Origin of the sequence: Slackia piriformis YIT 12062 (assembly GCF_000296445.1) — a bacterium.
GTDB classification, from domain to species: Bacteria; Actinomycetota; Coriobacteriia; order Coriobacteriales; family Eggerthellaceae; genus Slackia; species Slackia piriformis.
This window is the reverse complement of record NZ_JH815198.1, coordinates 993,114-1,050,784: the sequence shown is the minus strand read 5'-3', so window position 1 is coordinate 1,050,784 and position 57,671 is coordinate 993,114. Positions and strand designations below refer to the sequence as shown.

Sequence of the window (57,671 nt, the reverse complement as noted above, 5' to 3'; positions counted from 1 at the left end):
CGCCTGCGTTGGATGCTTTGCCGGGGAAGAATGCGACGCCTGCTTGCTGGAGATACTCGGTGGCATCGAGCGTGGTGGGCATGTTCGCGCCCTCGGCTACGATCTTGCAGCCGTTGTTGACCAGGTTCTTCGCATCCTCAATGAAGAGCTCGTTTTGCGTCGCGCAGGGAAGCGCAATGTCGCAGGGGATGCTCCAGACGCCGCGGCCGTCGTTGTATACGGAACCGGGGACGCGCTTCGCGTATTCGGAGATGCGGGCGCGCTCCACCTCTTTGATTTGCTTGACGACATCGAGTTTGATGCCTTCGGGATCGTGAATCCAGCCGGTGGAGTCGCTCATCGTGACCACCTTTGCGCCGAGCTGCTGAGCCTTCTCGGTTGCGTAGATGGCAACGTTGCCGGCGCCGGAGACGCAGACGGTCTTGCCTTCGAAGGAATCGTTTTTCTGAGCGAGCAGCTCCTGAACCAGGTAGACGAGGCCGTAGCCGGTTGCTTCGGTGCGGGCGAGCGAGCCGCCGAAGGACAGGCCCTTGCCGGTGAGCACGCCGGTCCACTCGTTGCGCAGACGCTTGTACTGGCCGAACATGTAGCCTACCTCGCGGCCGCCGACGCCGATGTCACCCGCGGGAACGTCGGTATCAGCGCCAATGTGGCGGGAGAGCTCGGTCATAAAGCTCTGGCAGAAGCGCATGACCTCTGCGTCGGATTTGCCCTTCGGGTCGAAGTCGGCGCCGCCCTTGCCGCCGCCCATAGGCAGCGTGGTCAGGCTGTTCTTAAAGCACTGCTCGAAGCCGAGGAACTTGATGATGGACAGGTTGACGGAGGGGTGGAAGCGCACGCCGCCCTTATAGGGGCCCAGGGCGCTGTTGTACTGCACGCGGTAGCCGCGGTTGACCTGCACATGGCCTGCGTCGTCAACCCAGGGAACGCGGAACATCACGACGCGCTCGGGCTCCACCATGCGCTCGAGAAGCCCTGCTTCTTCGTATTCGGGATGAGCTGCCAAAGCGGGTTCGATAGAGGTCAAAACCTCGGTGACGGCCTGGATGAATTCCGGTTCATTGGGGTTTTTCGCCTTCACCTGTTCGATGACGCGTGCTGCGTAAGACATGCTGCCTCCTGCGATATTGAAGGTATTGAGGCGCTGTAGTGCGCCTCCTTGTACTGCCAAAGCAGATTAAAGCACGTTTGTTTCTACGATGTTACGACGGCGTGACGCAGGGGTAAAACGACGCAGCGAATGGTGTAGCGGGCGTCTTTATCCGTTTGCTGCGTCGTTTGACGGTCGATTCGGGCGGCGTCTTTTCGGTCGCATTCAGACTTTCGGCTTCCCAAGATTTCATTCGTGCAACGCTTCGCCTTCTCGAGGGGAATCTGCGTTACCATAATGCGCTAAGACCGCGCAGAGCGCAGCTTCGCAAAGGTGCGAAGGCTTTCGGCGCTTCGCGGACGGCATGAAGATAGGCGTTTCGGGCCGGGCCCCGCATGGGCGCGAAGGACGCATGGGTAGTGGCAAGGGCGGTAGCGTATGGAGAACAAGCATCGGGAAGAAAATCGCAATTTCGATATGCGCGCCATTCGAACGGTTGCCGTTGGTGTGGGGCTTTTCTTCGTCGCCGCGTTGGCGCTGCAGTATTCCGACCAGCTGTTCGCCGCTTTGGGACTCGCGTGGATCGCGGTCATGCCGCTTCTTCTGGGATGCGTGTTCGCGTTTCTTGTGAATCTTATTATGGCGCGCCTCGAGCGCGTCTACTTCCCCCGTTCGACGAAGAAAATAGTCGCCTCATCGCGGCGTATCGTGTGTCTCATCGGGTCGTTTCTCATTATCGGCGCCGTTATCGCCGTCATCGTCAACCTTGTGTTTCCGGAGCTGAAAGCGTCCACGGGCGTCATCAAGACGGGTGTCGCCAAGGTGGCGGGGGATTTCTACGGCTGGGCGTCGCAGAACCTCGATTCCATCATGGGTTCCATAGACTCCGCAAGCCTCGAAAGCCTGGAGCGGAGCTTCACCGATCTGATGGCGAGCCTTTCGAGCGGGGATTCCTCGAGCGTTGTATCCATGCTCGAATCGGTGTTCTCAACGGCGGGGTCAATTCTTCACAACGTTTTCGCGGTCGTGGTGGCTCTGGTGTTTTGCCTGTACATCCTTCTCGATAAAGAGCGCGTCGTCAAAGGAGCGAATTCGGCTCTTGACCTGTTCATGCCCGCCTCTGCCGCTGCTTCGGTGCGTCGTGCGGCGCATGTGGCCAATCAGGCGTTTTCCCGCTTCATCACGGGGCAGTGCATAGAAGCCGTTATCCTCGGAACGCTGTGCGCCATCGGCATGGGCGTTTTCGGAATGCCCTACGCGCTGGCCATCGGAGCATGCGTGGGCCTGACGGCGCTGGTTCCCGTATTCGGTGCATGGCTCGGCGGGGCGATCGGATTCCTCATGATTTTGACGGTCGACCCCATGCAGGCTGTCTGGTTCATCGTCTTCCTCGTTGTTTTGCAGCAGCTTGAGACGCATCTGATTTATCCCAACGTGGTGGGGGCTTCGGTCGGCCTTCCGGGCATCTGGGTGTTTTCCGCCGTGCTTGTGGGCGGCGCCTTGTTCGGCGTGCTGGGCATGTTCCTGGGTGTTCCCGCGGTCGCCACTATCCGTACGCTCGCAATCGAGCGCGCGACCATCGTGCGCAAGAGGCGCGCCGACGAAAAGGCGGAAGAGGCGTAAATCAGCAAAGGGCGCCGAATGGCGTCGGCGCCCTTGCACTGAATTCGCGTTTGCTCCATGCCGTTTCGGGAAAGCCGGCCGGGGCGGAGCTTTCTAGTACGTCGTGGGAGCGAGCAGGACCTTGCCCGTGCCTCGGTAAACGTTCACCAGGCCTTCGCCCGAAGCGGCCGACCCGATGAGCGACTTGCCTGATCGCTCCACGGTGAAGCTGAGCGATCCGCTCCAGGCCAGTGCCATGTTTCCGTCCACCTTGAGCTCGTCGTTGTCAAGCGTGACTTCGATGAGCTCTTCTTTCGGGCAGGGTGATTCCAGGCACAGTGCGCCATAACCTTGGATTCCCAGGTTGAAAAGCCCTTCGTTGCCAGCCACGGCGGAGGATATGTTGCTGCGCATGACCGCCTTGTGCTGCAGACTGGAATAGCACGCCAGGAACAAGCCGTCGTCGAGCACGATGGAATTGCCCCAGTCGGCCACGTCGAGCACGATGATGTAACGATACGTGGGCTCGAGCACCAAAAGACCGGTTCCTTCGTACTCGGGTTTGATGGCCGATTCGCCGGTCACGCTTCCGCGCAAGGCTTTCCCGAAGAAATCGCCCGCGCCTTTCACGCCGGTGTTGGTGTTGACGTTGCCGACCGACCACTGCATGGCTCCTGCCTGCACGGTGATGGGGGCTTGGCTCAGGTCGCAGATGACCTGGCGACGTCGTACGTTCATCTCGCTTGCGAAATACGCGGTGATGGCGGATGATTCGGTGACGCTCAAGTCGCGCTTCCATTCGATGACCTTGAAGGCGCCGAATTCGACGAGGACGTTGACGTCGTCGTTTTCAGTGAAATTGCTGATCTGATACATGGGTCCACCTTTGAGAGGAAATATGGCGAAGCGCGTCATTTTGCATGCGTGCTTCTCTGTCGCGTTAAGCATATCATGCCGTTTTGCTAAGATTTGCCGCATGGATCGCGAATCGGTCGATTGCCGTGCGATTGCGTTCGTCGTGCTGGGAGCTGCGGCGGTGTCATTCTAAAAACACGAAAAGGAATTGTCATATGGGCATACTGTTTATTCTTGTTGCCGTCATCGGCATCGTTTCCTGGGGCATCGTCAAAAGCGACGAGCTTTCGGGGTTGGGCAGGCAGGCGAAGGCGGGCTCGTTGCGCCATCCTCACGGGAGGCTTAAGCAGGTGTATTGCGAGCATCCTCCCGTGCTCAGGCCTTTCGCTGCGCGTCTGCGCAGCGTGCTGCCTGTCGTTACGGTCCCGCTGGTCGTCGTCATATCGCTGGGCGCTTTGGCTCTGGAGCACGCGGGTGTGCTTTTCGGCGTCGTGGCGGTCGATTTCTTGTCTTCGGGCGCGGGTGTCCTGCTTGTCGCGGGGGAATGCCTGCTGCACCTTGCGAAGCCCGCGCAAAGCTTTGCGAACTACATCGTGTTGCTCGTGGCCGGCATCGTGGCGGCTACCGTGCTTGGAGTGCCGGTTCTTGCTGTGGGCGGGCATGATTTCACCGTCGGTTTCGAGGCGGCCTATCTGCTCGCGAACGCTGCCGGCTTCGCCGTCGGGTGCTCTGCTGCCGCGGCGCTTATGGAGGAGCCGGTACGTTTCGAGCGACGCTTTGAAGACGGAGCCGAAAGCTCGGTCAAAATTTCTCCTCGCAGCGCGGCCTATCGCGCATACGAGGCTTTGATGGTCGATGAACGCGCCTGGAACGCAGGCAGGAAGGAATAGCCATGGGAATCTGGGATAACGTAAGCTCCATGCTCGGCAAGGGGGCCGATGCCGCGGGGCGTTTCGCGAACGCTACGAATCTGAAGTTCAAGCTGGGCGAGGAGCAGCGCAAGAGGCGCGATCTTGCGGCCGAATTGGGGGAGAGCCTGTATGAGACGGTGGCGGCGAATCCTTCGCTGGCGGTCGGTCGCGAGCGAATTCTCGCCGATATGGCGGCATGCGACGCCGAGATAGCCCGCATCAAAGAAGAGGTCGACCGCATCGCCCAAGAAAACGAAGCCCTCAAGGCCGAGGCCGTCTCCTATTCGTGTCCTGTGTGCGGGAGCACGCTTGCCCGCAATGCACGTTTCTGCTCCACGTGCGGAACTCCGCTTGCGCCCTTGTCTTCCGACGGCTGGGTTTCTCAGTCCGACGAAGCCGCAGAGAACAAGGCCCAGCAGCCCGGCTCCTGGCAAGAGCCTTCTTGTCAGGATGCGTCCCGACAGCCTGCGCCTTCGGTCCAGCAGCCCGGGCCGACGTATGTGTCCGTGGAGACTTCCCAGCCGCAACCTTCCCGGGATGAAGAGGGAGGCCGCTAGTCCATGCGCGTGACGATTTACACCGACGGTGCCGCACGCGGCAACCCCGGGCCTGGCGGCTACGGCGCCGTCATGCACTATGTGGACCCTGCGGGAAACCTTCACGTGAAGGAGTTGACGGAGGGATTTCGCCGCACCACCAATAACCGCATGGAGCTTTTGGGTGTCATCGTAGCGCTCGAGTGCCTTCGCCGCCCCTGCACGATCGATCTGTACTCCGATTCGAAGTACGTCGTGGACGCGTTCAACCAGCACTGGGTGGACGGATGGCTCAAGCGCGGGTGGAAGAACGCGAAGAAGGAACCGGTGAAAAACGCCGATCTGTGGAAGCGTCTTCTGGAGGCGAAGAAGAACCACCAGGTGACGTTTCATTGGGTCAAGGGGCACGCCGGCCACCCTGAGAACGAGCGCTGCGACGAGCTTGCCACCGGATCGGCGGATGGCGGCGGGCCTCTGCTTGTGGACGAAGGCTTCGAACGGTCTACCGACGCTCTTTTCGGGTAGGCAGCGTCGGACGCGCGTCTCTACAAGGCCGGGCGCGTCCGGTCTTGTGCACCTGTGCGGAATCGCTGCAGGGTCGTCTTTGCGCGATGACTTGCCCGAACATTGCAGGTGGCTGTATCCGTCGTTTTGCGTCTGACAAAGCAATCCCCGTTTCTCGCACGTCGAGAAGCGGGGATTTTTTTGCAGCGGGCCATCTTGCCAACTGTATATGGTGTGTATATACTGTACTTATAGGGTATATACACTTGGTCTGCGGACGACGCATCCATGGACCGCGCCCGGACGAGGGGCGCTTCGTCCGGGCGCAGCGCGATAAGGCGGTGCGCACCGCCTTGCGAGAGATGGGAGTTTCGTTGGACATCGTCATTTCCAATGCAAGCAGCAAGCCGATATATGAGCAGATCGTGTTGCAGATGAAAGACGCTATTCTTTCGGGCGAGCTTGAGGAGGGGGCCTTGCTTCCTTCCATCCGTTCGCTCGCGGGCGATCTTCGCATCAGCGTTATTACGACGAAGCGCGCCTATGCCGAACTCGAAGCGCAAGGCTTCATCGAGACCGTGCAAGGTAAGGGCAGCTTCGTCGCCGGCGGCAATACGGAGCTTCTGCGCGAAGAGCGTCTTCGTCATATAGAAGAGCTGCTTGGACGTGCGGTGCAGGAAGCGCAGGGCATCGGTCTTGGCCTCGACGAGGTAAAAGACATGCTTGATGCCGTCTCTCAGTCGGAATGAGCCGATTGGCCCTGCCGCTTCGCCCGTTTCTCAGGCGTGCGCTTTTCGACGAGGCTGCCTTTCTGCATGCAAGGATATTTCCTGGGCGATGGCCCAACTGTATACGAAGGAAGTACTGCCATGGGCGATTTGATTTGTATTTCCGGCGTCACGAAGCACTACGGCGACGATTTCGCGCTGCGCGATGTGAACCTGAGCGTTCCGCGCGGCTGCGTGACCGGGTTCGTCGGGGCGAACGGCGCGGGCAAGACCACCACGATCAAGGCGATTCTCGGGCTGGTGTCGATCGAGTCCGGTTCCATCGAGCTTTTCGGGGAGCCGTTCGGGATGAATGCGGACGGGGAAAGGAGCCGCCGCGCGAAAGAGAGAATCGGCGTCGTTTTCGACACCTGCCCGTACGTGGGCGAGCTGTCCGTCAAGATGGCGGGACGCATCATGGCCGCCAGTTATTCATCCTGGGATGCGGGGCGCTTTGCGGATTATCTGCGGAGGTTTTCCCTCGATCCCAAGAAGAAGGTCAAAGACCTTTCGCGCGGCATGGGCATGAAGCTGCAGCTTGCGTGCGCTCTGGCGCACGACCCCGAGCTTCTGATCCTTGACGAGGCCACGGCGGGACTTGACCCGCTGGCGCGCGATGAAATTCTCGATATGCTGCGCGATTACATGAAAGACGAGCGCCGCGGCATCCTCATGTCGAGCCATATCACTACCGACCTTGAGAAAATCGCCGACACCGTGGCGTGCATAGATAACGGGCGCATCGTGTTCGATATGGAGAAAGACCTGATAACGGACATGGCGGGCATCGGGCGCTGCCGCGCGGCGGATTACGAGCGCGTGCTGGCGAGCGGCCGATACGCTCCGGGAGAGCTGCGCGTCATGCGCAATGCCTACGGAGTGGACCTGCTGGTAGCCGACCGTTTCGCCTTCGCACAGCAGTTTCCCGAGATAGCCTGCGACAAGGCGAGTATCGAAGACTACATGCAGCTCGTTTTGAAAGGGGACATCCGATGAAGGCCGCGTTTCTCTCCGAATTCCTCACTGCCCGCAACGTCTTGTCTCAATCGGCGGTCATATACGTTGTCGTGGCGGCTGTCTTGGGAATCTCCATGCAGAGCGTGGTCGCGCTGGTGGCCGCCATCTCGGCTATGACTCCGTTTCTCATGCTGTTCACGTTCTGCGCGTACGACTCCATGAACGGGTGGGAGCGCTTCCGCGCGACTCTGCCCATCTCTCGCTGCGAGCTTGTCGTCAGCCGCTATGCAAACGTGCTGCTTTCTTCGGTCGTCATGTTCTTGCTGGGGTGGGCTTTGGCGTGTCTGATAAGCGGCATGGCGCCGCTGCTTCCCTTGGAGGAGGGAATGCGCGCGAGCCTGTCTTCCGAGTTCGATCCAGGACTGCTTGCCATCGCGGGGCTTATGGGGCTCTCCCTTATGACGGCGGTCGTTGCCCTTTTCCTTCCGTTTGCGCTGCGCTACGGGCTTACGAAGGCGATGCGCGTCGTTCCCGTGGTTATGGTGATGCTCATTCCCGTTTCCATAGCGCTTCTGAAGCAGTTTCCCAGCGGCGCCGACGTGCTGGTTCGCATCGGCGGCTGGCTCGATGCGAACCTCGTCGCGGGTGGCGTGGCCTTTGCGGCGGCGGCGCTTGTCGTCTATGCGGCAAGCTGCTGCGTGGCGGTGAGCGTCTATCGCAGAAAAGAGCTGTGATAAATGCAAGGGATTGCGTCTTGCGGGCATTACGGTCGAGCGCACGAAGCGCTACCATGGTCTATGACAAAGCGGCTTTCTTAAGTTGCACCATTGCGGAATCCGGGCGGTGCGCTCGGCGAATGAGAGGGGGAGCTATGAAGCTCGAAACCATCTTGGTTCCCTATGACGGATCGGAGCAGGCGAAGCGTGCGCTCGAGTACGCGAAAGACTTGGCGGCTATTGCCGGCGGCGCATGCTGCGTTCGCGCGGTGCATGTCATGCCTTCCGACCTGATCAACGAGAAGGATCTCGACGGAAGCTCGCTTGAGGGTGTGCCTTTGGGTCTGCTTGGCCGCGAAGAGTACCAGGGCCTGCTCAACAAGGTGGTCGATCGCGCGCGCGAACGCGTGAAGGAAGGCCTGCAGGATGTCATCGACGAAATGGGCGATTCCCTCGTCGTCGATGTGATCGCCGATCCTTCTGCCGTGGACGCTTTGGTCTATTACGCCAAGAAGCACGATGCCGATCTGATCGTCATGGGTCGCCGCGGCCTGGGCGGTTTGCGCGGTATGCTCGGCAGCGTGAGCTACGGCGTGCTGCACGGGGCAGACATTCCGGTGCTCACGGTGAAATAGCGCTTGTAGAAAAACGCATCTAGCAAGTTGGATTCAAATCGCTGATTGCCCAACCGCGGGATGCTACGCAATAAGGCGGCGTCGGTCTCATCGGTGCCGCCTTTGCATTTGCGCGCATGCCGGGATTCTGCCTTCCTTTCTCCTTTTCCGCCTCCATCCTCTGCTGAGGGGTTGAGAAGTGCCCGCCGTGTGAAGCGTTCGTTTTCTCGAAGCCGAGCGGTTATAATGAACGGGTTTGAATGAAGCGCGTATGGCGCGCGTGCCATCGTTACACGATTGGAGCGAATCATGTCCGATTCCCATTACGATTACCTTGTTGTCGGCGCAGGCCTGACGGGCGCCGTTTTCGCCCATGAAGCCCACAAGCTCGGCAAGACCTGCCTGGTCATCGATCGCCGCGACCATATTGCGGGCAACATCTACACGGAAGAGGTCGAGGGCATCAACGTGCACAAGTACGGCGCCCATATCTTCCACACCTCCCTGGTCAACGTGTGGGAATACGTGAATCAGTTCGCCGAGTTCAACAACTACGTCAACTCGCCCGTTGCCCTGTACAAGGGAACCACGTACAACATGCCGTTCAACATGAACACCTTCTCCAAGATGTGGGACGGCGTCGTAACCCCTGCGCAGGCCAAGGCGAAGATTGCAGAGCAGATTGCTGCCGAGGGCATCGGCGAGCCCTCCAACCTCGAAGAGCAGGCGCTTTCCCTGGTCGGTCGCGATATCTTCGAAGCGCTGGTGAAGGGCTATACGGAAAAGCAGTGGGGCCGCGACTGCAAAGACCTGCCCGCATCCATTATCAAGCGCCTTCCGTGCCGTTTCACCTATGACAACAACTACTTCAACGACCGCTTCCAGGGCATTCCCATGGGCGGCTACACTAAGATGGTCGAGCGCATGCTCGAAGGCGTGGAGGTTCGCTTGGGCGTCGAGTACAAAGACCTTATTGCCGAGCAGCCCAAGATTGCGGACCGCACCATTTACTGCGGCCCTGTTGATGCGTTCTACGACTTTAAACTGGGCACGCTGGAATACCGTTCGCTTCGCTTTGAGAGCGAAATCCTCGAAGAGGAAAACCACCAGGGCGTTGCCGTGGTGAACTACACCGAGCGCGAGGTGCCTTGGACCCGCATCATCGAGCATAAGCACTTCGAGTACGGCACCCAGCCGAAGACCGTCGTCACGCGCGAATATCCCGCCGACTGGGCGCCGGGCGACGAGCCGTACTATCCGCTCAACAACGAGAAGAACGAAGCGCTGTACGCGCAGTACAAAGAGCTTGCCGAGCAGGAAGGATCCGTGGTCTTCGCGGGACGCCTGGGTGGTTATAAGTATTACGACATGGATAAATGCATCGCCGCAGCGTTCGACCTGGTGAAAGCAGAGCTTGGCGTAGAGCTGTAGTTAGAATGTGGGGTCGGGCGGCTTCTGGGAGGCGCCCGACCTTTTTTGAGCCACGCGTGGCACGACCCCTTTCGGCCCACAGGTGGCGCGACCCTTTTTGGGTCGCAGATGGCAATTATTTTCGTTTTCCTGGCGTGCGGCTTCGCTATTCAAATCTAGTTTTTGCAAAATACCTGGTCATGGGCTTGTTGTTCTGGCTGTGCCGATCGTTCCTCCGATTCATGGGTGCGCATTGGCCGCGAAAGAGGCTTCTGGACCTTGGTTTTGCCAGGAAAACGAAAAAAAGTGGCAAAAAGGCCGCGGAATATGGTCGCCGGTTATCCCTCGATCGCTTCGGGACGTTTCGGACGCCCTGGCTTGGGGTTTTCGGCCAGGCGCGCTTCGATCGATTGGCGCAAGACCATTCTCCTGCTTCCTTCTTTCCAAGAGGTCAGCTTCCCCGATTCGCACATCTGGGCCACGCGAGCGGAGCTTACGCCGAGCATGCGCGCCGCATCTGCCGCCGTGACGGCATCGGTGCGGGAGAGGTCGCAATCGACCGAAACGACGACCACACGTCCTCCGTGCGATGGTGTGCCGTTGAGCCTTCCGCCTTGCATGAGCCTTCCGTGCGCCATGGAATCGAGTGCGGTTTCGCGCAGCCAGTTGCTAGCGGACTTTACGGCGTCTTCGAACGATTCTCCGAACGTGCCGCCTTCCATGTCGAGCGGTTCTGCGATAAAGAAACCGTCGTTTTCGTAAATCTCGAATTCTCGGATGTATATCATGGCGTTCTCCTAAACTGCTGATGTGCCCGATTATCTGAGGCCCGCCTGACGCAGAATCCTTTTTTGCAATCTCGTCGGGTATTTCGCGATGCCTTTTCACCATTACGGTAATCTTTCCGTTGGTGAAATGCTCATGGTTCGTTCCCCCATTCGACCAAAACCCGCTGTTTTCTAGTTATCGAACCAGACCTTTCGGTCATCTCTTTCCTTCTATCATAATTAATATTAATAAAAGCTAAGTAATAATTATGCAAAGTATTAGCTCTTGTTAATACTTTTGATGTTTTTAGGATTTGGGAGTCAAGAACGCATAGTACTTCTTGGCTCTTTCGGAGAATTTACCCAGACATATTTCGAATCTGACACAATTCAGACGCTTGGTCGGTATCCGAGGTGGATGGCGCGCTCGAGGCCGATCTGGCGTATATTGCGAACCATTTAGGTTTTTCTATTAGCATATTTCTCAAAATGCGTATTATTCTAATAGAGTTGTAAAAACGGTTACAGAAAGTTCCCGAATTAACGCTATTTGCATCGTATTTTAATCAAGAGGTGATATCCATGATCCGTATGGGCAGGGTGGTATTGAGGAATTTCAAAAACACCGAATACGGCTCCATCGCCTTTCCCACGTTTTCGAAGACGATTTCCGAAGGCTTGCAAGGCCCCGACATCGTAGGCATCTACGGCCAGAACGGATCGGGCAAAACATCGGTCATCGATGCCATGGGCGTTCTCAAATGCCTCATGGCGGGGGAGGCGTTGCCGTCCCGGGTGTTCGACTTCCTTCCGTGTGATGGGAAATCTTTCGGCATCGAGCTTGAGTTTCTTCTGGATCAAAGCAAGGGGCGGGTGCTTCCCGGCGGCGGCGTCGATTGCGGTGATAACGAAACGTCCGGGGGTCCTTGGTTGCTGTCGTATGAAGTCGAGGTTGCGAGAGACGAAGGCGTCGGGTTCTACGTTGCGGCCGAACGCCTGAAAGCAAAGGATTCATCCTCCTCTCGCGCGGCAACCGTCATCTTGGATGTGCGGGTGGAGAGGAGGGGCCGAGATTTTCTCCGTCTTGACTGCAGCCCTTCCGGAAACTGGGGGGCGCTGTTCTCGGGCAGAAAGCGCGATCAGTCGGAATTCGATCTGGCTCTTCATCTTGCCAACGAGCGTAATATGTCGATGGTTTTCTCGAAGTCCGTGTTTAGCCGCATTGAGTCTCTGTACAATTCGATGGCTGATGATATGGAGCTTCTTTCCAAGCGATCGGAGTCTGCATTCCACAGAATTCTTGAGCCTTACATTTTTCTCGTTCCCGAAATAGCGTATAACGCCATTGATAATATGGTGGTGCTTTCTACGTCTTCTCATGCGGAGGTGGTGCTTAACTACCTGCATATAAGGTCGAACTCCGCAATGCTCGGCGGCGGGTCCCATAGCGATTTCCGGATGAATTTGCTCGCCCCTTCTGTCTTGAAGGAATCGAGAGTGGCTTCTTTCAAGGGGGTAATCGCTGGAATCAATATGGTCTTGGATTCTTTTCTTCCTGGGTTTTCTCTGTTGGTGAACGACCTTGGAAGAGAAACCATGGAAGACGGCGCAACGGGGGTTCGCGTCGAGGTTCTTTCGAAGCGCGGCGAAGCGGTAATACCTCTGCGTTGTGAATCCGAAGGCGTGAAAAAGCTTGTTTCCATCACGAATCTTCTTGTGGGCGTTTACAACAATCCGTCTGCATTTCTTGCGGTGGACGAGCTTGACTCGGGTATTTTCGAATACCTTCTCGGGCAAATCATTGAGACCATGTCACAGTATGCCAGGGGTCAGCTTCTTTTCACCGCCCATAACCTCTATCCGCTCGAAAAGCTCAATGCGAAATCCGTCGTTTTCTCTACCGCGAACCCTTCCAACCGTTTCATCACAATGACCGGAATCAAGACGAACCATAACTTGCGGGATGTGTATCTACGCGATCTTGAGCTTGGCGGGCAGAAGGAGCCGATGTATCGAGGGACGAATCGATATGAAATAGACAACGCGTTCTACGAGGCCGGCCAGGCCATGGCGGAATTGGACGGGTAGCTGCTATGGCGAGGAAGAAGGTTTTGCTGTTTGTCGTGGAGGGTCCGACCGAAGAACTTGCCCTGGGTCTTATTCTTACGCGATTGTTTTCCGCGCAAAACGAAGTGCGTTTCGAAATAATGCATGGAGACATAACGACGCAGTGGGGAATTGGCGGCCGCGGGTCGTCGGATGATGCTGCTTTCAACGTTGGCGAGCGTTTGCGTAAGAGCGTAATCGATTACTTGGGCCAAACGTCTCCACGGCTTTCATGGAGAGACCTTGGCGCCATCATCCAAATCACCGACACGGATTCGGCCTTTGTGCCCGATGAAGAGGTTTCTTGCGATGAAGGACATCGGGGCGATATTCTCGATAGGAACCATATGAAACAGAAGTCGGTGCGCAGGCTTTTGGGGAGGTCGTCATTGACGTATCAAAAGCGTTCGGTTCCTTATGCGCTGTACTACTTTTCTCGGAATATGGAGCATGCCTTAAGCAACAGGGAGGGCGAATGCTCGGAAGGGGAGAAGGTTGATCTTGCTCGGGCTTTCAGGCGGCGCTATAAGGATGACCTGCAGGGATTCTTGGATTTCCTCGATACGCTGCTTCCATCAAGGGCTTTCGCCGAAACATGGGAGTATGTGTTCGAGGGCGCGAATTCCCGGAAGAGATGCTCGAACCTGCGTCTTGCGCTGCCGGATGCGGGTTCTGGGCTGAATTAGCCGAACGCTTCCGACATTGCTATGGACTGGTTTGGATGATGAGGTTTTCGGCCCGCTCTGCTGGGTATTCTTCGCCGTTGACGACGAGCGTGACGGATTCGACGGCGCCCGTGTCAACACCTTGCGGCGGTGTGAGGATAAATTGGTGCAGGCAGAGGTCCATAGTGGCGGGACCCTCGCTCGATGCCATGGTCACGCGCAGATCGTTGCCCTGTATGCGGGCGGATTCGACGGCAGGAACGGGGATAGAGCCTGCCGCGAATTGCAGCTGTACTGTCCCGTTATCCCTGAACATCCAAGCGTTTCCCATGATGACGTCTTCGTTCGGCCCTGCGGCAAGAAGCCCCAGGGATTCATCGTATATTGCCGTCCAAGTCACATCGTCGGAGCTTGCGCATCCCGTCAGGGCCGATGCGCACATAGCCGCCGTGCCGACGCCGAGTAGTTTCATGAATGTTCTCCTGGATAACATCGTTGTTGTTTCCCTTTTTTTCGAGGAGCGTTTTTCTGGGATAGGTAGGCCTGCGGAGAAAGTAGGAGTCGATTATAAGTTGTTTCGTGTATTTCCGTAATTGTTGCGATTCCTCTTGCTCATAATTCATAATTAGTCTTTACGCTTTTGGATATCTTGCAGAGAGGGGCTCTATGAACCTTGCATCAAAAATTCTTGCTGCGAGCGTTGCGTTCTCGCTTTCGCTGTTTGCTCCTGTTGTTCCTGCCGTAGCGCAGGATGAATCTGATTTGGACCAGGCGGCATCATCGCCTTATAGTGCTGAGGTCCAAATCGAAGAAGAATCCTCCACTTACGAGGAAGAACCTAATAGTTCGTCCTCTTTGTCTGGCGAGGGTTCTCTCGACGCGCCTGGTTCGTCCAATGAGCTCGATGCTACCGATGGAGAAGCATCTAACGAATCTTATACGCTCGCAGAAACGACGGAATCCTCTGAAGAGGTGCCATCCTACAACAAGGCCGACTTCTACGAAGAAGACGATGAATCCGCCGTTATGATGTCCTCGGATAGCCAGCGTGCCGCATCGATTAGCCCGATGTATCTTTCGGATGAAATGAAGTATTTTGCCAAGTACGAGAGCAGCTGCAATTACGATCAGGGTTTTAGCTGGGGAGACGGCTATCACGCGCTGGGTTACTACCAGTTCGACCACCGCTACGGATTGAGGGATTTCTTGCTGGCTTGCTATGCCTACGACTCTGCTACGTATTTGATGTTCGGCCAGTTTGCCAGCGTTTCTTCGGCTGATTTCCGAGATGAAAACGCTATTCGCAAGAACGGTGAATTCACCGACCTGGGCAACAAGCTTAATGCCGCATGGCATGCGGCATACGCTGCGAATCCTTCCGAGTTTGCGGCGCTTCAGGATGGCTGGGCGTACGTTAACTATTACCTTCCTGCGGAAGATTATTTGGCAAGTCGCGGAATCGACATCTCCAATCGTGCGGATTGCGTAAAGGGTCTGTGCTGGGGAATGTCTAATCTTTTCGGTACAGGTGGCTGGCGTAAGTTCGTCGGAGGCTGGACTAACGGCTATGACTGGAACGGAGTATGGCAGAGCAGCTACAACTGGCCGGGTTGCGGGTTGAATAACTCCATGACCGACCGTGAGTTCGTTACGACATTGTGCAATTACGTGGTAGACAACGTCGCCGTGTTTTACAAGGCTCAACCTCAGTATCACGCCGGTTGGCAGAATCGGTACAGAAACGAACTCAAAGATTGTCTGTCCATGCTCAAAGAGGACGGTTGGGTCAGGGCTGGCTCCGAGTGGAAATATGCCGAAGAGGGCGTTTATGTCACCAACGATTGGAGGAGCATCGGGGGTGCTTGGTATTGGTTCGGTTCTAGCGGAAATGCCGCTCGTTCCACGTTTGCCCAGGTCGACGGCTTGTGGTATTACTTTGATGACTCTTGCGCCATGGTAACTGGCTGGGTTTCCGATGCTGGCCATTGGTACTATATGAACGGATCGGGCGTCATGCAGAGCGGATGGGCCTCCATTGACGGTCACTGGTACTTCCTCAACCCCGAGCATGATGGCTATTTCGGAGCCATGGCTACGGGCTGGCTTCTTGAAGGCGGCGAATGGTACTGGCTTGCCAATGATGGCGCCATGCGAAATGGATGGGAATATATAGACGGAAAATGGTACTGGTTCGATCGCTCTGGCGTTATGGCCAAGGGTATCGTTCAGGTCGGCTCTGACGTGTATTGGCTTTCCGATACTTCAGGCGCAATGCAAACCGGTTGGCTTGCCATCCAAGGCAAATGGCACTATTTCACCGAAAGCGGCCGAATGGCTACTGGATGGGTTTCTGTCGGTGGCGCCTGGTATCTTCTTGACGATGAGGGTTCCATGCTAACGGGATGGCAGCTAGAGGGCGATACGTGGTATTACTTCGCCGGGAGCGGCGCCATGCAGTCTGGCTGGAACTTTATTAATGGAGACTGGTATTTTCTCAATACGAAGCACGACGGATTCTTTGGCGCCATGCTGACCGGTTGGCAGAAAGATGGTGGTTTGTGGTACTTCCTTAACGAATCTGGCATCATGCGCTCCGGATGGATTTTTGTCGATGGGTCGTGGTATTTGCTCAATGACAAGGCAGACGGTTCCTGCGGCGCCATGCTAACTGGCTGGCAACTCGTTGACGGGAAGTGGTATTACATGAGAGCCTCGGGGGTCATGGAGCGCAACTGCTGGATCGGGGACTACTACGTTGCGAATGATGGTTCCATGGCCGTTGACACTTGGATTGACGGATATTATGTCGATGGCAGCGGCAAGTGGGTCCCTGGGAAGACGCGATAATAACCGATTGAGCATGCTTGCCGTGATTGTCAAGTCCGGCATGATGAAAATAGGACGCCCTTGCTCTTGAGCGCGAAAGAGACGCCAAGAGCAAGGGCGTCCTTGTTTCGGAATCTGATGTTGGAGCAAGGACCGAGTGTTGGTCGGTTGGTTCTTGTTCTTGATTGCGCAGGGAAGGAATTCGATGCGTTCCGATGTCGAGTGCGCGTAGGTCGAGCTACTTCTTTTTGCGCTTCTGTTCGATTGCGCTTAGGGCGACCATGCTCGCAATTCCCGCAAGATAAGAGATAATGATCGAAAAGCTCACGCCGTTTCCTCCGTAAAGCGGTACGAGGAAAAGCGACGAGGGAATGGTGACGGCAAGCGAAATCACATTGCCTATGAGTGCGTTTTTGAATTGGCGGATGGTTACAAGCAGGTCGTTTGCAAACCACAGCAATGCCGAAACCGCCGTCATGACGGAGACGGGCAGGATGAGGTCAAGATGCGCAGAGATGCTTTCTCCAAATACAAGAGGGAGAATCCACGGGCCGAGCAACATATACCCCGCAATTCCTGCAATTCCAAGTGCCGCAATCGCCGCAAGCGCACGGCCGAACAGCTTACGAAAGCCCGTTATGTCGCCGCTGATATAACGTTGGGAAAAAAGGCTGAGCAAAGGGTTGTAAATATAGCTTGCGCCCATTTGGATGACGGCTGCCGGAGCTGCTACTGATGCGTATACGCCAAGCGCTGCGTCACCGCCTAGGATGGAGAGGTATTGGCGCGGCACCGAGGGCACTACCGCGCAAGCGATTGCCGCCAGAACGATGGGCAGACAGTAGGCCAGCAGATGCAGGACCTTCTCCTTGGCTATCCCCAGCTTTATCCGGGAAAACATGCGTGTTCTAGGAAGGTCGTAAACCAATCCCACGATACACGTCACAACAAGCATCCCTGCAATGGCCGCTTCGATGGAGCTGGTACACGCGAGTACTGTGCAAAAAACGACAAATGTGCCAATGCCCTGGAGCATGAGGGATTTTCCTATGTAATCCATGCGCATGTTCAGCTGGTCTTCGCCGTGGAGGACATCTATAACCAGCGATGCGATTTTAAAAAGCGCATAGAGAAGGATGGCGACGAACGTACTGCTCGGGCAAGTCAGCGCCGCATAGACCAAGCATCCTGCGAACGCGGCGGCACAGGTGATTATGCGAAACGTAGCGTATTCGCCAAGTGTGTTTTCGCGTTTGACATCGGATACCTGGTAGGTATACATGCGGTATATCGCCAAGGGCGAAAAGATATTGAACACCGTCATGGCAAGCGCAAGGACGCCGGCTGCATCATAGCCTGAAGACAGGCGCACGATAACGATGGTGATGGCCCATTGCAGCGCAAGATAGGTAAGCGACCCAGCGGAATTCCAGAGCATGTTGCGCCCGATGCTTAATTCGGCAGGTTTCTTTTTACTAGGCGCGTCCATCAAGTCTCCAGTAGGCTTCGAAATCGTGCGCTGTCCGCTTCTCGACAGGTGGCAGGGTCATATAGTCGTCGTAAAGAGACGTCAGGTATGCGTCGTAGTCGCGCGGGGCAAAGAATGGCTCGCCTTCGAATTCCACCTCGATGGAGTCGAGCACGGAAGAGGGCTGCCGTTCGCGCGGCCCGTAGCCGAACAAGAGCATTCCGCGGTCGGTGCAGGCTTCGTCTCCTGCATTGCGCGCGACCTCGTCCATCTTCGCTGCGGCGGCATAAATGTCGATTCTCTCGAAAAGGGGTGTTGTCAGCTTCTTGATGAGTTTGCGAGTGGCTGACGTTGCCGTTTCTGGATTCGCCGTTGCAAGCGCATACAGCATCTGGTAACGATTGCAGGTTTTGAAAGGCCTGTCGTTTGCGGGGAGTAGGTCAAGCGGGAAGATATCGACCCAGACACCCGTTTGGTAGCGTGGGTTTACGTACTTCTCGAATACGACAGTGCGGGGGTCGACCACCTTGAAGAAAGGATAGATCGAACTTTTATCGCGATAGGAAAGCAGCTTGAATTTCCCCGAAGAATGGAGGGGGTATTCGACGAAGAAGCGTTCGTAGTCTTCGCGCGGCATGGCTATATCGATGTCGTCGTCCCAAGGAATGAAGCCTCGGTGGCGTATTGCCCCAAGCAGCGTGCCGGAATTGAGCTGATAGCGCAGATTGCACTTGCGGCAGAAGGCGTCAATATCACGAAGAATATCGAGTTCGATTTGCTTTACCTGGTCTAAGGCGATTGGTTGCATCGGAGTCTCTTATCTATAGACGGTTTTGACGAGGATGTAGGCGGGAAGCCAGGCGAGTGCCGTGACGAATCTATGCGGCGAAGCGGCCGATCCGTGCTTTGTGTTGCTCAAAATGCATCCGACCTGATAGAGGATTGAGTTGTAGAACTGTAGATAGAGCGTATCGGAATATCTGATGTACATGAGCTTGAGCTTTTTGTATCCGATCGGGTTTTCTTTCGTCACCTTGCGAACGTTGCTCGTGTAGCCGTCGGAAAGGTATTCGCGCGTCATGAGGATTTTGTCGACAACGCGCAGGCAATAGTGCTGGTCTATCTGATGGTACACATAGGGTTCGGCGATGAACTTCTCGCCAGGCTCTACGTCGAAGGGGAATTGTTTCAGGATTTCCGTCCTGTAGATCGGGGCGGAGTCGCCCTTGTGACCGTATTTATAGTACAGGTCCCAAAACGTTAGGGTGCTTACCCCTTTTGGCATAGAGGTGCCAAGAGGTTTTCCGTCGCGCCCCCCGCACAGGCCGACAAGGCCGGCGATCCTTCGGTCGCTTGCCGCATCGCTCCATTGGCGTTCTATTTCTTCGGTGACATGCGGCGGAAGCACGTCGTCTGAATCAACGCAGAAGAAAAGCTCGTTTTCGCAATGCGCCACTCCGGTATTGTGAGCGCGTTGCTTCCCGCCGTTTTCTTGCTTGATGTACTCGATCGGAAACGGGCTGGCTGCCATGAAGCTCTCGACGACTTCTTCAGTATTGTCGGTAGACCCGTCGTCCACAATGAGCCATCGAAAGTTAAGGGCCTTTTGTTGCTTGAGGCTCTCGAAAAGGTTCGGCAGGCAGAATGCCCGCTCGTATGTGGGGGTGAAGATGCATAGTAATTCCATGTCGTTCATGCTATGGAATGCCGTCATTTTGCGCAAGGGTGTGTATGCTTATTCTTCGTTTTGACAAGGCGGCCTCAAAGCCGCCTTGCTCCTGCGGTATCGAGGCGGCTTAGGCACGGCTTTGCCCGTGCGGCCCATCCGTGTCGCGGGGTTGCTTTTGGCGGGCTGAGGAAAGGGGAGCGTCCGCGTGGAGGATTCTGCGGCATTGAAAAAACTCCAGTCCATCGAGCTGGAGATTTTACTTACGGTCTCGGATTTTTGCAAAACTCACGGTATTTCATGGTTTATGGACGCGGGAACGCTTCTCGGGGCGGCGCGTCACGGCGGATTCATTCCGTGGGATGACGATATAGACATCGGGATGTTGCGTCAGGACTACGATTGCTTCGTGAATCTCGCCCAACACGGTTTGCCCGACGGCTACGAGCTGCAGACGTTCGAGAACAACGAAGCGTTCGCGGGGCACTTCGCAAAGGTGTGCAAGACGGGTACGGAATTTCGCACAAAAGAAACCGCGGAGGCCGGCAATCGCCAGGGAATCTTCATCGATATATTTCCCTACGATACGCTTGCGGAAGATGCCGCCGTGCGTAGCCGCCAGCAGAAGCGTTCGTGCTTGTGGCAATCTCTTTCATACCTGTATCACGCGAAAACGATCACCGTTCCTCACAAGGGTGTTCTCGGCGCCGTCGAACGTTTCGGATGCCGTGTGTGCCATGTTCTCGTGAGGACGTTTTTTACGAGGGCCCGCATCGCACAAGGTTCCGAACGGGCGCGTTATGCGTCGGTCCCGCAGTCGAACGAGTGCAAGATCTTAGCATGGGCGCCGATGGGCTCTTGTCCGGTAGACGGCCTGATCCGCACGTCTTCCGTGTCGTTTTGTGGGCACGATTTGCCTGCGCCGCTCGATTACGAAGCGCATTTGAGCAATATGTATGGCGACTGGCGCACGTTACCTGCGCCCGAGGATAGGCGGACCCACCTTCCGCAGCTCATTGATTTCGGGGACGGTACGCTATGGCGTGAGGAGGAGCGCCATGGAGCGTAAGCGGTATGCGATCTTTTCAGCTCAGTTTCTTCCTCATATTGGCGGCGTGGAATTCTACACGGACAATCTTGCGCGCGAACTTGCGCGAAGGGGCCACGAGGTCGTGGTGGTCGCAAGCGCTATGCCGGATGCTCCCGAATACGAAGTGACCGAATCCGGCGTCGAGGTATTCAGGCTTCCAAGCTTTCAGCTTATTGGCGGGCGTATGCCCGTGCCGCGCCGCAACGGCTCCTTTCGCCGCATGCTGAATGAAGTCTCGTCTCGTTCCTATGACGGTATCTTGGTGAATACGCGCTTTTACCTTCACTCTCTTGTCGGTTTGAAGATGGCAAAGCGTCTTGGCCTGTGTCCTGTTCTGTGCGAGCACGGTTCCGCGTATCTTACGTTTGGCAACGCATTGTTGGATAAGGCCGTTGTGGCGTACGAGCATATGATAACCGCGCTGGTCAAGCGTTATTCGCCCGATGCGTATGCGGTATCCGGCAAGGGCATTGCGTGGTTGCACACCTTCGGTATTCAGGCGAAGGGGCTGCTGAGCAATTCCATCGATGCGGACGCCTTCGTGGCCCAGGCGTCTTCTCGCGATTTTCGCGCGGAGCTCGGCGTTGCCCGCGATGCGCTTCTGGTTTCGTTCGTGGGCAGGCTTGCGCCCGAAAAAGGCGTCGCGTCGCTGCTCGAGGCCATGTCGGTGCTCGAGAAGGAAGGCGTCGCGGCTCTTTTGGTCATGGCGGGGGACGGCCCTTTGCGCGGGATGGTGGAGCAATGCGGTCTTGAGAACGTGAAGTTCGTAGGACCTCTCGATAGGGGTGATGTTGCGGCTTTGCAGCTTCAGGCCGATGCGTTCTGCCTGCCGAGCAGGTCGGAGGGTTTTTCGACCGCTCTGCTTGAGGCTGCGAGCTGCGGGGTCGCGCCTGTTGCCACCGACGTGGGGGGAGTGCGGGAAATCGTGGCGGACGATTCATGCGGAATCGTGCTTGCAAACGCGTCTCCAGACTCTATTGCGCAAGCCTTGCGCCTTCTGGCGAGCGACCGAACGTATACGAGGCAATGCGCGAAGCGATGCGCAGCACGCGTAAGGGATCGGTTCTCCTGGGCGCATACCGCCGATGCTTTTATCGAAGCCTGCGAGAGAGCCCGTCGTTAGGCTGCGTTGTTCTTCTCGGAATCGCGTTCGTGCCTGTCGAGCGCGATTTCTTGCGCGAGCGTATCAACCTTTCTGCGCAAAAGGCTGACTTTCGTGGTAAGGGAGAACATGCGGTAGAGCAGGATGGCGATGATGGCGAAAAAGACGAAGTTCGATGGAGAGTCGAATCCGAGCAGGTCTGATACTGCGTAGGAGACGGCTGGCACGATGGCTATCAGTACTAGAATGGCGCTGAACGCGAGCCAGAACAAGGCGTCTGAAGCCTCGAATTTCGATTTCCTGATCTTTCGAATGACGAAAAGAAGCACCAGGATTGCGCCGATGATGAGGACGATTCTTAGCGTTATGGACATGGGCTAGCTCCTGAACCATTGGACGAAGAGGATGGAAATACAGGCTCGTGCCATGTATTCGATAGAGCGCCCGAGCGTGAGATAGCTTTCGCCCGCTTCGCGCTCGCGCATGCTGACCTGCACTTCTTCGACGTGGGCTCCCTTGCGTATCAGGTATGCAAGGGAGTCGGGCTCCGGTCCGAAATCCGGCTTTTCGCTGAAACATGCAATCATAGGACGGCTGAAAAGCCTCATTCCCGACGTGGGGTCTTTAATGGAGGCGCCTGTGGTGATTTTGATAATGGTCGATATGAGGTTCGACCCCAGCATGCGGAGAGAGGCGGGCTTGCTTTCGGTGACGAAGCGCGATCCTATGACGATGTCCGCCTTCGTTTCTTCCATGGTGCGCACCATGGAAGAAATGTATGAAGGGATATGCTGCCCGTCCGCATCGAACTGGATGGCGGCGTCGTATCCGTTTCGTAGAGCATATTTCATGCCGGCCTGAAAGCCCCCTGTTAATCCGATGTTCACGGGAAGGTCGAGCATGGTGTATCCGTGCTCGCGGCAAAGAGCTTTCGTATTGTCCTTGGAGCCGTCGTTCACGATGACGTAGTCTATCCCCGGCGCTTCGCGCTCGAGCTCTTCGATGGTGGAGACGATCGAGTCTTCCTCGTTGTAAGCGGGTATGATGACAAGGAGTTTCATAGGCCATTTTCTCTTTATACACAGATTTGCCTATAATAGCACGTTACGCCAGGCTCATGCGCACTGTCGTTGTGCGGCGCGATGCTGCTCGTCGTTGCTGCAAAGGCGGGTGCCGTGCGCTGGGCTTTCTTGCATGAAGATTTCAACGGATGGTTTTACATGTGGTGTGACTTTGTATGGTGCGCGCTTGCTGCGACGCTGTTCTTGGCGCTTCCGGGCGTATTGCTGTGCCGCGCGTTTCGCTTTGACGCAACGGCTTCCCTGTGCTGTTCTTTCATGGCGGCTACGGCGCTGTATGCCGTGCTGGCTATGGTGCTGCCTTTGATGGGGGTAAAAGCGTCGTGGGTCGTTTTGCTGTGTCTTGCCCTGGCTTTGGCGGCATGTGCCTGGGCTGTCTCGCATTTTTGCGCGCGAGGAGCGGCGGTTGTTCTTACGGGTGATGCGCTCAGGCGCGTATGCTGCGGTCGATTGAGCGGCAACGCGGGACTCGTGGTTCTCTACGGCGCGATAGGCATCGCCGTCGTGTCCGTCATATTCGTTTGCAATATATCGAGTCCTGACGCCTTTTGGCGCGCATGGGATAACGTGCATCATCTCAGTTCGGTTCGCGCGTTCATGGAGTCGGGCAACTTTTCTTCGCTGACGACTACCTCGTATGCGACGGCCGCCGATGCGGCCGTGACTCCTTTTCCGGGGGAGGCGATGTTCTACCCGTCCGCTTGGCATTGTCTAGTCGCTATGGTTGCGCAGGCGGTAGGAGCGCAGCCCGCGCTTGCGGCAAACGCCGTGAATGCCGTTCTTATGGGCATTGTTCTTTCCCTGAGCATGTTTGCCCTTCTAAGGCGTCTGCTTCCGGCGTCTTTGTTTGTGTTGGCATGTGGCGCGGCCTGCGTCCTTGCCTTTGGAACGTTTCCGTGGGGCTTTTTGACGTTCGGCCCTTTGTATCCGAACCTCATGTCGTATGCGCTGCTTCCTGCGGCGGCCTTTGCATTTCTTACCGTCTTCGATAGGGGAATCGGCTGCGGCAGACGTGCTGCAAACATCGCCTTTTTCGTTATCGGTCTTGTTTCCTTGGCTCTTTCGCAGCCGAACGCCGTATTTTCGCTGGGCGTGTTTCTTGTTCCGTATTGCGTGATGCAGAGCCACCGCGGCGGCGTTTGCCTGCGGGATAAAAAAGGATGGAAAACAGCGCCGCTTCTGTGTGCGATTGCGTGCATTGCGGCGATCGCAGCGTTTTGGTTTTTGATGTATCACATGCCGTTTTTGCAGGGCGTCATCGAGTACAACTGGCCCGCGAAAGCCGATCCGAGCCAGGCGTTTGCCAGTCTTTTGATGATGTCTCACGGTTACGCCCCCGTGCAGCTTATTCTTGCGGCATTCGTTCTGACGGGTCTGGCTATTGCGCTGCGCCGTCCGGAGTATCGTTGGTTCGCCTGGTCGTACTTGTTCGCCTCGGCGATCTTTTTCGTAGATATGGCGTTCAACGGCGCAGTCAAGCATTTCATAGCGGGCTTCTGGTATACCGATCAGCTTCGCACTGGTTCTATGGCCGCCATATTCGCTGTGCCGCTGGCGGCTCTTGGCGCGCATCGCCTGGCAGATATTGCCGCCCTTGCCTTCGACCACCTTGTTTGTGTGGGCGCCTTTAGGGGCAAAAGGCCGTCCGTTATGGTGCGGCTTGGTTGTGCGGCGGTTCTTTTCGCTGCGATTTTCTATCCGAGCTTCGATATGTCCGGGCGCTTCTACGTGAATACAGCTTTTGGCGATATAAGTGCGCGCATTACGGCTCAAACGGATCCCGCGAAGGTTCACTACCTTGACGAAGAGGAGCGCGAATTTGTGCGGCGGGCATGTGAAATCGTCCCGAGCGACCAGGTTCTCCTCAACAGGCCCAACGACGGCAGCGTGTTTTTGTACGGCGCTGACGGCGTGAGGACCTACTATCGTTACCTCACCGGATATGAAGGGGGATGGGGGGAAAGCAGTCAGAGCGTTCTCATAAGGAAATCGCTATGCGACATTGCCGAAAACGCCGAAGTGCGCGATGCGGTGAAGTCCGTCGGCGCGCAGTACGTGCTCAACCTCGATGCGGGCTACGATGGCGATAAGCCAGGCGAAGGCGGCGCCAAGCGTCGTTTTCTTCCCTCAGACGGCATTCGTGACGAGTGGTGGTCGGGGATTTCCAGCATTGACGATGACACGCCTGGATTCGAAGTCGTGCTGAGCGAAGGCGATATGCGCTTGTATAAAATTACGATGTAGCTCAGCTCTGGTGTTCGAATGGAGTTAATCGACGTTTCAGCTTTTTGCAGTAAAATAACTTAGTTATGCATATTGCAATCGGATACCTTTGTCGCATCCTGAAAGAACGAATGGAAGAATGCATGCAAGATACAATTGCGGTGCTCATACCGTGTTATAACGAGGCTGTGACCATCGGCAAGGTGGTGGATGATTTCAAACGCGTCTTGCCCGAGGCCGATATCTACGTCTACGACAACAACTCTTCAGACGGCACGGCCAGTATCGCCCGCGATCGCGGTGCTATCGTGCGCCATGAATCCCGCCAGGGCAAAGGAAACGTGGTGCGCCAGATGTTTCGCGATATCGACGCGGACTACTACATCATGGTCGATGGCGATGACACCTATCCCGCCGAGTCTGCGCGTGATCTTCTTGCTCCCCTCATGGACGGTTCCGCTGATATGACGGTGGGCGACCGCTTATCCAACGGCAGTTACGGGGAGGAAAACGACCGCGCGTTCCATGGTTTCGGCAACAACCTTGTCCGATGGCTTATCAAGGCCATCTACGGCTACGGTTTCGATGACGTGATGACCGGGTATCGCGCATTTACGCGCTCTTTCGTCAAGACGATGCCCGTCCTGTCCACCGGATTTCAGATTGAAACGGAGATTTCGATCCATGCGGTGGATAAGGGCTGGAGGGTCGTGGATGTTCCGATCGAGTATCGCGACCGCCCCGAAGGAAGCGAATCGAAACTTTCCACGTTCGGTGACGGCGCAAAGGTTTTGATGGCCATCACGTCGCTGTGCAAAGACTACCGTCCCTTCGTGTTTTTCGGCCTTTTCGCACTTGTCTTTTTCGTGCTCGGGCTTATTGTGGGGTTGCCTGTGGTGTATGAGTTTTTCCAGACTTCGTATGTCACGAAATTCCCTTCGGCGCTGCTTGCCGTGGGGTTGGTATGCTGCGGTATGCTGTCCATTACGGCTGCAACCATTCTTGACACCGTTGCGAAAGCCCACCGCAAGCAATGGGAGCTCGAGGTGTATCGCGTCATGAAAGACCAATCGAACTAAACCGTGTTTCGATGCTGCAAGGAGATAGGATAGAGATGGAAGATATTAGGTTTACGCGACGCACGGCGCTTTTGATCGTGTGCGATATTCTTGCAACGTTTCTGGCGTTCTACTGCGCATCTGTTTTGACGGGGCTTGTGGGCGAGGTGTTCGCCACACACGAGATTTACTTCATTCTCGGCGTTCCTGTCGTGGTGAACCTTCTTATGTTCGCCGTGTTCAAGATGTACAACAATCTATGGGAATACGCGTCGGTCGATGATGCCATCCGCATCGTCATAGTGGTCGGGCTGAGCACGCTTATCTCGGCTGTGCTGCTGTGGATCTTGGGCGAATGGATTCCCATCAGGGTCTATTTCGTGGCCATGTTCCTTATGATTTTCTTCGTGGGCGGCACGCGCATGGTCTTCCGCATCGTGCGAAGCAAGAAGCGCAAGTTTTCTCCCGAGCACAGCGGCGACAAACGTCCTCGCACGCTTGTCGTGGGTGCGGGTGAAACGGGTTCCCTCGCCATCGACCGCATGGTCTCCAAGGACCCTCAGATGCCCGGTTTCCCCGTTGCCGTCGTGGACGATAACGAAGCAAAGCGCAATCTTCGTATTCACGGCGTGCGCGTCGTCGGCTCGAGCGATGACATCCAAGACATCGTCGATCGCCTGGGCATCGAGCAGATCGTCGTGGCCATTCCCTCGGCCACGCTTGAAGAGCGCAAGCGCATTTACGGCATCTGCACCAAGACCACCTGCCAGCTGCGCACGCTTCCCAACGTGCGCGAGCTTCGCGTGGATGAAATCAACGACGTGCAGCTGCGCGAGGTTGACGTGGCCGACTTGTTGGGCCGCGAAGAAGTGGTGCTCAATACGCGCATGGTGAGCGGATACCTTGCCGGCAAAACCGTCCTGGTTACCGGCGGCGGTGGCTCTATCGGTTCTGAGCTGTGCCGTCAGGTGTGCGCCGTGGCGCCGAAGCGCGTGATTATCTTCGACATGTACGAAAACGACGCCTACATGCTGCGTAACGAGCTTCTGTCTAAGTATGACGATATCGAGTGCGAAGTCGAAATCGGCAGCGTATGTGATGTCGACCGTCTGCGCGATGTGTTCGTGAAATACCAGCCTGCCGCCGTTTTCCACGCTGCCGCCCACAAACACGTCCCCTTGATGGAGATGTGTCCGCGCGAAGCCATCCAGAACAATGTGTTTGGCACTTTGAATACGGTGCGTCTGGCGCATGAGTTCAAGGTCAATCGCTTCATCTTCATTTCCACCGACAAAGCGGTCAACCCCACAAGCGTCATGGGTGCTACCAAGCGCATGGGCGAAATGATCATCCAGCATTATGCGCAGGCGTCCGAAACCGTCTATACCGCTGTTCGCTTCGGCAATGTGCTCGGCAGCAACGGCAGCGTCATTCCGCTGTTCAAGCGCCAGATCTCCGCAGGCGGCCCCATTACGGTCACGCATCCCGATATCGAACGCTTCTTCATGACCATTCCCGAGGCGTCCCGTCTGGTCATCCAGGCAGGTGGCATGGCGAAGGGCGGCGAAATCTTCATTCTCGATATGGGCGATCCCGTCAAGATCGTGGACTTGGCCAAGAGTCTCATTCAGCTTTCCGGCCTTGAGGTGGATAAGGACATCAAGATTGTCTACACCGGCCTGCGCGAGGGCGAGAAGATGTATGAAGAGCTGCTCATGAACGAAGAAAACACCATCCCCACCAAGATGAAGGGCATCATGATCTCTACGGGCAAAGAAGTGGGCTACAGCGAGGTTGACCGCAAGCTGAACGAGCTTAAAGAAGCCATGGCGGGCGATGATGAAACGGCTCTTCACGTGCTCGAGCACGTGGTTCCCACGTATACGATTACGCACAATTCGTAACAATCCATTTGGCTGCGTTCTGTCAATGCAAAGTGATGGGCACGGCTCACACGACGCTCAATCATGGGTGGGGGTTTCATGGAAAAGCATCACGTTGAACCGATAAATTTGGTCTCTGTGGCTATTGTCGCCCATAACGAGGAGGCTTGCATTAAAGATATAATCGGCGACATTCTTTCGCAGGATTTTCCTCATGACAGGATGGAACTGCTTTTTATCGACAGCGCTTCGACGGATTTCACCAAATTGGCGATGACGGAGTTTGCGCAAAGCGACGACGCGTGCGAATTTTCTCGCGTGATAGTGCTCGATAACGATAAAAAGATTCTTCCCGCTGGCTGCAATGTTGCTTTTGCTCATTTTTCCGGTGATGCGTTCGTGAGAATCGACGCTCATGCCAGGATTCCTTCCGACTTTATTCATCGTAACGTTGAGATTCTTCAGGAGGGTGAGGACGTGTGCGCCGGCCCTCGACCGACCATGGCGTTTCCTGAGACCGGTTGGACGAATACGCTGCTCGTAGCAGAGGACTCGGCGTTTGGAAGTTCGGTTGCTGACTACCGCTTCCGTTCTGAAAAATTGTATGTTTCCGCCGCCTTTCACGCCATGATGCGTCGTGAGGTTATCGAGGCCGTCGGCCTCTATGACGAACGGTTGGTGCGTACGGAGGATAATGATTATTTCTATCGAATTCGCATGGCAGGCTATAAAATCCGTTTCGACGGCCGCATCTTCTCGCAGCAGCACGCACGCGCTTCCCTGCGCCGTGTGGCGAAGCAGAAATACGGCAATGGCTATTGGGTGGGACGGACGCTGTTCATTCAGCCGAAGTGCTTGAAGGCGTACCATTTCGCGCCGTTCGTTTTCGTGCTGGGCATTCTTGCGCTGGTTATTGCAGGCTTTGCGGCATCGTGGATTCCGTTTCTTGCATGTGGGGCGGCCTATCTGCTGATTTGCGTTGCCTTGGCCATACGTGCTGCTGTGCAGTCGCCGAAACGGTGCATCGCTTTCGCCGCGCTTCCAGTCGTGTTCTTCACCATCCATATCACGTATGGCGCAGGAACGTGCGTAGGCATTGCGCGCGGCTTGTTCGATAGGCTTCGCGGTCGATAGGCTGTCTTTACGCCATTTTGGTCGAGCGTGCATTTCGGCTGCGACGGCGCTACGATAAGAAAGGCAATGGGTGAAACCATGGCAACGGATTCTAATTTGAGAAAGCTCCAGCTCACCGAGCTTGCGCTTATGCAGGATTTCGATCGCATGTGCAAAAAGCACGGCTTGCGTTACTATCTGCTCGGCGGAACGCTCTTAGGCGCCGTGCGCCATGGCGGCTTCATTCCTTGGGATGACGATGTGGACCTGTGCATGCCGCGCGAAGACTACATGCGTTTTTTGGAAATAGCCCCCGCCGAGCTCGCCGGCAAACCCGGCATCGGCCTGGTAAGCGTCTACTCCGATGAAACGTATCGTCAAGGCATGGCGAAGATTACGGATTCGTCCGTTCAGGTCATCAATCGCTCCGCCAACGAGGATCGTTACGAAGAGGCGTGGATTGATATCATCCCCATGGATGGTTTTCCTACTGGTTTTGCGGCGGTCGCGCACAAAATCCGTCTGATGTTTTGGCGCGTGATGGATTGCACGGCTGAATTCGACTACGTGATCGATACTAAGCGCGACCGCGGCTTTGTCGGAAATCTCATGGTGAAGGCTATCGGGTTGTTCAGCAAGGTGGTGCGCCCTTACGGAGACGACTTCCATCGTGTGCTCATGAACACCGAAAACTGTCTGCGCCGTTACGCATACGACGAATCGCCTCGCGCGATCAACTTGCATGCTGCGCGCGGTTTCCGTGAAATTTTCGATCGTGAATGGCTCGGAGAAGGCAGACCGGTCATGTTCGAAGGTGTCGAGTTTGTTGCTCCCGCCAATATCGAAGCCGTGCTCACGGCGATTTACGGACCCGATTACATGACTCCGCCGCCTGAAGGCGAACGCAACTGGCATAATTCCGAAATCATCGTGTCCGAATAAAGACTTGTTTTGGGTGCCTAAGTTACAGGTTGTTCAAGGGGTGCTGATGACTGAAAATAAATCCTATCTTTCTCTTAAAGAAATGCAGCAAGTTTCGCTCGAGACGGTTTTGGAACTGGATTCTTTCCTCAAGGAACACGGTATTCCCTATATGCTCTGCGGCGGAACAATGCTTGGCGCAGCGCGCCATAAGGGCTTCATTCCTTGGGATGACGATATCGATTTAATGATGATGCGTGACGATTACGATAGGCTTGTATCGCTCGCTCCCGAAATTGCCAACATGCCTAATCGCAAGCTAGTATCCGCCGCCGACGGTACGTTCGCTCGCGACTACGCACGGTATGTACGCATGGATTACGGCAAAGACGAAGACGATATTGCGGAAACCGACTGCCCTTATTTGGGTCTGGATATTTTTCCGATCGACTATATTCCCGACGACCAGGATCTGTTTCTCAAACAGATCAAACAGCGCAGGCCCTATCTGGAAATGATGGTTGCTTATTCGTCTCCTTTTAACGCTGGCAGCACGTTTCTCAAGAAGCAGTTTCGCAACGTCTTGCGCGTTGTGGCGAAGCTATACGGTCCGTTCAATGCGGCCCGCAAGTCCATTGGCATCTGCTCGCGTTATCGTAACGAGCCTCAGCATGATATCGCTATTGTATGCGGCATGTACGGCGAGCGTGAGCGTTGGCCCATTTCGGAATGCTTCCCGCTGGTGGAGGTGCCTTTCGAGGGGCATATGCTTCCCGCTCCTCACGGCTATGTGCGCTATCTTTCCGGCATCTATGGACAGAATTTCATGGACCTCCCGCCTGAAGACAAGCGCCGCCCACAGCACATTCGTATTTGGAAACTTTAATCGATCGGAGACGCTCCTATGCTCAATTTCACCGTTGGTCCCGTTCAATCTGACGAAAGCATCTGCGCTCTCGGCGCCAATCAGGTTCCGTATTTTCGCACGCCTGAGTTTTCTCAGGTCATGTTGGAGAATGAACGTCTTTTTCTTAAGTTTGCCGGTGCGCCCGAAGGTTCGCGTGCGGTATTTTTGACGGGTTCTGGCACGGCTGGCATGGAAGCGGCCGTCATGAACACGCTCGACGCATCCGACAAGGCCATTGTCGTTGACGGCGGCAGCTTCGGCCATCGCTTTGTGAAGCTGCTCGAGGTTCACGGTATCGACCATACCGCCCTTACGCTTGAAGCGGGCAGCGCCTTAACGAAGGAAGACCTCGCTCCGTTTGCGGGCGCAGGCTACACCGCACTGCTCATCAACCTGTGCGAAACTTCTACGGGCGTTGCGTACGACTTGGGCATGGTCACCGATTTTTGCCGTCGCGAAGGCCTCTTTCTCATCGTCGATGCGGTCAGTGCGTTTCTGACGGAAGCTATCGACATGGCTTGCGCCGATGCGGACGTGCTCATCACCGGATCTCAGAAAGCGCTTGCCGTGCCTCCGGGAATCTCCGTGCTCGCCTTGGCGCCTTCCGCTCTTAGGCGTGTGCAGCGTATCGACCCGCGCTGCATGTACTTCGATCTGAAGGACGCCCTCAAAAACGGCGAGCGAGGCCAGACTCCGTTTACGCCGGCGGTCGGCATCTTGCTGCAGATCAACAAACGCCTTCGTCAAATCGACGAAATGGGCGTGCAGGCGGAACTCGACCGCGTTGCCGCTTTGGCCGCGGACTTCCGCAGCCGCATCGAGGGTTTGCCGTTTACGATATTTCCTCAGGCTCCGGCCAATGCCGTTACGGCGCTTTACACGGGCGACATTTCTGCGAAGGCGATTTTTACCGAACTCAAGGACAACTATGGCATATGGGTCTGTCCCAATGGGGGAGATATGGCCGAAACCGTATTTCGCGTCGGCCATATCGGCGCATTGACCGTTGCTGACAACGAAGCCCTGGTCGCTGCTTTGCTGGATATGCAGAGCCGCGGACTTCTCGAGCCGGGTGCTAACTAGAGAAAGGCGTATCCATGCGCGATGGAAAGACCGTTGTAATCACCTACGGAACATACGACCTGCTCCATTATGGCCACACCGCTCTGTTGGAGCGCGCCCGTGCGCTGGGAGATTATCTCATCGTCGGCGTGACTTCCGATGCGTTCGACCGGTCGCGGGGCAAGCTCAACGTGCACCAGAATCTTTCCGACCGCTTGCAGGCTGTCGTTGCCACGGGGCTGGTCGATGAAGTGATAGTCGAGGAATATCAAGGTCAGAAAATTTCCGACATCAAGAAATACGGCGTGGATATCTTCGCTATTGGGTCGGACTGGGAAGGCAAGTTTGACTATCTGAATAACTACTGCAAGGTCGTCTACCTGCCGCGTACGCAGGGTGTTTCGAGCACCGAGCTGCGCGCCGAGCGTATGAAGCCGATAACGGTTGGCTGCATCGGGTCGGGTTATCTGACGGATCGCTTCATCGACGAATGCACGCATGTCGCAGGTGTCGATGTGGCAAGCGTCTGGCCTAAGCCTGAGGCGACGGGCATTCCTGTTGCAGAAGATCTTGATGCCATGCTTGAAGCCGTGGATGCGGTCTACATCTCTGCCTCCATCGAAAAGCATCGCGAGTATATTGAGGCTGCGTTGCGTGCCAACTGCCATGTCTTATGCGAAAGTCCGCTTTTCCTCAATTCGAAGGATATGGACGAGCTGTACGCGCTTGCCGACGAGCGTGAGCTAGTGTTGATGGAGGCTCTTAAAACCAGGTACTTCCCGGCGTTCGACCATCTTAAGCTGATGCTTGAAAGCGGCCTGGTGGGAGAGGTCAAAGATATCGATGCGTCGTTCAGCCACGTGTTCGACGAGCTGGATAAGTCGGATGTCTACCAGGGAAGCTTCTACGATATGGCGTCCTACATCTGTCTTCCTGCGATTTCGTTTTTGGGCACCGAATATCTTGACGCCCAGTTTGTCTGCTCGTTCGAGAACGACTTCTGCGTGTGGACGAAGTGCAACCTGCTGTACCCGCATGCGTCTGCCACGCTGAAGGTTGGTCGTGGCATCAAGACGGAAGGCGACATGGTTATTACCGGAACCAAAGGCTACATCTACGTTCCTGCGCCATGGTGGAAGACCGATTACTTTGAGGTGCGTAACGAAGACCTGCGTAACACGAAGAAGTACTACTACGAATGTGTCGGCCAGGGCCAGCGTTACGAGGCGTTTGAATTCGTCCGCCTCATCAGCCAGAATCCTTCCGATCGTATTCCTTTGCATACGCGCGAAGAGGTTCGCGCGGTGACTGAGCTGGTGGAGCGCTTCCATTCCGGCGATGTGGCAACGCTTGGTTGCGGTCCGTACGTTTTCGGCGGCGGGGAGAAGGTGGACGATCGATGATGGGGCAGAATCCCGAGGGCGGAAATACCGAAAGCGAGAAAGCGACAGCTGTTGCGCCAAAGGTATCGGTGGTCGTTCCTGTTTACAACGTGGAGAAGTACCTTGACCGCTGCATCGAGTCCGTCGTTGCTCAAACGCTTCAAGATATTGAGATTATTCTTGTTGACGATGGGGCGAAAGATTCGTCCGGGTCTATGTGCGATGCGTGGGCTGCGCGCGATTCTCGCATACGCGTCATCCATAAAGAGAATGGCGGGTTGAGCGACGCTCGCAATGCGGGCGTGAAAGCGGCGCGTGCCGAATTCGTAGGATTCGTTGATTCTGATGATTATATTGTGCCGGAGATGTATGAGCGGCTGTACTCCGATGCGGTAGAGGATGGTTCAGACATTGCTGTAGGCGGTGTCATGAGCGTATATGTGGATCACTCTATTGCCAGCGAAGGCGGGGAGAAACGCGTCATCGCCGGTCGCGAGGCTGTTGGCGAGCTTCTTTCTGGTGAGAAATTGCGCATCTGGGTTCCTCTGAAGCTCTACCGTAAGAGCTTGCTGGAAGAGGTTCCGTTTCCAACGGGCCGTACGTACGAGGATGCTTTTGTGGCGGCGGACATATTCGTTCGCGCGAAGAAGGTTTCGATCGATTTGCAGCCCCTTTATTGCTATGTGCATCATGAGGGCACTATTACCACGCAACCGTTTTCGTCGAAATCAATGGATATCGTCGACGCTTACCAGCATGCTTATGACGTGGTGGTTGCCGAATGTCCCGAACATGAGCCGGCGGCGCGTTTTCGCCTGATTTGGTCGCGGTTTACCGTGCTTGACAAGATGCTTCTTGACGAAAGTGGGGCGGTGTTTCCTCAGCAGAGAGAAGTTGTGGCGTACTTACGGTCTCATTGGACCGAAGTTCTTTCGAGCCCCTACGTTGGGCGAGGTCGCAAGCTTTCCATGCTTGCTCTGAAACTGAGCGTTTCATTGTATAGGGCGTTTGCGAAGGTAAATGCGCAGAAGTACCGTGCTGATTGACGATGCATCGTCAGAGGCGATTGGTTCGCCTCTGACGAGTCGGCTTGTGGGTTTTAGCCGAATATGATGATCGGTTTTTTGCTTATGGTATAGTCGTCTCTTGGTTAATTGCCCAGAGGAGGTTCTATGCTATTCGGAGCTATTCTTGCAGGCGGTGTCGGATCCCGCATGAATATAGACAGCATACCTAAGCAGTTTTTGCCGCTCGGTAGCAAGCCTATTTTCATGCACACGCTTGAAAAGTTTTTGCTGTGCGATCAATTTGACGCCGTGTATCTTGGCGTTCATGGGGATTGGGTCGATTTTGTCGAGGACGCTCTTTCAACGGCTGGCCTGGCCGATGCTCCCGTTCGTGTAGTGAAGGGCGGCGCCGACCGCAATGGCACCATCATGAGCATAATAGAAGGCATTGAGCGTGAATTCGGCGAATCCGATGAGCATGTTATTGTCACGCACGATTCGGTTCGCCCGTTTGTGAAGCTTTCTACGATACGGGCCAACATTGATGCCATGGCACACTGCGACGCTTGCGATACGGTAATTCCCGCTACTGATACTATCGTGTGCTCCGAAGGTGGCGAATTCATTGACTCCATTCCCGTGCGCGACTTTATGTTTCAGGGTCAAACCCCTCAGACCTTTCGCATCAATGCGCTGAAGCGCGCATTTGCAGAGTTGACCGAGGATGAAAAGAGCGTGCTTACGGACGCTTGCAAGATGCTTGTTCTTAAAGGACGCCCTGTGGCCATGGTCGAAGGCGATGTAACCAACATCAAGCTTACTACCATCATGGATTATAAGGTCGCCCAAGCCATGCTCGAGTCTGGCGTGGAGTGATTCCGTCATGATTAACAGTATTTACCAACTGGTTGCGCCCCGTACGGTGCTGGTTAAATTCGAAGATGTGCAATCCGAGGGAAAAGTGATCGTCAGACCTCGTTACATGGCGGTTTGCCATGCCGATCAGAGGTATTTCCAAGGGCGTCGTGATCCTGCGGTCATGCGCAAGAAACTTCCCATGGCGCTTATTCATGAATGCATGGGTGAAGTGCTTCATGATCCTACCGGCGTGTTTATGCCCGGCGAGCATGTTGCTCTTATACCCAATGTGGCCGGACGCGGTCCTGAGTATATCTATGAGAATTATGCCGAAGGTTCGGGTTTTCTCTCTAGCGGCCGCGATGGTTTCATGCGAGAGTTTGTCAACCTCGACCCCGATCGTGTTGTTTCTTGCGAAGGAGTCGATCCGCAAGTTGCTGCCATAACGGAATTCGTAAGCGTGACCACGCACGCCTACGAGCGCTTTGATCGTATTGCTCATGATAAGCGCGACCGTATTGCCATTATCGGCGACGGGTCGCTTGCTTATACGCTTGCCTGCACGCTTTCGGTGCTTGCGCCCAAATCAGAGCTTATTGTTATCGGCCGTAACGCGGAGAAGCTTGCGCTGTTTTCTTTTGCCGCAGAGCGTTATTACTCGGATAGCGTTCCAGACGATCTGACTTTCGATCACGCTTTCGAATGCGCAGGCGGGGAGGGTTCCGCTGAGGCCATCGATTGCGTGATTGCGCATGTGGCGCCGCAGGGTACGCTTATGCTTATGGGTGTGAGCGAGCATCCTGTGCCCGTCTATACACGAAATGTGCTCGAAAAGGGCATGACCGTTGTAGGATGCTCTCGTTCTGGTCGTGCTGATTTCGAGCGTGCGGTGGAAATCATGCGTACGGGTGACATTCAAAACAGACTTCGCCAGATTATCCATGTTGACGATTCGGTTCGCAACGTGAAGGATATCAAGCGCGTATTTTCGACCGACCTTCAAACACCGTTTAAGACCGTGTTCGAGTGGGGAGTGTAGTGTGGTTGCGTCTTCTGCTCGTAAGAACGGGATTTCGGTCGTAAGTTTACTGAGCTCTCTTTACCCTGTTTTTGTTACGGCTTCGTTTGCCGTATTCGCAATGGGGTTTCTTCAAGGGGTTCTTGAGATAATGCTTGCGGGCGTATTCGTGATTTTTGTAGCAAATGTCATGTATGCATTCGCAAACTTAAAGAACAGACTTCTTTTCTTATTTTTGCACGGTGGGATTTTTCTGTTTCTCCTGACGCGTCCCCTTGTTGGTTCGATTGACCCGAGTCGTAGTTGGATGCTCTCTTCTCACGATTCGACGCAGTTTGCACTGCTTTCTCTGTATGTTTCAATGGCGTGCCTTTTATTAGGTTCAGTCTTGTTCGAAGGGGTATTGCGGGCGAATTCCGACTGGAGAAAGCGCCGCAGCCTTCTTGTGCCCAATAAAGCGGGGATAAGGGCAAGTTCAAAAGCGCATCATAAGGTATCCGGTCTGATGCGCGAACTATCCCGCTCAGAGAAGATGGGCTACATTCGCAAGGCTGCTTTAATCTGCTACTTCGTGTGTCTTCTTGGGGCATTCGTTGATGGTGCAATGAGGCTTGAAGTAATGCAGGGTCATTCCTACGAAGAGTATTATCTTGTAGGGGTTGACGAGAATATACCGTGGGTTATCGGTGTGCTTAAGCCAATGGCACCATATATGCTATGCGCCTTTTTGGCTACATTGCCTAAGCGCCGCATTTCTACGATTTGTCTTGCCCTGTATGTGTCCACATCGATTCCTATGCTGATGATTGGCTCGCGTTCGGATTTCGTTATTAGTTTTCTGTTTGCGGGTTTGTATTACATCTTTAGGCACTTAACCGATTCTGAGGAGCGCTGGATCACTCGTAGAGTTGCGCTGGGGGCGATAATTCTTGTTCCTCTTGGCATCGTGGCCATGGGTGCAATCAATTATTTGCGTGCTGGGACGAGTTCGAGCCTTGGCTTTTTTGCGTTGTTCGCTGATGCTCTTTTCAAGCAGGGCGTAACCTTCACTGTGCTTGGGCATGGCTATGATGTGAATCCTCAGATTCAAGATTTAGGTTTTCGTTTTTACAGTATCGGAGCAATTATCACCAATATAACGCAGGGTTTCATTGGCCAGACATTTTTAGGGTGCCAAGACCTCGGCGAAACAAATAGTGCATTGCTCGCCCTGAACAGTAGTTCTTATGCGCATGCCATGTCGTATTTTGCTCATCCAAATTATTTGGGTGGTGAAGGATATGGCTCCTCTTATATTCTTGAGTTGTATGCGGATTTTGGCTATGGCGGCATAGTTTTCGGCAGTATTTTTCTAGGCATGATTTTCTGCCTCATGTCGCGTTGCATCGGGAGAAGCTGGTTCTGGGGGATGGTGGCTCTGATTTCATCCATGTCAGTTTTTCATATGCCACGAGGTTACGCTATTGAGTGGATTTCTTTTCTTATGAGTACGAGATTCTTGCTCGCGGTTGCACTTATTCTTGCATGCTCTGCATTGCTGGCGTATTTTTCTCGAGCGAAAAGTGTGGCTAACGTTCTTGAGCCTGCAAAACTAACGGTTCCTTGCTCGTGTACTGGGGGCGAGGAAAGGCTCCGCGTGAATAAGTTCGGTGTACGGGTTGTACCGCTGATTGTAAGGAAGAGTGACCATGTTTAATTTCATGACCATTTGCGAAAGCATAAAACGCCATTGGGTTGCTGTGGCGCTTATCGGGATTCTTTCCGTTTGTCTAGGCGCGGGCGTTTCTTTTGTTAAAGGCGGCGCAGAGGGCGATGGCTCCGCGTACACCGCTGAGGCTGTTTTGTATGCCACGGGTTACGGATATGACGAAGAGGCTCGAGAGGGGGGCGATTACAACTATTCATATAGCGAGGCATATATGATGACCGACCTTCGCCGCCTTGTTGTTAGCGGTGATGTGGCCGGTAAAGTTAGGGAGGAGTTTGGCGACGATGTCGAGCTTTCCTCTCCTTATTGGTTCGATAGGGAGACGGAGCAGCAGAACTACGACCGTTTTGTTTACGTTGACGCTTCCGCTCCTGATGCCGAAACCGCCATCGAAGCTGCCAACAGGGCTGCTGCGCTTACGCTTGAAAAAGCTAAAGAGATTATTCCCGTGAGTGAAATAACCTTGAGTGAAGAGGCTGTGCTCAAGACGGGCGATTTGAAGCGCGCTGCTGACTGGGGCATAGATAAAATCGAGAATCCGAACGCCCCCGAGCCGAGTGGGGCTGGAATCAGTCTCAAGGTAGTTGTCGTTTTCCTATTTGTGGGGCTTTTTGTTTCGGTTTTCGGCTTCGCGGCCTATGACATTCTTTCTCGAAAAGTTCGTTCCGAGCGGGATATAGAGCGTTTGATGGAGGTTCCCGTTATTGCCGATTTCTCCAATGAGGCAGACAGGAAGGCTCTCGCTGATAATTTGAGAGTTTTAATGCATCGCAATAATTTTTCCTCGCTTTGTCTTGCATCTCCAAGCGCGAATGATGCTTTGGAAGAGGTTGCAAAAAACGTATTGCAATCTGGCTTTATCTCGAAGGGAACGGTTGTCCTGTCTGAATCTTCCGATGCTGCATCGCAGCTTTCTCAGACCGATAGCATCGTGCTAGTCGTGAAAGAAGCTGCTGCAAAGGGAGCAGAGATTGACCATGCGCTTAAATGTTTGGCTGTTTCTGGGACTCCTGTTCTTGGGGCGGTTTTTATTCCGCGTAAAATGTTCTAGCAGGTAGTTGCGGAAACTGGCGCGCTGTCCTTTTCGAAGGACAGCGCGTAATCTTTGCTGAAGTGTGAAGGAGGATTTGTGTCGTCTTCTAGAGTGGCCAATTCCTTACGAAACGTCTTTGCGGCGTGGGGAGGCCAGGCGGTGTCGGCGATTGCGAACTTTGTTGTTCGCATGGCTTTTGTTTCTTGTCTCGCTCAGGAATACTTGGGTCTTGAAACGCTTTTTTCGAGCCTGCTTACCATTTTGGCACTCGCAGATTTGGGAATCGGCGGCGCAATTGTGTTTAGCCTTTACGAACCCTTGGCCAATGGGGATAAAGAGCTCGTTAAATCTCTTATGAGGCTTTTCAAGCGTGCGTATATTCTCATTGGCGTGGTAATCATCGGAGTCGGTCTTCTTTTGGCGCCCAATGTGCATATGCTCCTTGGCGCAGATGCCCCTGATATCCCCCTGCTTGAGGTGTACTTCTTTTGCTTTGTACTTAATACGGGTGTCTCATATTTCTTTTCTTATAAAGGCTCTCTCATCATGGCCGACCAAAAAGGCTATGTCGTCTATCTTATACAGTACGGATTCCAGATTGTGATGGCGTGTGCGCAAATCGCTGTTCTGTATTTAACGCACAATTACCTCATATTCCTTGCTTGCATGATTGCGTCTACGATTCTTCAGAACATCGTAATAGCGATTAGGGCGAATAAGATGTACCCCTACTTGCGCGAGAAAGACATCCAGCCTCTCAATAAAGAGGTTCTTGAGACCATCAAGAAAAACGTGCTGGGTCTTATCATGCACAAAGTGGCAGGCGTTGCTTCCACGCCGGTAAGCAATATCGTCATTACTACTTTCGCAGGTCTGACCGTGACCTCTTTGTACGGCAACTATCTTTTGATAACGAATTCTCTTTCTCGTATCGTTGATAGGGTGTTCGATTCGATTGTCGCAAGCGTTGGAAACCTTGGAGCCAAAGAAAGTGAAAGCCGTCAGTACGAAGTTTTCAAAACCACCTTTTTCATCAATGCGTTTTTATATGCTTGCATTTCGGGTGGCCTGCTTTGTTCGGTCAACGCGTTCATTTCCATATGGGTCGGAGACTCCTGGCGTTTTGGGCAGGAAGTCGTGGTCTTCATTGTGCTTCTTTTCTACGTTAAGGGTATGCGTTGTGCGGCCGTTTCTTTTACGAGCGCCTATGGGTTGTACTGGTATACGAAATGGAAAGCGGTGCTTGAGGCGGTTTTTCTTCCGCTTCTTTCTCTGATTTTGGTTGGTCCGTTTGGAATCGTCGGTGTGTTGCTTGCGGGTGTGATTACGTCAGTTTGCATTTCAACCGTTTATGAGGCCTGGGCTGTTTATGCGCACGGGTTCCATCGCCCGCTCATCAATTTCGCCATTGCTTATGTGAAGTATGCTCTCCTTGCAGCTTTTTCCATCGGTATCGCCTATCTTGTCTCTTCAATCATCCCTGTTACGGGCGTTCTTGCTTTCTTGACGGGCGGATTTTTTGGCGTGTTTGTACCGTTCTTGTTTTACGTGGTCGCATATCGTAAATCTAGGGAGTTGCGCGAGGTTGTTTCAATTGCCAAGCGTTTTTTGCCCAAACGCTCGTAGGTTTGTTTTTATATTTACATGAGGTGTAATCATGGCTGGTAAAAAACGGTTAATGTTTCTAATCGGAAGCCTTGAACCGGCAGGTGCTGAAAGGGTATTAGTTGACAGCGTTAAGGCGCTGAGGGATTTTTACGATATCGAAGTGGTTGTGGTGTATGAATTCCTCGACAACCCCAATAGTCTCGTAAGCGAAATGCGAAGTATGGTTCCGGTCAGGAGCCTCATTAGATACAAAAGAAAAGGCTCGTTTCTGGAGCGTCTTCCTTATCGTGTGGGGTCTCGCATCAAGCTCGAATTGTTCAATCGCGTAAATCCGAAGTACTTATATAAAGTCTTGTTTGGTAGGACGAACTTCGATATTGAAGTGGCTTTTCTTGAGGGATGGCCAACACGTCTTCTTTCGGGCTCTCCTGAGGGTAAGGCTAAAACCATCGCATGGGTTCATACTGACATGATTCTTAATCCGTGGAGTCTAGAGCATTACTCTGGGGAAGAAGAAGAACGCAGGGCCTACGAACGTTTCGACAAGGTGCTGGCGGTTTCTTCCGATGTCGCCGGGTCTATTGAGAAAAAATACGGCATAGAGGCCGAGTTCGTGCAGAACATAATTGACGACGCTTCGGTGCGCACCAAGGCGGAGGGCGATTTTTCATTTGACGAAGACGGCGGGGTTCATATCGTAACCGTTGGACGCCTTACGCAGGTAAAAGGCTACGACCGTCTTGTGAGGGTTGCGGCGAAGCTTAAAGAGGAAGGCGCACGCTTCTGCATCCACATGGTTGGTGGCGGAGCCATGGAAGATGAACTTAGACAGCTCGTAGGTGACCTTGGTTTGCAGGGCTACGTAGTGTTCGAGGGATATCAGAAAAATCCTTATCCCTATATCAAGGCGGCCGATTTGCTCGTGTGTTCTTCGTATGCGGAGGGTTTCTCCGGTGTGGTGGTGGAAGCCATCATACTTGGAACACCTGTTCTTACTACGCGCTGTGCAGGCATGGTTGATATCTTGGGGACCGATGATCTCTGCGGTGTTATCGTAGATAATAGCGAAGAGGGGCTTCGTGATGGCCTGTCTTCGCTTTTGAACGACCCGGAGCGATTAGCTCGATATCGCGACGGTGCCGCGAAAAGAGGAAGCGATTTTTCCACGGCCGCCCTTGCCGAAAAGACCATGCGCGTCCTTGAGGAATAGAACAGGTGAAAACGTGATGAACAAACGAAAGCTCGCTCTGGGGGAGATAAAGAAAAGGTCGGTTGATTTACTTGCTGTCTTCGATGAGTACTGCATCGAAAACGACCTTACGTATTGGATGTCTTACGGCACCCTTATTGGTGCTGCACGTCATGCGGGGTTCATTCCTTGGGATGATGACGTTGATCTCATGATGCCCTTGGAAGATTACAAGAGGCTTCTGTATTTGGTAAACGTTGAAGGCGTATCCCTGCCTGCTCCGTATCGCATTGCTTCTACGTCAATTCCGTATCCTTCTTCACCGCATCATATCTGGTTTCCTAAAGTTTACGACACGTCCACTTGCTGTAAGTGGGGGGGTGGTTTCAGAAAAGGTGCTGATCTTGAAATGGGTGTTTGGCTTGATATCTTCCCTTTGGTGGGCACCGAAGCAACGGGAACGCCATCTTCTTCTGCCGAGAAATTCGAGAAATACCAGCGTAAGGCAGAAAGCTGTCTGTTTGATGTTGAGGGGAAGAGGAACGCGCTACGCGCTTTGACCGCTCGTCTGTGGGGCTATGAGCACTGGAATCAAGCTTACGAGAATCTCCTTCTGCAGCAGAGGGAGATGACGGGTTCCGAGTTCGTTTTCGACACCACGTACCCGAAGGTCGTTTACAAGACTGAGTGGTTCGAAGATACGTTGCGTCTTCCATTCGAAGGGATAGAACTTCCTGCTCCCGCTCGTTTCGATGAGGTTCTGAGCGCTTACTATGGCGACTGGAGAACCCTTCCTCCTGAGAAAGAGCGTGTCGTAGCTCATGCTTGCGATTTTTACGAGGTTTAGTTTTGATTTCAGTTTGTCTATCTGCTAATAATAGCATGGCCGAAAAGCCTTATTCGTGTACTGGGCGTCGGCGAAGCAATTTGATTCGGTATGGCGTCTCTTGAGGATGTGTATTCACTTGCGGATATCGAGATTCATCGAAAAACGCTTTACTGTTCGCATTAACGCAGAAGGAAAGGGTTGCAACATGGGTCATATCGAACAAAGGTCGCATTACTTGCGTGATGCGGTCGCTGAGTTGCGTGCGGCGTTCGCCTTGGATGAGCGGGGGGGGGGTAGGCTCCTCCTTCTCTATTCTCTAGCGCTCGCGTCTTCGTTCGGTCTGTCATTTTGGCTCGACGGGACCGAGCTCCTCGAGGCGGTGTTGCTCACGTTGCTGTACTGTTTGATGGCTTTCTCGCTCCTCTGTCCGCTCGTGCGTTTCGTCTCTCGCCATGGTGGGCCATGGAAGGATGGCGTATTCGATAAGCGGCTTTTTCTGACGGTGTTTGGCGCGATATTTCTTGTCTACTTCTTCCAGTTCCTCATCAATTTCCCCGGATGCTGCACACCTGATTCTAGTGACTCGATTAAGACGGCTCTAGGTCTTATGGAGCTATCGAATTGGACTCCGATTTTTTATACATTGTTCGTGGCTCCGTTTGTTCTGCTTGGACAGGCGATCGGTGATCTCACTTGGGGAATAGCCTTGTATTCTTTTGTCCAGATGACCTTGTTCGCGTTGGTTTTGGCGTATGCGGTTGCTTGGCTTGCGCGCCGCGGCGCGTCTCGTATCCTCGTGGTATTTGCAATTTTGTTCTTCGTGCTCGATCCTGTTGCGGCGCGTTACTCTATAACCATGTGGAAAGACATCCCATTCTCTCTTTGTATGTTTTTGTATCTACTCTGTCTGACCGATATCGTTCTGGCGAAGGGTCGCATTGATGCAAAGACGACCATCAAACTCGTTCTTCTTTCACTGGGCGTTGGCTTATTTCGCAATAACGGTCTTTATATCGTGCTTTTGACGCTTATTGTGCTGACGCTTGTATACAGGAAGGTTTCACTGACGAGGCTTCTTCCGGTTGCACTGGGCGTTCCGATGATGGTCGTAGTCGTGACGGGTCCTATCTATGCTGCTGCCGGAGTTGCTCCGTCACCTTTTAGGGAGTCCATTGCGATCCCATTACAGCAGGTTGGTGCGGTAATTTATCACAACGGGGATATGACCGAAGAACAGAGGGATTTCCTTTCCGGATTTATGTCAACCGAGAACGTGAAGAACGATTATACGCCTACAAGCTCTGACGGACTAAAATTTGGCGGTCATTTTAATGACGAATGGATGGAAGAGAACAAGGTCGTCTTCATGAAGACGTGGTTTGATTTAGGATTGCAGAATCCCCTCCTCTATTTTAAAGCATGGCTCAGCTCTACCGAGGGGTATTGGAATATAGACACTTCAGGTTGGGCGGTTGCTTCAAGTGGGTATTTTGGTGAGCCCGGAATGAGCGTTCTCTATGAAGTAACGGGAATGGAGAGCTTAAATCGAGATGGGAATGAGGATTTTCAGGAATTGCGCTTTACTCATTTTCCTACATATGCGCTCTATAACATAGCTATGTCCGTCTGGATGCTGTTCGGCTGCGCTCTTCTTGCATTGCGTCATCGTCGCACGCTCATCGTCCCCCTTGTTCCCTTGCTTGCTATGTGGCTTACTATGATGGTGGCGGCGCCCGAGTATTGCCAGTATCGCTATATGTTCGCGCTGCATCTTGCCATCCCCTTCATGGTTGCGCTTGCTTTTGCGGCATGCGACCCTCAGTCGGACGAGGATGCCTCGTCTTCAGAATGGAATCGTAGCGGTGGTTTGCCCTGTGCTCGGTAGCATTGAGGATGAGACGGGACCTCTTCTGTTGTGGATTATATTGTCCGTGTGTTTGGCCGGATTGAGATGGATAGATTGGTAGGATGGGTATGTCGGGCAGAATCGCAGTTCTCATACCGTGCTATAACGAGAGTGTAACCGTTGGTAAGGTTGTCGACGACTTCAGGCATGTGCTGCCCGAGGCCGACGTCTACGTCTACGACAACAACTCTACTGACGGTACCGGCGAGGTTGCCTCCGCCTACGGTGCAATCGTGCGTCGCGAGCCTAGGCAGGGCAAGGGCAACGTGGTTCGTCAGATGTTCCGTGATATAGAAGCCGACTACTATATCATGGTGGATGGAGACGACACGTATCCCGCTGAAGTCGCGTACGAGCTCCTCGCGCCCCTTATGGATGGGTCTGCAGATATGACGGTGGGGGATCGCCTCTCCAACGGCAGCTACGGCGAGGAGAACACCCGAGCGTTCCACGGCTTTGGCAACGACCTGGTGCGTTGGCTGATTAAGGTCATCTACGGCTTCGCTTTTGATGACGTCATGACCGGCTACCGCGCGTTTACGCGTGCTTTCGTGAAGACCATGCCGGTGCTCTCGACGGGTTTCCAAATCGAGACGGAGATTTCGATTCACGCGGTCGACAGGGGATGGAGAGTCGTCGACGTTCCGATAGAATATCGCGATCGTCCAGAGGGGAGCGTTTCGAAACTCTCCACCTTCGGTGACGGAGCGAAGGTTCTGCGCGCCATAGCGTCGTTGTGCAAGGACTACCGGCCTTTCGTGTTCTTCGGCCTTCTCTCGCTCGTATTCTTTGCGTTTGGGCTTGCGGTGGGTCTGCCCGTGGTGGGTGAGTTCTGTCTGACCTCTCATGTCACCAAGGTTCCCACGGCTGTGCTAGCCGTGGGGTTGATATGCTGTGGGATGCTTTCGCTGACTGCGGCCGTTATTCTTGACACGGTAGCCAAGGCGCACCGCAAGCAGTGGGAGATGGACGTGTATCGTGTTATTCAGGAGCGGGATAGGTGTAGGTGACTAAAAGTTTTTGGCGGACAAAAAAGTCAAGGATGAGAAGCCAGCCCTCGATTTCCTGTTGTTTTCAGGCTTACAGGACACACTTTTGTGCTACAAGCCTGTTTTCACGATTTTCTTTTGTTCCAAAAAAACAGGGCAGAAACGTTTTGGTGATTCTGCCCTGCAAATTCGAAGGTTTTGTCTATTTGGATTATCGGAGGGCGGGTACGTTTGTTAAGCATGGAATACCTTGCACTTTTGGGTGTTTGTGCTGTTTGCGGTGCTTTTACATCGGCGGAGGAATGTGCTTTGTCTTTTAATCCTGCTCGATATATAGACGCCTTCTTGTTTGGGCATTACTGGTGACGATTTTTGAGAAGATTCGACATCGAACGCGAAGCCGGCTATTCTTCGTGGTGTGGTGCGTTTCGCCTCAAGGCAAAATGCTTTTCCTAGCTTGCTCTTAGAATTGGTTGTATACGAACTCGGGGGGATCGCCGAAGCCGGAAAAGAAAGCGAACCAAATGAGCATCATGCAGCATATCAGCGGCATAAGCCACCAGACAAGCAGCAAAGAAAGTTTCGGGTGCTTATCTTTAATTTCTTCGCATTTCTTTTTTACGTTCATTGCTAGTTATCCTCTTGTTTGAAAAAATCATATAAGGCCTGGTCGACATGGATCCATCCGGTCCAGCCAAGGTGCATGACGTCTCGCATGAAATACGTATCATACTCATAAGGTGAAAGATCGAGATACTGCACTTCGTATGACTCGCATGAATTGCGGATCATGTCGTAGTAAGCCTGTCTGCTTTCGTAATTATGCTCTGTCAAATCGTAGTACGAGGCTTTTACGGGCATTATGATTATCAGGGGTTCAATGCCGGTGTCCTTGCACACTTTTAGAAAGATTTCGAAATCCTTAAGTTCGTTTTCGCTCCAATCGTAAAAAGTTTCTGGCGGCGAAGACTGGTCGATCTCCTCGACCCATGGGCGGTAGTATTTTTCATAGTACTCATCGTACACGCCTAGTTCATTTGTGACGCAAGACGATTCGGCTTCTTCGAGTGAGATTTCGGTCAAAGAATTCCAATCGGGCTCGCTCTCGGGTGTAAAACGGCTTTCGGGAATTGCAGTATTGTCCTTGAGTGATTCTGCAATTCCATTGCGTCTTTCTACCCCGTTGACAAGGTCGTCGAACTTCCTATCGATTACATCAGGCAAAAAAGATGAGCTATACAGCTCGAGCTCTTCGGCGGCTATTCCCAGCTCTTCGGCGCGTAGGGACAATTCCTGCTTCGTTTTTTCCGAAATAGAGGGGTTGTGCATCAGAGATTGATAGGAATCAGCCGAGAAGCAGTTCATGAAAGCTTTCGAGGACTCTTCGTCGTTCATGAACCACTGCATCCCGGCAATAAGGGCCACCTTATCGCCGGGAACGGCGCCTTTGGCATCGAGGGCTCCTAGCTCGATAGCCTGCCATAGGCTTTGATATCCGGCTTTACCTACCGAAATCGTACTGAAGCCATAGTTGTTCTTTCCGAAGAAATTATCGGGATGGGATGATGCGGGCTCTACAATGTCAAGCTCGGATGAACCCATAAGCAATCGCGGATTATCGCCTAATGCGGTGCGAGCTTTGATCATTGAGGCGAGGATGTCAGGATCCTCAAGCTCGCCTGCCTGGGGATACCCGTAAACAGGGTACGTTTCGGCCATCTTTTCAAGCTCGGCGTATGAAGGGGCGGAATTGACGTAAATGGTACCGCTTACGGCCACCATGCCTAATGCGGATCCCAGGGCAAGGAGTCTTTTCATGTTTAGAGCCTCGCGCATACTTGGTGGATGATTTTGTTTACGGTATTCATCTCGTTTCTTTCGTGCTCGGTGGGGGCGATTTCCACTCCGAACTCGTCTTCGATGCTTACGAGAACTTCTATTGCGGCCATGGAGTCGAGAAGGCCGGCGTCGAATAGGTCGATGTCGCGCTCTTCATACACGATATCGTCCGCGCAGATGTCCGCAAGGATAGCGAGCATTTTCTCTTCCACAGTTGTCTTATCCATGAATGATACCTCCTATTATTAGATGCATTTGACCAGAGAAGATGGACATTCCTATCATGATGAGGTTTATCGTAACCGCCCACTGAAGGGCCTTGTACCAGCGCTTCTTTCTATGCTTCTTATGGAAGCTCGATTTCTTCTGGTAGACATCAGTTAATCCCATCAATACGCCGTAATACAGGCCGTATATGAGGTAGTCGATCGTGAGACCATGCCACGCGCCCATGATGATGAAGTTTATAAGATATCCGCAGCAAGCTGTCTGGAGTCTGCTGGGGAAAACCTTATGGCGCATAGACCAGCGGACAAAACGCATGAATACGAAGTCGCGTAGCCACGTTGAAAGCGATATATGCCAGCGATTCCAGAAATCTTTGACATCGAGTGCGAGGAAGGGGGCATTGAAATTGCGGGGAACCTTAATGCCGAAGCAGTACCCTGCGCCCATTGCCATGAGTGAATAGCCGGCAAAATCGAAGAAGAGATAAAAACCGTACATGTAGGAATCTTTTATTGCTCCAGCAATACCGCTCAATCCGCCCTCGAGAGGAGTGGGAGTGTAGCCTGTATACAAAATAGACGCGATGACGGTTTTATATACGGCGCCTATCAGGAGGAGCATTAAGCCCCTGGCAAGCATGTCCGCATACTCCTCTTTGCTGAATGTGCGATTCGCGTCTTCGTTAAAGCGCTTGCTTCTATCGACGGGTCCTGATGTGAACGGAGCAAAGAAGATGAGGAAGTAGAGGTAATTGATCGGATTCAGTTCGGTAATCAATCCATCGTGTATCTCGATGAGCACTTGGACCGATTTGAAGGTTATATAGGATATGCCCAAGAAGCCCAGTAAGTTTTCGTCGAAAACCGCCGCTATTTTGTAAATCACCAATGGCGCTATTGTTACTGCAAGCGATAGCCTGAAAGTGAGCTGCTCGTTTTTCGATAGGCGTTTTGCTCTTAGGGTAGCGTATGCGCTTGCGCTTGAAACCAGAAGGAAGAGCAGAAACGCACCGAGCTCGCTGGGGCTGTTCGAGAAGAGCAGCCCCAGGAAAAAGAGGGAAGCGGTGATTCCGTAGGGTTTAATGCGCTTACCTGCAAATCCCAGTATTGCGGCGGGTACGATTGCGATAGCGAGCAGGATGAAGAAAGATGGCCTTGTGTAGAATTCCATAAATTACGCGAAAGCCTTTCTGTCAACTTTTCCATTCGTGTTCATTGGGAAGTCGTCATGGAAAACAATCTTTCTGGGCACCATGTATTCAGGGACGGTCTCCTTGAGTTTCGCGCGAATTTTTTGTGTTGTTGCGAAAGAGCGCGGAATATCACGCGTCGTCAACACGACATGCGCTACGAGATGGGTTGCCTTGCCCTCTTTCAAGGCCGGAACAACCACCGAGTTTTCTATGCATTCAAGACTATTGAGATTCGATTCGACATCTCCGAGCTCGATACGGAACCCATTGAGCTTTACCTGGAAATCGAATCGACCGAGGCAGAAAAGTCGACCAGCTTCATCGATGTAGCCTTTGTCTCCGGTTTTGTAGCACAGGGTTTCGTGACCCTGTGCTACCTGCATGACGCGAAATGCGTTCTCGGTTAAATCGGGGCGACCGAAATATCCTGCAGATATCGTGCTGCCGGATAGATAGATTTCTCCCGTTTCCCCGCATGGGACAGGGGTCAGGGTTTCAGGGTCAAGGATATGCGCCTGGATTTCTGGATTCATATACCCTACGGGAAGGGGGTCGAAAGAATCTACGACAGAAGAGTCTACGAGCATGCCGCTTACGGCCTGCGTTTCCGTAGGGCCGTATGTGTTGAATAATTCGATGCCAGGGAATCGTTCGATAATCTTCTTTGCAACAGAGGGGCGTAGAACTTCGCCGCAAAGAACCATTCGCTTCATGCAGGGAAGAAGCTGCCTGTTGAATCCTTTGTCTACAAGGCAAGATTCTACAAACGAAGGTGTAGAGATCCATACATCAAGTTCGCTTCGGGAGAATGCTTCGAACATTTTCGCCATGCTCGTTTCGCATTCTTGCTCAAGGGAGAAAAGGGTGGCGCCGCAAGAGAGGCCTGGAATGATATCGAACAGGCTCACGTCGAAGGTGTAGGGGACCCTGTTAAAGCACACAAAGCCCTCGTTACCCGAAACGAATTCTCGGAAATAGCGCATAAACGCATCCACGCAGCAAGAGGGCATCTGAACGCCTTTCGGGCGTCCAGTACTTCCAGAGGTGAACAGCAGATAAAAAATATCGTTATCAGATACCCAGATGGAGGAATCGGGTGCAGGTAGCTTCTGCGAGGAGAGCTTCTTTACTTCCTCCGTCTCGATGACGGAATCCGCAAGGTTTTTGTCGCCAGCGAAACTGGTGTCGGCGACGGATACGACCAAGGGTTTGCCGATTTGTTTAAGGATGTCGTTAATGCGGTCGGAAGGATAGGCGATGTCGATAGGGGCATAGCAGCGACCGCTTTTGAGGGCGGCAAAAAAACAAACGAGCATGAGAGGCGATTTGTGCCCATAAACAACGACGGGTTTGTTTTTTGGAGCATTTGCTTCGAAGAAGGCCGCTAGCGAATCGGATTGTTCGAGCAATTCACCGTATGTCAGCTGCTCTTGCGGGGGGGGGTACTTTCGTAAATGCGCGTGTTGAAAAACGCGATGCGGTCGGGGTGGGCTTGGCAGATGGAGTTTACTTTTTCTAGAAATAAGCTTTTCATGCGGGTCGTCTTTCAAATTTGCCGTAGTATCGCATGTTCGGTAAGGTTGCGATACTGATTCGCCGAGAGTGGTTCAATGGGGGAGAGTTTACATTATGCACCAATCGAACAATTAGCTTGATTGGTTTTTTTCGGGGTCGGCGTTTTCCTCCTGCTCGACGTAGACGCCTTCTTGCTTGAACACCGTTGCGATGGTCTTGAAGAAAATCTTGACGTCGAATGCGAAGCTGATGTTGTGAACGTAATGAACGTCCATCTTCAGGCGGTCGTGCCAGGGGAGCGAATTGCGTCCGTAAGCCGCGGCGTAGCCGGTAATGCCCGGCTTCACCAAGAGCTTTTCACCCTCGTCGTCCTCGTAGAGCTCGGTCTCTCGCTTGAGGTCGGGACGCGGACCTATGACGCTCATGTTTCCAATCAAGACATTGAGGAATTGAGGGAATTCATCAAGGCTCGTGCGGCGCATGAACGCACCGATCTTCGTCATGCGGGGGTCGTCTGCGCCATTATAGGTGCTGCCGTCAGCCATGGTAAGGTCGGGGGCGTTGACCTTCATGGAGCGGAATTTGTACATGATGAATTCTTTACCGTTTTTGCCGACGCGCGGGGCATTGTAGAAAACGGGACCCTTGTCTTCGAAGTAGATGATCGGAGCCAGGATGGCGGTCAGCAAAAGCAAAAAAGGCATTACCAAAATGGAAATAACCAGATCGAGGCCGCGTTTGAAGAAGTGAACGTACATTAGGCGTTTCCTCCAGATACGGCAAAGTAGGCGTTTTTGAACGCCTCGATGACATATTCGACGTCTTCGTCGGAAAGGTTGGTATGAAGAGGCAGGGTTATTTCGCTTTCATACATGACATACGCCTGGGGGAAATCGGCAATGTCGAAGCCGAGGTTTTTATAGGCGGTCAGCAGCGGCAGCGGCTTGTAATGCACGTTGGTGGCTACGCCTGCGTGCGCCATATGCTCGATAATCGCGTTGCGGAATGCTTCGTCCTTGCCGTTCATATGCACGAGCATAAGATGGCCTGAAGAGCAGTTGTTTTCGTCGTAATGGTGCAACAGGGTCAAATCCATGTCTGCCAGGCCCTTTTCGTACATGCCGATCATGGTGCGGCGGCGTTCGAGCATGCCGGGGTAGCGCTTGAGCTGCGCCAGGCCGATCGATGCCAGGATATCGGTCATGTTGCATTTCCATCCGGTGAAGGCAATGTCGTATTCCCAGGCGCCCACTTTGTTCTTGGACAAGGCGTCTTTGGTTTGGCCATGCAGGGAAAGCAGCATGATCTGGCGGTAGAATTCGTCGGAATCGAAGCCGTGTTCACGCCAGGTGAGGGCGCCGCCTTCGGCCGTGGTGAAGTTCTTCACGGCATGGAAAGAGAAGGTGGTGAAATCCGCCACCGATCCTGCCGGCTTTCCGTGGTAGGTTGCGCCGAGAGAGTGGGCGCCGTCCGCCACTACGATAGCGCGGTCGAAAGCCTCCTGTACGCCCTCGGAGGGGCTCCACAGGTCTTTTTTCTTTTCGATTGCGGCGAAGAGTTTGTCGTAATCGCACATGCGGCCGCCCAGATCGACGGGGATGATTGCCTTCGTGCGTTCGGTGATCAGGCCGGCGAGCTTTTCGTAATCCATCTCCCAGGAGCCGGGGGCGACGTCGCACAGCACGGGCGTTGCGCCTACGTGGCAGATGGGCGAGCAGCTTGCGGTATAGGTGTAGGCAGAGGTGATGACCTCGTCGCCTTCGCCGATTCCCAGGGCGCGCAAACAGCACTCCAGGGCGGCGGTTGCGGAGTTCAGGCAGGCGGTCTTTTGAGCCTGGGTGAACTCGGTCAGCTCTTGTTCGAGGCGTTTCGTGCGAGGGCCCGTGGTGATCCATCCGCTCCTCAGGGCCTCGGTCACCTCTTCGATTTCGGCATCCGAGATATCGGGGGGAGAGAAAAGAACCTGACGCTGCTGCATGCGGACCTCCGTTTCTTCTTGGTAAGACTGGGCTGATAGCCGTCTTGAATCAGTCCAAATTTAAAATTATATAACGTCGGCAGCGTTGGTCAATGAACAACGGAAAAGGCACGTAAAAGAGCAGAAGGAACGTGTTTGTAGCTAAGGCCGGAGTCGCTTGCGACGAAGGGCGTCAGGGGGGTTCCGCCGCGGCTTTCGGCGACTCGTGTCCTCGCGCGGGCTACGTGCGCTTGCGTTTGATGTTCACTTATCTAATAGAGCTTTACATAAATGAACATAATCGCTAGGATTGCTTTTCGGCATTATGGAGAGGGAGATATATGCTGTCCAAAAATGAGTTTGAAATTCTTGATGTTCTTCACGCGTCGTCGGCGAGCAGTCAGCGCGATCTCGCCGAACGCAGTGGTGTTTCGCTGGGAACGGTGAATAAGACCTTGAGGTCTTTGGGCGAACGGGGCTTGGTGAGCGGCTATTCCGTGACCGATAAGGGCATGGAGGCCCTTGCTCCCTACAAAGTCGAAAATGCCGTCATCATGGCGGCGGGCCTTTCTTCCCGTTTTGCCCCCATTTCTTACGAAAAGCCGAAAGGGCTACTTAAGGTTCGGGGCGAAGTGCTCATTGAACGCCAGATTCGCCAACTGCAGGAGGCTGGTATTTCGGACATCACCGTAGTGGTTGGTTACAAGAAAGAGCATTTTTTCTACCTTGAGCGGGAGTTCGGTGTCTCGATTGTCGTGAACGAAGAGTACGCTTCGCGCAATAACAACTCCTCGCTCATGAAGGTTCGTCACAAGTTGGGTAATACGTTCGTCTGTTCCTCGGACGATTACTTTACCGAAAATCCTTTTGAGCCCTATGTGTACAAGGCTTACTATGCTTCGGTTTTCGTTGAGGGAGAAACGAAGGAATGGTGTATTAAGCCAGGAACGGGCGATCGCATAGAGTCGGTGACGGTTGGGGGGCGTGATTCCTACATCATGCTTGGCCATGTATATTTCGACCGAGCGTTTTCCCGAGCTTTCGTGCGTATTCTCGAAGAAGAATACGACCTTCCTAGCACGGCGGATAAGCTGTGGGAGGAAATCTATGTTGACCATATCAAGGAGCTCGATATGGTGATTCGTCCCTACGGGGACGGTATTGTCCACGAGTTCGACTCCCTTGACGAGTTGCGTGAGTTCGATCCGTACTTTCTAAGCAATGTGGACTCTGAGGTCTTTGACAACATTGTGGCGGTGCTTGGCTGCAATAAGGAGGATATCCACGATGTTTATCCGCTCAAGCAGGGATTGACCAACCTCTCGTGCCATTTTGCTGTAGGAGACGAAGAATACGTCTATCGTTATCCGGGCGTGGGAACGGAATACATCATTGATCGCGAGGCAGAGCTGGTTGCCCAATCTTTGGCGAAAGACCTTGGTCTTGATGGCACGTATATTTTCGAGGACCCCTCTCGTGGTTGGAAAATCTCGCGTTTCATTCCCAATGCCCGTCAGCTGGACCCTCATGACTCTACGCAGGTGGAACGCGCAATGAGGATGGCGCATACATTGCACGATTCCCCCATGAAGACTCAACGATCGTTTGATTTCTACGAAGAGTCCGTTAAATACACAAAGTTGCTCGAGGAGCTAAAGGGGCGCATTGACATCGCAGGGTTTGACGAAATGGCCCAAAAGGCGCAGCGTCTGAAGCGACTTATAGATGCGGATGGTGCAAAACGTTGTCTGACGCACAATGACTTCTTCCATTTGAACTTCCTGATTGACGAGCATGACAGCATGTATCTCATAGACTGGGAATACTCGGGCATGTCCGACTATGCAAGCGACTTCGGTACGTTCGTAGTGTGTTGCGAGCTGAGCCGAGAAGAGGCCGAGACGGCGCTTTCGTATTATTTCGGGCGCACGCCCACTTTTGCTGAACGTTGTCATAATTTTGCCCATGTGGCGATGGCCGGTTGGTGCTGGTACGTTTGGTCTTTGTTTAAAGAGGCGCAGGGCGAATGCGTGGGCGAGTGGCTTTATGTCTACTATCGCTACGCCGTCGATTACCTCGATGACGTTTTGTCGTGGTATGAAAACGGCGAGGATGGGGTCGCATAGCAGGTCTGTCTTATGTGGCCTATGTTCATGGGCAATGGGTGCATAGGCGAAGGTGCGCTTTCGGCTCGAATGTGTTGACTGCCGAAAGCCCGAAGCGAAAGCGGGGAATCGTGGAACAGCACATCGTGGCGCTTCGCGAGGAGCGCAGGAGGAAATACTTCATAAGGGGCGTTGCCTTTGCGATGGCGTCGGGCATTTGTTACGGCCTTTATACGGGGTTTCTCACTCTGGCGCAAACTCAGGGCGTGTGGGGTGAATGGTTTGCGGGTCTTGAATGGGGAGACGGACAGGCGGCTCTCGGCGCGTTCGTCATTACCTTTGCGCTTGCCGCATTGGCGGCTGGCATCAATGATTTCATTAGCGGAATCTGGTCCGTGCTTGTGTGCGCGAAAAACCGCCAGCTGGGAGATTTTTGGAAGACCGTCAAGAGCAGGCCTGGTCTCGTCATGATGCTTTGTGCGGCGATCGGAGGTCCGTTTGCGACTATCGCGTATGTTGTTGCTTTGAACTCCGCTGCAGCATCGGGCAACCCAGGCGTCATTGTCCCGATTGCGGCATTGAATTGTGCAATCGGCGCGGTGCTGGGTCGGCTTTTCTTCAAGCAGGCATTGAATGCGCATAAAGTAATTGGCATTGCAGTGTGCCTGGTCGCTGCTGGTCTTATTGGCGGAACGAGTTTCGCTTCAATGGGGCCAGAGGCCCTAATGGGTTGTTTCTTCGCTTTTCTCGCAGCGTTTGGCTGGGGCTTTGAAGGCTGCGTTGCCGGATTCGGCACTATCTTGATCGATTATCGGATCGGCATTGCTATTCGCCAGGTTACCGCGGGCGTTCTCGAGCTTTTCGTCGTCTTCCCATTGCTTATGGTATTTGGTGGCGGCGCCGAAGTTCTTGGAGCGGTGGCGGGAGCTGCTGCTACAAGTCCAGCATTGCTTTTCTTTCTGCTCTCCGGCTTCTTCGCCATGCCAGCATTTTCCTTCTGGTACAAAGGCAACTCCATGTGTGGCACTGCGTTGGGCATGGCGTGCAATGGTATGTATGCATTCTGGGGGCCGTTTTTCATCTGGATTATTATGGGCGTGCTCAATATTGGCGGAATGGCCGCCGATTATCCGCCGCTCTCTTTGGTTCAGTGGGTTGGTGCCGTCATCATGGTCGCTGGCATTTTCTGCATTGCGATGAACCCGCTTGATTTGCTACATATGAAAAAAAGAGAGGACTAAATTATGGGCAACAGTCTGATTCCTCTGCACTATGCCATTGTCAAGCATTTCATGGACGGACGCCAAGACTGCGCTTCTGGTGTCGTGTCCGCCCTGAAGGCCGATTACGGAAGCTACAAGATGCTGACATTGAAAGATGTCGAAGAAGCGCTGGCGACCGCAAAGGAGAATGGCGTTTTGGAAGAGTGCGGGTATGATTTGGACTCCAACGGAGGGCTGGTCGTCTATTATCGCATGACCGATTTCGGCAAGGATATGGTTGGTCGCTATATTCCTTAAGCAAATACGGGTCAAGTGCTTAAGAGCAAGAATGTGGTAGGGCGAGGGCTTCTCGTCCTACTTTTTGTATTGAGCCCATTTTCCGATAAACGGGCGGCTGTTTCCGTTACGCTACTTGGAGTAAAATTTTTTTCGTATTGAAATGCGAGACTGTGCGTAGAGGTGTTTGATATTGAGAACTACGGCTTTGTTTTTGCGTGGTAGGTTTTTCTTGGCCTCGAGGGTGGCGCTGGCTAAAGCGGCGCTTCTTTTCGCCACCCTCTGTGCGGCGCTCCTCTTTGCCGCGCCAGCCTACGCCGAAGAGGCTTCGTCCGACGACAAGGTACACATCATGACCCTCGAGGGTTCCGATGCCATCATCATCGAGAGCAACGGGGTCTTCGGCATGGTGGATTCCGGCGAGGACGACGACTACCCAGACGGAAGCGACCCCCGCTATCCTCTAAGGCCCGGCATAACGCAGGGCCACGGACATCAGGACGAGGTTGTCGCATACATGCGAAGCATCGGCGTGACGGAGGATAATTTTGATTTCTACATCGGAACGCATCCGCACAGCGACCATATAGGGTCGGCCGATGAAGTCATTCGCGCCTTCCATCCTAAGCGCGTATACGTACCTGAATATAAAGATGAGTACATTTCCTATGATCCCGCCTTGTGGGACAACCGCTATGTATATGACCGCATGATTGAGGCTGCCTACGAAGTAGGGGCAACCGTAATCTGGGGCCTCGATCCCTCTGCCCCGGCATTCCCGGAGATGCCAGATGCGGACTTGGGCGGTAATTCGGAACTGGAGGGGGATGGTTCCGGGAATGTCGAAGACGACGGCTCCGGCAGCTCCGACGGGCTGGGCGGCTCTAATGGGTCGGGCGAGGTAGATGACCCTAGCGATTCGGACAATATTGGCCAGGCTGGTCAGGATTCTGTGGATTTGAACTCCTTCGCAGAAGACGAGGCTGACGGCGAAGGGGCTGCTGAGGCCTATGCACTCGGGGACCCTAACGGCTCTTGGGCCGGTCGCCTTATAGAAGACGGCCCCGAGCCTCAGCATGACCCTGTGACTTTGGATGAGGCTGCGGGTCTTGACTTTCAACGCAACGACATTGCTGCCGCGTCCGACATGCCGGGCGGACCGGTTGGGACGATCGGCAACCCTCGCTTCATGCTGGGCGACTTCTCTATAGAGATAATGAACTACGGCGACGACTACAAGACGACGCCCGTCGCTGATGCGAACTGGTTCTCGTGGGGCGTGAAGGTTTCCGCATACGGGAAAGCCGCCTTCCTTGCGGGCGATATCGGGAATTATGACGGCGATGAGGACCGCCTTGCGGTTCAGCTCGGGCATGTCGATGTTCTCAAAATGGGGCATCATGGCTTAAGCACCTCTTCGACGCCCGAGTATCTTTCCGCGCTTGCTCCTGATTACGCGATGTGGACTTCGGATTATGCCACGCTGCCAAGCGATCGGCTTGACGTTTTGAACGAGCTTGGGACTCGCGTTTGGAATTCCGCTTCGAGTGCCCTTGCGGGCTGCGATGCCGTCGTGTTTTCTTTCGGTGCTAGCGGTGTAGTCGCTGAGGGCCCCGACGAGGCGGTTGTTGAAGAGCGCGATGAATCTCCGTTCTGGACGGCGTATCAGTGCGGTGCGAAAACGCCATTGAGTGGCTGGGTGGCTGCGGGTGATTCCTGGCTCTGGTTTGATGGATCTTCGCACGCGGTTGAGAATTCATGGGTCTCTTATCGGGGTTCTTGGTATTACGTCGGTGAAGATGCGTTGATGCGGACCGGCTGGGTCTCGGACGGCAGCGCGTGGTACCTGATGGACTCCTCCGGCCGCATGATGTCGGGCGGCTGGGTCAACGACGGGACGGGCTGGTACTG

Annotated in this window: 51 protein-coding genes (1 of these 51 only partly in view); 36 read left to right on the top strand and 15 right to left on the bottom strand. The window is 53.9% G+C overall.

Features of this window, described 5'->3' with window-relative positions:
• A protein-coding gene (gene gdhA, locus HMPREF9451_RS04660) for an NADP-specific glutamate dehydrogenase (RefSeq protein WP_009139150.1) crosses the window boundary here: on the bottom strand, window positions 1-1,111 show its 5' portion. The gene continues 221 nt to the left of window position 1, outside the view; the window shows 1,111 of its 1,332 coding nt (coding positions 1-1,111); the start codon lies at window positions 1,109-1,111; its stop codon lies off the left edge, out of view.
• Between the two features lie 417 nt (window positions 1,112-1,528).
• Here gdhA and HMPREF9451_RS04650 point away from each other — a divergent pair, with 417 nt between their 5' ends.
• The gene (locus tag HMPREF9451_RS04650; RefSeq protein ID WP_009139149.1) at window positions 1,529-2,713 is read left to right on the top strand and encodes an AI-2E family transporter; all 1,185 of its coding nucleotides are present in this window, start codon (window positions 1,529-1,531) and stop codon (window positions 2,711-2,713) included.
• 93 nt (window positions 2,714-2,806) lie between these two features.
• On the opposite strand, the gene HMPREF9451_RS04645 is transcribed toward HMPREF9451_RS04650, so the two are convergent.
• Window positions 2,807-3,568 (bottom strand): AIM24 family protein, encoded by a 762-nt coding sequence (locus HMPREF9451_RS04645; protein WP_009139148.1) that lies wholly within the window; start codon window positions 3,566-3,568, stop codon window positions 2,807-2,809.
• 194 nt (window positions 3,569-3,762) lie between these two features.
• Here HMPREF9451_RS04645 and HMPREF9451_RS04640 point away from each other — a divergent pair, with 194 nt between their 5' ends.
• The 8 genes from HMPREF9451_RS04640 to glf all read left to right on the top strand — a co-directional run bounded on the left by HMPREF9451_RS04640 (window position 3,763) and on the right by glf (window position 9,983).
• A complete protein-coding gene (locus HMPREF9451_RS04640) occupies window positions 3,763-4,437 on the top strand; it encodes a hypothetical protein (RefSeq protein WP_009139146.1) in 675 nt (224 codons plus the stop codon).
• Window positions 4,438-4,439: 2 nt separating this feature from the next.
• Window positions 4,440-5,015: a zinc ribbon domain-containing protein gene (locus HMPREF9451_RS04635; protein WP_009139145.1), complete on the top strand. Its 576-nt coding sequence runs from the start codon at window positions 4,440-4,442 to the stop codon at window positions 5,013-5,015.
• 3 nt (window positions 5,016-5,018) lie between these two features.
• Window positions 5,019-5,519 carry a ribonuclease HI gene (gene rnhA, locus HMPREF9451_RS04630; protein ID WP_009139144.1) on the top strand — a complete coding sequence of 167 codons (501 nt, stop codon included), beginning with the start codon at window positions 5,019-5,021 and terminating at the stop codon, window positions 5,517-5,519.
• Between the two features lie 353 nt (window positions 5,520-5,872).
• On the top strand, window positions 5,873-6,247 hold the full coding sequence (locus HMPREF9451_RS04625; RefSeq protein WP_040626505.1) for a GntR family transcriptional regulator: 375 nt from the start codon (window positions 5,873-5,875) through the stop codon (window positions 6,245-6,247).
• A 120-nt stretch (window positions 6,248-6,367) separates the two neighbouring features.
• Window positions 6,368-7,261, top strand: coding sequence for an ABC transporter ATP-binding protein (locus tag HMPREF9451_RS04620; RefSeq protein ID WP_009139142.1), 894 nt, complete (start codon window positions 6,368-6,370; stop codon window positions 7,259-7,261).
• Window positions 7,258-7,956: an ABC-2 transporter permease gene (locus tag HMPREF9451_RS04615; RefSeq protein WP_009139141.1), complete on the top strand. Its 699-nt coding sequence runs from the start codon at window positions 7,258-7,260 to the stop codon at window positions 7,954-7,956. Before HMPREF9451_RS04620 ends, HMPREF9451_RS04615 begins: the two co-directional genes overlap by 4 nt.
• A 137-nt stretch (window positions 7,957-8,093) precedes the next feature.
• A complete protein-coding gene (locus tag HMPREF9451_RS04610) occupies window positions 8,094-8,573 on the top strand; it encodes a universal stress protein (protein WP_009139140.1) in 480 nt (159 codons plus the stop codon).
• Between the two features lie 288 nt (window positions 8,574-8,861).
• Entirely contained in the window at window positions 8,862-9,983 is a 1,122-nt protein-coding gene (glf, locus tag HMPREF9451_RS04605; RefSeq protein WP_009139139.1) for a UDP-galactopyranose mutase, read from the top strand.
• 317 nt (window positions 9,984-10,300) lie between these two features.
• Here glf and HMPREF9451_RS04600 read toward each other — a convergent pair whose 3' ends face one another.
• Window positions 10,301-10,750: a helix-turn-helix domain-containing protein gene (locus HMPREF9451_RS04600; RefSeq protein ID WP_009139138.1), complete on the bottom strand. Its 450-nt coding sequence runs from the start codon at window positions 10,748-10,750 to the stop codon at window positions 10,301-10,303.
• A gap of 561 nt (window positions 10,751-11,311) precedes the next feature.
• Here HMPREF9451_RS04600 and HMPREF9451_RS04595 point away from each other — a divergent pair.
• The gene (locus HMPREF9451_RS04595; protein WP_009139137.1) at window positions 11,312-12,817 is read left to right on the top strand and encodes an AAA family ATPase; all 1,506 of its coding nucleotides are present in this window, start codon (window positions 11,312-11,314) and stop codon (window positions 12,815-12,817) included.
• Between the two features lie 5 nt (window positions 12,818-12,822).
• Window positions 12,823-13,521, top strand: coding sequence for a hypothetical protein (locus HMPREF9451_RS04590; RefSeq protein WP_009139136.1), 699 nt, complete (start codon window positions 12,823-12,825; stop codon window positions 13,519-13,521).
• A 19-nt stretch (window positions 13,522-13,540) separates the two neighbouring features.
• Here HMPREF9451_RS04590 and HMPREF9451_RS04585 read toward each other — a convergent pair whose 3' ends face one another.
• Complete coding sequence (locus tag HMPREF9451_RS04585) at window positions 13,541-13,993, bottom strand: twin-arginine translocation signal domain-containing protein (RefSeq protein ID WP_040626046.1); 453 nt, start codon at window positions 13,991-13,993, stop codon at window positions 13,541-13,543.
• 173 nt (window positions 13,994-14,166) lie between these two features.
• On the opposite strand from HMPREF9451_RS04585, the gene HMPREF9451_RS09405 reads away from it, so the two are divergent.
• Window positions 14,167-16,347 (top strand): VgrG-related protein, encoded by a 2,181-nt coding sequence (locus HMPREF9451_RS09405; RefSeq protein ID WP_009139134.1) that lies wholly within the window; start codon window positions 14,167-14,169, stop codon window positions 16,345-16,347.
• A 217-nt stretch (window positions 16,348-16,564) separates the two neighbouring features.
• Here the strand turns inward: HMPREF9451_RS09405 and HMPREF9451_RS04570 are convergent, their stop codons facing one another.
• Genes HMPREF9451_RS04570 through HMPREF9451_RS04560 form a run of 3 tightly spaced genes read right to left on the bottom strand, consistent with a single transcriptional unit; the run spans window position 16,565 to window position 19,490 of the window.
• A complete protein-coding gene (locus HMPREF9451_RS04570; RefSeq protein WP_232204091.1) occupies window positions 16,565-17,764 on the bottom strand; it encodes a lipopolysaccharide biosynthesis protein in 1,200 nt (399 codons plus the stop codon).
• Between the two features lie 37 nt (window positions 17,765-17,801).
• Window positions 17,802-18,602: a LicD family protein gene (locus HMPREF9451_RS04565; protein WP_009139132.1), complete on the bottom strand. Its 801-nt coding sequence runs from the start codon at window positions 18,600-18,602 to the stop codon at window positions 17,802-17,804.
• Between the two features lie 9 nt (window positions 18,603-18,611).
• Window positions 18,612-19,490 carry a glycosyltransferase family 2 protein gene (locus tag HMPREF9451_RS04560; RefSeq protein WP_009139131.1) on the bottom strand — a complete coding sequence of 293 codons (879 nt, stop codon included), beginning with the start codon at window positions 19,488-19,490 and terminating at the stop codon, window positions 18,612-18,614.
• A 178-nt stretch (window positions 19,491-19,668) separates the two neighbouring features.
• Here HMPREF9451_RS04560 and HMPREF9451_RS04555 point away from each other — a divergent pair, with 178 nt between their 5' ends.
• A complete protein-coding gene (locus HMPREF9451_RS04555; protein WP_009139130.1) occupies window positions 19,669-20,529 on the top strand; it encodes a LicD family protein in 861 nt (286 codons plus the stop codon).
• Complete coding sequence (locus tag HMPREF9451_RS04550; protein WP_009139129.1) at window positions 20,519-21,673, top strand: glycosyltransferase family 4 protein; 1,155 nt, start codon at window positions 20,519-20,521, stop codon at window positions 21,671-21,673. Before HMPREF9451_RS04555 ends, HMPREF9451_RS04550 begins: the two co-directional genes overlap by 11 nt.
• Here the strand turns inward: HMPREF9451_RS04550 and HMPREF9451_RS04545 are convergent.
• Together HMPREF9451_RS04545 and HMPREF9451_RS04540 are read right to left on the bottom strand one after the other, a co-directional pair.
• A complete protein-coding gene (locus HMPREF9451_RS04545; RefSeq protein ID WP_009139128.1) occupies window positions 21,670-22,026 on the bottom strand; it encodes a DUF2304 domain-containing protein in 357 nt (118 codons plus the stop codon). The genes HMPREF9451_RS04550 and HMPREF9451_RS04545 overlap by 4 nt on opposite strands.
• 3 nt (window positions 22,027-22,029) lie before the next feature.
• Complete coding sequence (locus HMPREF9451_RS04540; protein WP_009139127.1) at window positions 22,030-22,713, bottom strand: glycosyltransferase family 2 protein; 684 nt, start codon at window positions 22,711-22,713, stop codon at window positions 22,030-22,032.
• A 114-nt stretch (window positions 22,714-22,827) separates the two neighbouring features.
• On the opposite strand from HMPREF9451_RS04540, the gene HMPREF9451_RS04535 reads away from it, so the two are divergent.
• The 18 genes from HMPREF9451_RS04535 (at window position 22,828) to HMPREF9451_RS04450 (ending at window position 45,446) form a co-directional block, all read left to right on the top strand.
• On the top strand, window positions 22,828-24,975 hold the full coding sequence (locus HMPREF9451_RS04535; RefSeq protein WP_009139126.1) for a DUF6541 family protein: 2,148 nt from the start codon (window positions 22,828-22,830) through the stop codon (window positions 24,973-24,975).
• Window positions 24,976-25,097: 122 nt separating this feature from the next.
• On the top strand, window positions 25,098-26,033 hold the full coding sequence (locus HMPREF9451_RS04530) for a glycosyltransferase family 2 protein (RefSeq protein ID WP_009139125.1): 936 nt from the start codon (window positions 25,098-25,100) through the stop codon (window positions 26,031-26,033).
• Between the two features lie 35 nt (window positions 26,034-26,068).
• Entirely contained in the window at window positions 26,069-27,916 is a 1,848-nt protein-coding gene (locus tag HMPREF9451_RS04525; RefSeq protein WP_009139124.1) for a polysaccharide biosynthesis protein, read from the top strand.
• 78 nt (window positions 27,917-27,994) lie between these two features.
• Window positions 27,995-29,029: a glycosyltransferase family 2 protein gene (locus HMPREF9451_RS04520; RefSeq protein ID WP_009139123.1), complete on the top strand. Its 1,035-nt coding sequence runs from the start codon at window positions 27,995-27,997 to the stop codon at window positions 29,027-29,029.
• A 66-nt stretch (window positions 29,030-29,095) separates the two neighbouring features.
• Window positions 29,096-29,950, top strand: coding sequence for a LicD family protein (locus tag HMPREF9451_RS04515; protein WP_148508518.1), 855 nt, complete (start codon window positions 29,096-29,098; stop codon window positions 29,948-29,950).
• 46 nt (window positions 29,951-29,996) lie between these two features.
• A complete protein-coding gene (locus HMPREF9451_RS04510) occupies window positions 29,997-30,815 on the top strand; it encodes a LicD family protein (RefSeq protein ID WP_009139121.1) in 819 nt (272 codons plus the stop codon).
• An 18-nt stretch (window positions 30,816-30,833) separates the two neighbouring features.
• On the top strand, window positions 30,834-31,919 hold the full coding sequence (locus HMPREF9451_RS04505) for a pyridoxal-phosphate-dependent aminotransferase family protein (RefSeq protein WP_009139120.1): 1,086 nt from the start codon (window positions 30,834-30,836) through the stop codon (window positions 31,917-31,919).
• A gap of 14 nt (window positions 31,920-31,933) precedes the next feature.
• Window positions 31,934-33,301, top strand: a complete 1,368-nt coding sequence (locus HMPREF9451_RS04500) for a Gfo/Idh/MocA family oxidoreductase (protein WP_009139119.1) — start codon at window positions 31,934-31,936, stop codon at window positions 33,299-33,301.
• Complete coding sequence (locus HMPREF9451_RS04495; RefSeq protein WP_009139118.1) at window positions 33,298-34,326, top strand: glycosyltransferase; 1,029 nt, start codon at window positions 33,298-33,300, stop codon at window positions 34,324-34,326. Before HMPREF9451_RS04500 ends, HMPREF9451_RS04495 begins: the two co-directional genes overlap by 4 nt.
• 126 nt (window positions 34,327-34,452) lie before the next feature.
• A complete protein-coding gene (locus HMPREF9451_RS04490) occupies window positions 34,453-35,163 on the top strand; it encodes an IspD/TarI family cytidylyltransferase (protein WP_009139117.1) in 711 nt (236 codons plus the stop codon).
• A gap of 7 nt (window positions 35,164-35,170) precedes the next feature.
• Window positions 35,171-36,184 carry an alcohol dehydrogenase catalytic domain-containing protein gene (locus HMPREF9451_RS04485; protein ID WP_009139116.1) on the top strand — a complete coding sequence of 338 codons (1,014 nt, stop codon included), beginning with the start codon at window positions 35,171-35,173 and terminating at the stop codon, window positions 36,182-36,184.
• Window position 36,185: 1 nt separating this feature from the next.
• Window positions 36,186-37,859, top strand: coding sequence for an O-antigen polysaccharide polymerase Wzy family protein (locus HMPREF9451_RS04480; RefSeq protein WP_009139115.1), 1,674 nt, complete (start codon window positions 36,186-36,188; stop codon window positions 37,857-37,859).
• Window positions 37,852-38,922 carry a YveK family protein gene (locus tag HMPREF9451_RS04475; RefSeq protein WP_009139114.1) on the top strand — a complete coding sequence of 357 codons (1,071 nt, stop codon included), beginning with the start codon at window positions 37,852-37,854 and terminating at the stop codon, window positions 38,920-38,922. Before HMPREF9451_RS04480 ends, HMPREF9451_RS04475 begins: the two co-directional genes overlap by 8 nt.
• Before the next feature lie 78 nt (window positions 38,923-39,000).
• A complete protein-coding gene (locus HMPREF9451_RS04470) occupies window positions 39,001-40,530 on the top strand; it encodes a lipopolysaccharide biosynthesis protein (RefSeq protein WP_009139113.1) in 1,530 nt (509 codons plus the stop codon).
• 31 nt (window positions 40,531-40,561) lie between these two features.
• The gene (locus tag HMPREF9451_RS04465; RefSeq protein WP_009139112.1) at window positions 40,562-41,722 is read left to right on the top strand and encodes a glycosyltransferase; all 1,161 of its coding nucleotides are present in this window, start codon (window positions 40,562-40,564) and stop codon (window positions 41,720-41,722) included.
• Window positions 41,723-41,738: 16 nt separating this feature from the next.
• On the top strand, window positions 41,739-42,548 hold the full coding sequence (locus HMPREF9451_RS04460; RefSeq protein ID WP_009139111.1) for a LicD family protein: 810 nt from the start codon (window positions 41,739-41,741) through the stop codon (window positions 42,546-42,548).
• Window positions 42,549-42,735: 187 nt separating this feature from the next.
• Window positions 42,736-44,415 (top strand): DUF6020 family protein, encoded by a 1,680-nt coding sequence (locus HMPREF9451_RS04455; RefSeq protein ID WP_009139110.1) that lies wholly within the window; start codon window positions 42,736-42,738, stop codon window positions 44,413-44,415.
• 89 nt (window positions 44,416-44,504) lie between these two features.
• Window positions 44,505-45,446 (top strand): glycosyltransferase family 2 protein, encoded by a 942-nt coding sequence (locus tag HMPREF9451_RS04450; protein ID WP_009139109.1) that lies wholly within the window; start codon window positions 44,505-44,507, stop codon window positions 45,444-45,446.
• 609 nt (window positions 45,447-46,055) lie between these two features.
• On the opposite strand, the gene dltD is transcribed toward HMPREF9451_RS04450, so the two are convergent.
• The 6 genes from dltD to HMPREF9451_RS04420 form a co-directional block, all read right to left on the bottom strand.
• Window positions 46,056-47,243 carry a D-alanyl-lipoteichoic acid biosynthesis protein DltD gene (dltD, locus tag HMPREF9451_RS04445; protein ID WP_009139107.1) on the bottom strand — a complete coding sequence of 396 codons (1,188 nt, stop codon included), beginning with the start codon at window positions 47,241-47,243 and terminating at the stop codon, window positions 46,056-46,058.
• 2 nt (window positions 47,244-47,245) lie between these two features.
• Entirely contained in the window at window positions 47,246-47,491 is a 246-nt protein-coding gene (gene dltC, locus HMPREF9451_RS04440) for a D-alanine--poly(phosphoribitol) ligase subunit DltC (RefSeq protein WP_009139106.1), read from the bottom strand.
• A complete protein-coding gene (gene dltB, locus HMPREF9451_RS04435) occupies window positions 47,484-48,662 on the bottom strand; it encodes a D-alanyl-lipoteichoic acid biosynthesis protein DltB (RefSeq protein ID WP_009139105.1) in 1,179 nt (392 codons plus the stop codon). Before dltB ends, dltC begins: the two co-directional genes overlap by 8 nt.
• Before the next feature lie 3 nt (window positions 48,663-48,665).
• Window positions 48,666-50,234 (bottom strand): D-alanine--poly(phosphoribitol) ligase subunit DltA, encoded by a 1,569-nt coding sequence (gene dltA / locus HMPREF9451_RS04430; RefSeq protein ID WP_083851843.1) that lies wholly within the window; start codon window positions 50,232-50,234, stop codon window positions 48,666-48,668.
• A 96-nt stretch (window positions 50,235-50,330) separates the two neighbouring features.
• Window positions 50,331-50,957, bottom strand: coding sequence for a sugar transferase (locus HMPREF9451_RS04425; protein ID WP_009139103.1), 627 nt, complete (start codon window positions 50,955-50,957; stop codon window positions 50,331-50,333).
• Window positions 50,957-52,177 carry a DegT/DnrJ/EryC1/StrS family aminotransferase gene (locus HMPREF9451_RS04420; RefSeq protein ID WP_009139102.1) on the bottom strand — a complete coding sequence of 407 codons (1,221 nt, stop codon included), beginning with the start codon at window positions 52,175-52,177 and terminating at the stop codon, window positions 50,957-50,959. Before HMPREF9451_RS04420 ends, HMPREF9451_RS04425 begins: the two co-directional genes overlap by 1 nt.
• Before the next feature lie 320 nt (window positions 52,178-52,497).
• Between HMPREF9451_RS04420 and HMPREF9451_RS04415 the strand changes: the two genes are divergently transcribed.
• The 4 genes from HMPREF9451_RS04415 to HMPREF9451_RS04400 form a co-directional block, all read left to right on the top strand.
• Window positions 52,498-54,282, top strand: coding sequence for a phosphotransferase (locus HMPREF9451_RS04415; protein ID WP_009139101.1), 1,785 nt, complete (start codon window positions 52,498-52,500; stop codon window positions 54,280-54,282).
• Window positions 54,283-54,392: 110 nt separating this feature from the next.
• Window positions 54,393-55,502, top strand: coding sequence for a membrane protein (locus HMPREF9451_RS04410; RefSeq protein ID WP_040626039.1), 1,110 nt, complete (start codon window positions 54,393-54,395; stop codon window positions 55,500-55,502).
• Window positions 55,503-55,505: 3 nt separating this feature from the next.
• Window positions 55,506-55,781 carry a hypothetical protein gene (locus HMPREF9451_RS04405; RefSeq protein ID WP_009139099.1) on the top strand — a complete coding sequence of 92 codons (276 nt, stop codon included), beginning with the start codon at window positions 55,506-55,508 and terminating at the stop codon, window positions 55,779-55,781.
• Window positions 55,782-56,112: 331 nt separating this feature from the next.
• A partial coding sequence (locus tag HMPREF9451_RS04400) for an MBL fold metallo-hydrolase (protein WP_083851842.1) occupies window positions 56,113-57,671 on the top strand: 1,559 nt, incomplete at its 3' end.

Coding starts and splice junctions, on each gene's coding strand:
- HMPREF9451_RS04560 (WP_009139131.1), bottom strand. CDS start 19,490: ATGAACGACATGGAATTACTATGCATCTTCACCCCCACATACGAGCGG.
- HMPREF9451_RS04565 (WP_009139132.1), bottom strand. CDS start 18,602: ATGCAACCAATCGCCTTAGACCAGGTAAAGCAAATCGAACTCGATATT.
- HMPREF9451_RS04500 (WP_009139119.1), top strand. CDS start 31,934: ATGCGCGATGGAAAGACCGTTGTAATCACCTACGGAACATACGACCTG.
- HMPREF9451_RS04525 (WP_009139124.1), top strand. CDS start 26,069: ATGGAAGATATTAGGTTTACGCGACGCACGGCGCTTTTGATCGTGTGC.
- rnhA (WP_009139144.1), top strand. CDS start 5,019: ATGCGCGTGACGATTTACACCGACGGTGCCGCACGCGGCAACCCCGGG.
- HMPREF9451_RS04585 (WP_040626046.1), bottom strand. CDS start 13,993: ATGTTATCCAGGAGAACATTCATGAAACTACTCGGCGTCGGCACGGCG.
- HMPREF9451_RS04545 (WP_009139128.1), bottom strand. CDS start 22,026: ATGTCCATAACGCTAAGAATCGTCCTCATCATCGGCGCAATCCTGGTG.
- HMPREF9451_RS04425 (WP_009139103.1), bottom strand. CDS start 50,957: ATGTACGTTCACTTCTTCAAACGCGGCCTCGATCTGGTTATTTCCATT.
- HMPREF9451_RS04510 (WP_009139121.1), top strand. CDS start 29,997: ATGACTGAAAATAAATCCTATCTTTCTCTTAAAGAAATGCAGCAAGTT.
- HMPREF9451_RS04600 (WP_009139138.1), bottom strand. CDS start 10,750: ATGATATACATCCGAGAATTCGAGATTTACGAAAACGACGGTTTCTTT.
- HMPREF9451_RS09405 (WP_009139134.1), top strand. CDS start 14,167: ATGAACCTTGCATCAAAAATTCTTGCTGCGAGCGTTGCGTTCTCGCTT.
- HMPREF9451_RS04645 (WP_009139148.1), bottom strand. CDS start 3,568: ATGTATCAGATCAGCAATTTCACTGAAAACGACGACGTCAACGTCCTC.
- HMPREF9451_RS04650 (WP_009139149.1), top strand. CDS start 1,529: ATGGAGAACAAGCATCGGGAAGAAAATCGCAATTTCGATATGCGCGCC.
- glf (WP_009139139.1), top strand. CDS start 8,862: ATGTCCGATTCCCATTACGATTACCTTGTTGTCGGCGCAGGCCTGACG.
- HMPREF9451_RS04520 (WP_009139123.1), top strand. CDS start 27,995: ATGGAAAAGCATCACGTTGAACCGATAAATTTGGTCTCTGTGGCTATT.
- HMPREF9451_RS04615 (WP_009139141.1), top strand. CDS start 7,258: ATGAAGGCCGCGTTTCTCTCCGAATTCCTCACTGCCCGCAACGTCTTG.
- HMPREF9451_RS04515 (WP_148508518.1), top strand. CDS start 29,096: ATGGGTGAAACCATGGCAACGGATTCTAATTTGAGAAAGCTCCAGCTC.
- HMPREF9451_RS04490 (WP_009139117.1), top strand. CDS start 34,453: ATGCTATTCGGAGCTATTCTTGCAGGCGGTGTCGGATCCCGCATGAAT.
- HMPREF9451_RS04405 (WP_009139099.1), top strand. CDS start 55,506: ATGGGCAACAGTCTGATTCCTCTGCACTATGCCATTGTCAAGCATTTC.
- HMPREF9451_RS04540 (WP_009139127.1), bottom strand. CDS start 22,713: ATGAAACTCCTTGTCATCATACCCGCTTACAACGAGGAAGACTCGATC.
- HMPREF9451_RS04495 (WP_009139118.1), top strand. CDS start 33,298: ATGATGGGGCAGAATCCCGAGGGCGGAAATACCGAAAGCGAGAAAGCG.
- HMPREF9451_RS04620 (WP_009139142.1), top strand. CDS start 6,368: ATGGGCGATTTGATTTGTATTTCCGGCGTCACGAAGCACTACGGCGAC.
- HMPREF9451_RS04420 (WP_009139102.1), bottom strand. CDS start 52,177: ATGCAGCAGCGTCAGGTTCTTTTCTCTCCCCCCGATATCTCGGATGCC.
- HMPREF9451_RS04570 (WP_232204091.1), bottom strand. CDS start 17,764: ATGCTCTGGAATTCCGCTGGGTCGCTTACCTATCTTGCGCTGCAATGG.
- HMPREF9451_RS04595 (WP_009139137.1), top strand. CDS start 11,312: ATGATCCGTATGGGCAGGGTGGTATTGAGGAATTTCAAAAACACCGAA.
- HMPREF9451_RS04455 (WP_009139110.1), top strand. CDS start 42,736: ATGGGTCATATCGAACAAAGGTCGCATTACTTGCGTGATGCGGTCGCT.
- HMPREF9451_RS04460 (WP_009139111.1), top strand. CDS start 41,739: ATGAACAAACGAAAGCTCGCTCTGGGGGAGATAAAGAAAAGGTCGGTT.
- HMPREF9451_RS04530 (WP_009139125.1), top strand. CDS start 25,098: ATGCAAGATACAATTGCGGTGCTCATACCGTGTTATAACGAGGCTGTG.
- HMPREF9451_RS04465 (WP_009139112.1), top strand. CDS start 40,562: ATGGCTGGTAAAAAACGGTTAATGTTTCTAATCGGAAGCCTTGAACCG.
- dltD (WP_009139107.1), bottom strand. CDS start 47,243: ATGAAAAGACTCCTTGCCCTGGGATCCGCATTAGGCATGGTGGCCGTA.
- HMPREF9451_RS04475 (WP_009139114.1), top strand. CDS start 37,852: ATGTTTAATTTCATGACCATTTGCGAAAGCATAAAACGCCATTGGGTT.
- HMPREF9451_RS04505 (WP_009139120.1), top strand. CDS start 30,834: ATGCTCAATTTCACCGTTGGTCCCGTTCAATCTGACGAAAGCATCTGC.
- HMPREF9451_RS04610 (WP_009139140.1), top strand. CDS start 8,094: ATGAAGCTCGAAACCATCTTGGTTCCCTATGACGGATCGGAGCAGGCG.
- HMPREF9451_RS04415 (WP_009139101.1), top strand. CDS start 52,498: ATGCTGTCCAAAAATGAGTTTGAAATTCTTGATGTTCTTCACGCGTCG.
- HMPREF9451_RS04640 (WP_009139146.1), top strand. CDS start 3,763: ATGGGCATACTGTTTATTCTTGTTGCCGTCATCGGCATCGTTTCCTGG.
- HMPREF9451_RS04590 (WP_009139136.1), top strand. CDS start 12,823: ATGGCGAGGAAGAAGGTTTTGCTGTTTGTCGTGGAGGGTCCGACCGAA.
- dltC (WP_009139106.1), bottom strand. CDS start 47,491: ATGGATAAGACAACTGTGGAAGAGAAAATGCTCGCTATCCTTGCGGAC.
- dltB (WP_009139105.1), bottom strand. CDS start 48,662: ATGGAATTCTACACAAGGCCATCTTTCTTCATCCTGCTCGCTATCGCA.
- HMPREF9451_RS04485 (WP_009139116.1), top strand. CDS start 35,171: ATGATTAACAGTATTTACCAACTGGTTGCGCCCCGTACGGTGCTGGTT.
- HMPREF9451_RS04550 (WP_009139129.1), top strand. CDS start 20,519: ATGGAGCGTAAGCGGTATGCGATCTTTTCAGCTCAGTTTCTTCCTCAT.
- HMPREF9451_RS04450 (WP_009139109.1), top strand. CDS start 44,505: ATGTCGGGCAGAATCGCAGTTCTCATACCGTGCTATAACGAGAGTGTA.
- HMPREF9451_RS04635 (WP_009139145.1), top strand. CDS start 4,440: ATGGGAATCTGGGATAACGTAAGCTCCATGCTCGGCAAGGGGGCCGAT.